The following is a 56,142-nucleotide window of genomic DNA, read 5'->3' as shown; positions in this document are numbered from 1 at the left end:
ACCTCAACGGCACCTTCTACGCCACCCAGGACGGCTGCACCCACGCCACCGCGTCGCTCTCCGAAGGCGACATCGTGGACGACGACTGCATCGCCTGCCCGGTGCATGACGGCACTTTCCACATCCCCACCGGCCAGCCCATGAGCTTTCCCTGCGAGCACCCCATCCGCACCTTCAAGGTGATTGATGAAGGTGATGAGCTGCTGGTGGATCTGGACCAGGAATCCGACGAAGCGGCCGACGCCGTCTGACAACAACACATAGCGAGGAGACACACGACCATGTGCACAACCCAAGGCGCCACGCCGATCCGCCTCAAGCGCCGGCCCATCGCCCAGTCCATCGAGAACCTGGATCAGCTGATGAACCTGGAGAAGGGCCGCATGTCCCGCGACCTGTTCTGGGACCAGGACATCTACGAGCAGGAGCTGGAGCGCATCTTTGCCCGCTGCTGGCTGTTCGTGGCCCACGAATCCCAGATCCCCAAGGCGGGCGACTACGTCACCACCTACATGGGCGAGGACAACGTGCTGATCGTCCGCCAGAAGGATGGCAGCGTGAAGGGCTTCCTCAACACCTGCCCGCACCGGGGCAACAAGGTGTGCTTCGCCGACCTGGGCAACGCCCGCCAGTTCGTGTGCAACTACCACGGCTGGGCCTTCGGCATCGACGGCGGCCTGAAGGGCATGCACGCCTCCGAGACCTACGAGGCCGCCGGCATGGACAAGACCGAGCACGGCCTGCACCCGGTGGCCCATGTGGACAGCTACCGCGGCCTGATCTTCGCCACCCTCGACCCCGAGGCGCCGAGCCTCGCCGAGTACCTGGGCGACATGCGCTACTACCTGGACGCCATCTTCGACATGGACGAGGGCGGCACCGAGTTTATCGGCGGCTGCGTCAAGTCGGTGATCCAGTGCAACTGGAAGTACGCCTCCGAGAACTTCGTCGGCGACATCCTGCACGCCGGCTGGACCCACGACTCCGGCGCCAAGGCCATGGTCGGCGGCCCGGTGGCCGAGGTGCACAAGACCCCCGAGCAGTCCTACCACGTCAACTTCAACGGCCACGGCTGGGAGTTCAACCAGGACATCGTCGGCAACTGCGCCACCCTGGGCGAGAAGGAACTGCTCAAGTACCTGTACGTGCTACAGCCCAAGGTGGCCGAGCGCCTGGGTGAGCTGCGCTCGAAGATGATCGGCGCCATCTCATCCTGCACCCTGTTCCCCAACACCTCCTTCCTGCCGGGGCAGAACACCTTCCGCACCTGGCACCCCCGCGGCCCGGGCCAGATCGAGCTGCACACCTGGACCTTCGTCAACAAGAAGGCCCCCCAGGAGATCAAGGACAAGTGGCGCAAGGGCACCATGATGACCTTCAGCCCCTCCGGCGTCTTCGAGATGGACGACGGCGAGAACTGGGAATACTCCACCCGCAGTAACGCCGGCTTCGTCACCCGCCAGCAGGACCTGTATCTGGGCCTGGGCCACGACACCCGCGTCGAGGGCACCGACCTGCCCGGCAACGTCTTCCAGGGCCAGATCAACGAGGCCAACCAGCGCGCCTTCTACCAGCGCTGGCTCGATCTGATGAAGTCCGAGAGCTGGAAAAACGTTCCCCAACGCGACGTGCCGAAGATGAAGGAGGGTGTATGAACGCCAAGACCGCCTTGCCCGAGATCGGCGTGGACGCCGAAACCCAGCGCCGGGTCGAACAGTTTCTGTACCGGGAGGCCCGCCTGCTCGACAACGAGCGCTGGGACGACTGGCTGGCCCTGATGGCCGAGGACATCCACTACTGGATGCCGACCATGGAAAACCGCCGCCGCGCCGACAAGAACGGCAGCTACGCGGTGGACCGGGGCGCCCTCTACAACGACAACCTGGTGGACCTGACCCGTCGCGTCACCCGCTTCAAGCAGCCCACCGCCTGGGCCGAAGACCCGGCCACCCGGCATGCCCACGTGGTGGCGGGCATCGAGGTGTACCAGGGCGAGGCCCCCGGCGAGTTCATCGTGCACAGCACCTTCGTCAACTACCGCAGCCGGGTCGAGAAGGACAACGACCTGCTGGTGGGGCGCCGCGAGGACGTGCTGCGTGCCGATGACGACAGCTTCAGGCTGGCCCGGCGCAAGATCATCATCACCCAGTCGGTGCTGATGGCCAAAAACCTCAACACCTTCCTCTGAGGCATGACCATGGGCTGGCTCAATGGCTACGTGGCGCTGGTGACGGGAGGCGGATCGGGGATCGGCCGCGCCGTCGTCAAGCGCTACATCGCTGAAGGATGCACGGGGGTGGGCGTGATGGTGCGCAGCCAGGAGCAGGCCGACAGCCTGGTCGCCGAGTTTGGCGACCAGGTGGTCACCAGCCTCGGTGACGTGCGCTCCGGCGCCGACAACCAGAAGGCGGTGGACGCCACGCTGCGGCGCTTCGGCAAGCTCGACACCCTGGTGGGCAACGCCGGTGTGTGGGACTTCTTCACCCGGCTCGAGAAGATGAGCCTCGACGAGCTGGACAAGAGCTTCGACGAGATCTTCGGGGTCAACGTGAAGGGCTACGTGCTGGCCGCCCGCGCCGCCGCCGAGGCTCTGCGCGAGAGCAGGGGCAGCATGATCTTCACCCTGTCCAACTCGGCCTTCTACGCCGGCGGCGGTGGCCCCCTGTACGTGGCTTCGAAGCACGCCGGCCTGGGGCTGATCAAGCAGCTGGCCTACGAGTTCGCCCCCGACGTGCGGGTGAACGGCGTGGCGCCCGGCGGCACGGTCACACCCCTGCGTGGCCCCGAAAGCCTGGGCAAGGGCGAGCGCCGCCTGTCGGAGATCCCCAACTTCCAGGAGAACGTCGCCAACTCGATGCCCCTGAAGATGATCGCCCAGCCCGAAGACCACGCCGGCCATTACGTGCTGCTGGCCTCCCGGGACAACAGCCGGGCCACCACCGCCACGGTGATCCAGAGCGACGGCGGATGGGAGATACGCCCGATGCGATGAACCCGCCCCGCCCGCGCCAAAAAACATAAGAAACGACGCAGCAAAGAGCACCCAACGGAGGAAGAGATGAGCTTCACGCGTAGCCTGACTGCGCCGCAGCAGGATTTTGTCGACATCATCCAGCGCAGCACCCTGCCGCTGATGGCCGCACCGATGTTTCTGGTCTCGGGGCCCGAGCTGGTGATTGCTTGTGCCCGGGCCGGCATCATCGGCTCCTACCCCGCGGCCAACGCCCGCAACGTGGACACCCTGCGGGAATGGATGGCCCACACCCGCGACGCCATCCAGGCCGACCGCCCCGGCGCCCCGTGGTCCCTCAACATGATCGTGCACAGCAGCTACGACCGCTTCGACGCGGAGCTGGCCCTGGTGCAGGAGTTCCAGCCGAAGATCGTGTCCACCGCCCTGGGCAGCCCGCGCCGGGTGCTCGACACCGTGCATGGCTACGGCGGCATCGTGATGGCCGACGTGATCAATCCGGCCCTGGCCCGCAAGGCCGCCGACGCCGGCGCCGACGTGCTGGTGCTGGTGACCCAGGGGGCAGGGGGCCACACCGGCCACTACCACCCCTTCGCGCTGATTGCCGAGGTGCGCAAGTTCTGGTCCGGCCCCCTCGGCCTGGCCGGCGCCATCACCACCGGCACCGACATCCGCGCCGCCCAGCTGCTGGGCGCCGACTTCGTGCTCGCCGGCACGCGCTTCATCGCCACCCCCGAGAGCCTGGCCGAGCCCGCCTACCGGGATCTCATCGTCAGCAGCGGCCTGGAAGACCTGGTGGCCACCAAGGCGGTGTCCGGCGTGCTGGCCAACTGGCTCAAGCCCACCCTCGACAAGGCCGGCTTCACCCCCGAGCAGCTGCGCGAGGAGAAGAAGATCGACTTCTCCGGCGACATCGTCGACGCCCCCAAGGCCTGGAAGAGCGTGTGGTCCGCCGGCCACGGCGTAGGTGGCATCGAGGCCGTTGCCAGCACCGACGCCATCGTCCGCCAGCTGTACCGGGAATACGCCGCCTGCCTCGACGACGAGCTGGCCGGCCTGACCCGGCTGCGCCAGCGCTACCCGGCCCTGTAAAGCCCGACATCCTCTCCGGAGTACATCATGAATCAGGACAAGATCCAGGCCGCCGCCGCGGCCCTGCGGCAGGCCCGCGCCACGCGCACCGCCATTCCTCGCATCTCCGAGCAGTTCGGCATCCACGGTGCCGACGAAGCCTATGCCGTCGCCCGCTGCAACAGCCTGCGCGACATCGCCGAAGGCCGCCGCGTGGTGGGCAAGAAGATCGGCCTCACCTCCCAGGCCGTGCAGCAGCAGCTGGGCGTGGACCAACCCGACTACGGCGTGCTGTTTGCCGACATGGAGTTCCTGTCGGGCAGCGAAGTGCCGGCCAGCCGCCTGATCCAGCCCAAGGCCGAGGGCGAGATCGCCTTCGTGGTAGGCCGCGACCTGGACGGTGAGAGCCTCAGCTGGGGGCGCTTCCTGCATGGCCTCGAATACGCCCTGCCGGCCATCGAGATCGTCGACAGCGCCATCCAGGACTGGAAGCTGACCCTGGTGGATACGGTGGCCGACAACGCGTCCTGCGGGCTTTACGTGCTGGGCCTCGAGCCCCGCGCCATCGGCAGCGTGGATTTCGCCCTGGCCGGCATGGACTTCCGCAAGAACGGCCACACCGTGTCGGTGGGCAGCGGCGTCGCCTGCCTGGGCAACCCGCTGCTCGCCGCCTACTGGCTGGCCCGCACCATGCAGCAGCTGGGCGACCCCCTCAGGGCCGGTGACGTGATCCTCTCCGGCGCCCTGGGGCCGATGTTCCCCTTCGTCGCCGGCGACCACCTGCACCTGTCCATTGCCGGTCTGGGCAGCGTCAGCTGCCGTACCGCCTGAGCGCCACCCCGGCCCCTTTTGACACCGCTTTGACAACTTAACAAGACCAACCCTGAGGAGACGAACACCATGAACCGCCGCCATTTTCTTGCCAGCCTGTCCGCTGCCCTGATGCTTGCCTTCGGTGGCGCCAGCCACGCCCAGGCCCAGACCGTCACCATCGGCGTGAGCGTCAGCTCCACCGGCCCGGCCGCCTCCCTGGGCATCGCCCAGAAGAACACCATCGAGCTGCTGCCCAAGACCCTGGGCGGCCTGCCGGTGAACTACGTCGTCCTCGACGACGCCTCCGACCCCACCGCCGCCGGCAAGAACGCCCGCCGCTTTGCCGACGCCGACAAGGTGGACGCCATCATCGGTTCCACCACCGTGCCCACCTCCCTGGCCGTGGCCGAGGTGGCCGGCGAGGCGAAGATCCCGCAGATCGCCCTGGCCCCGTTCCCGCCCAAGCAGATCCAGTGGGTGTTTCCGCTGCCCCACGGCGTGGGCGTGATGTCTGCCGCGCTGTTTGAAGAGATGAAGAAGCGCGACACCAAGACCATCGCCTTCATCGGCTTCAGCGACGCCTACGGCGAAGCCTGGCTGAAGGACGTGGAGAAGCGCGCCGAAGCCAGCGGCATCAAGCTGGTGGCCGTCGAGCGCTACGCCCGCACCGATCAGTCGGTGACCGCCCAGGCCCTCAAGCTGGTGGGCCAGAAGCCCGACGCCATCTTCATCGCCGCCAGCGGCACCCCGGCCGCGCTGCCCATGCGCGCCCTGCGCGAGCGGGGCTTCAAGGGCCAGTTCTACCAGACTCACGGCGCCGCCAACAACGACTTCCTGCGGGTCGCCGGCAACACCGATGAAGGCCTGATCCTGCCCACCGGCCTGGTCCTGGTGGCCGAGCAGCTGCCCGACAGCAACCCCAGCAAGAAGGTCGCCCTGGCTTACCTGAAGGCCTACGAAGGCAAGCACGGTGCCGGCTCCCGCAACCCCTTCGGCGCCTACGCCCAGGACGCCTACCTGCTCCTCGACAAGGCCGTGGCCAGCGTCGGCAAGAAGGCCGCGCCGGGCACCCCGGAATTCCGTGCCGCCCTGCGCGACGCCCTCGAGAAGACCAGCAACCTGCCCCTGACCCATGGTATCAACAGCATGTCGGCCACCGACCACTCCGGCCTGGGCGAGGGCGCCCGCGTGCTGATCACCATCGAGCAGAACAACTGGAAGCTGTTGAAGTAAGCGGAGGCCGCCATGAGCTTTTTTGACAATCCCGGCATGCTGGCCCCGCCCAGGGTGACCCGCATCGATCTCTCCCGGGGCGGCTTCATCCTGGCCTGCTCCGACCCGCTGGAAGAGGTCACCCGTTGCATCGGCGACTGGCTGGAGTACTGGGCCGCCCGCACCCCCAACGCCCTGTTCCTGGCCGAGCGGGACGCGGAGGGCGAGTGGGTGCGCATGACCTACGCCCAGGTCCGCGAACAGGTCGGCAAGCTGGCCCAGGGCCTGCTCGACCTGGGCATCGGGCCCACGGCACCGGTGGTGTGCCTGTCCGACAACAGCCTCGACCAGGCCTTGCTGACCCTGGCCACCATGCACATCGGGCGGCCCTTCGCCACCGTGTCCAGCGCCTACTCGCGGCTGGCCAAGGACTACAGCAAGGTCGCCACCATCCTGCAGGAGCTGGCGCCCGGTGCCGTGTATGCCGGCGACGGCGCGGTGTACGCCTCGGCGATCCGCGCCAGCGCCGTGGCCTGCCCGGTGATCCTGAGCACCAACGCCTACCAGCTGGACGGCAGCCTGTCCCTGGCCGAGCTGATGCGCACCCGGGAAACCCCGGCGGTGATGGCCGAGTTCGCCAGGATCACCCCCGAGACCCACGCCAAGTATCTGCTCACCTCGGGCTCCACCGGGCGGCCGAAGATCGCCATCAACACCCACCGCATGCTCTGCGCCAACCAGAAGCAGATCCAGCAGAGCTGGCCCTTCCTCAAGGAAGAAAAGCCGGTGATCGTGTCCTGGCTGCCCTGGAGCCACACCTTCGGCGCCAACCACAACTTCAACCTGGTGCTGTGCAACGGCGGCAGCTTCTACATCGACGAAGGGCGCCCGGTGCCCGGCCTGATGGAGAAGTCGGTGCGCAACCTGCGCGAGGTGCAGCCCAACCTGTACTTCAACGTGCCCCGGGGTTTTGACGCCCTGATCGCCTTCCTGGAGCAGGACGAGTCCTTCGCCCGGGATTTCTTCGGGCGCCTGCGGGCGGTGTTCTATGCCGCCGCGGCCTTGCCCCAGTCCACCTGGGACCGCCTTGAAAAGTCGGCCCAGAAGGTGCTGGGCGAGAAGGTCTGGTTCACCTCCGCCTGGGGGGCCACCGAGGCCTCGCCGCTGCTCACCAATGTGCACTGGCGCCTCGACGGGCCGGGCTGCATCGGCCTGCCGGTGGCGGGCACCTCCATCAAGTTCCTGCCCAACGGCGACAAGCTGGAGATGCGCGTCAAGGGGCCGCAGGTGTTCCCGGGCTACCTCAACAACCCGGAGAAGACCGCCGAGGCCTTCGACGAGGACGGCTACTACAAGATTGGCGACGCGGGCCTGCTGATCGACCCGGCACGGCCGGAGAAGGGCATCGCCTTCAACGGGCGGGTGGCGGAGGACTTCAAGCTCACCACCGGCACCTGGGTGTCGGTGGGCACCCTGCGGGTGCGCGCCGTGACGGCCCTCGCGCCCTTTGCCCAGGACGTGGTGGTGACCGGCCACGACCGGGACGAGGTGGGCCTGCTGGTCTTCCCGGCCCCGGCGGCCAGGGACGTGCCCACCGACCAGCTCCACGCCCACGTCCGCGAGGGCCTGCGCAGGCTCAAGGCCGAGGGGGGCGGCGGATCGTCCCAGAGCCCGACCCGCGCCATGCTGCTCGATGAGCCGCCGAGCATGGACGCCGGCGAGATCACCGACAAGGGCTACATCAACCAGCGGGCGGTGCTGGCCCGCCGGGCCGAAGAAGTCCTCAGCCTGCACACCTCGCCCAAGCTCGACCGGGTGGTCTTCCTCAAATAAATCCCCAAGGACGCAGCGCCCCTGGCCGAAGCCGGCCGGGACGCGCTCGGCCTGAATTTCCCAACGAGGGTAGTCATGAACAAGAAACTGAAGGTGGCCATCGTCGGCTCCGGCAACATCGGCACCGACCTGATGATCAAGATCCTGCGCCACGGCGAGCACCTGGAAATGGGTGCCATGGTGGGCATCGACCCGGGCTCGGATGGCCTGGCCCGCGCGGCCCGGATGGGCGTCGCCACCACCCACGAAGGGGTGGAAGGGCTGACCCGCCTGCCGGTGTTTGCCGACATCGACATCGTCTTCGACGCCACCAGCGCCGGTGCCCACGTGAAGAACGACGCCTTCCTGCGCAGCCTCAAGCCCGGCATCCGCATGGTGGACCTGACCCCGGCCGCCATCGGCCCCTACTGCATCCCGGTGGTCAACGGCGCCCTGCATGACGACGCCCTCAACGTGAACATGGTCACCTGCGGCGGCCAGGCCACCATCCCCATGGTGGCGGCGGTGAGCCGCGTGGCCAAGGTGCATTACGGCGAGATCATCGCCTCCATCTCCAGCAAGTCGGCCGGGCCCGGCACCCGCGCCAATATCGACGAGTTCACCGAGACCACGTCCAAGGCCATCGAGGTGGTGGGTGGGGCGGCCAAGGGCAAGGCCATCATCATCCTCAACCCGGCCGAGCCGCCGTTGATGATGCGCGACACGGTGTACTGCCTGTCGGAAATGGCCGACGAGGACGAGATCGCCGCCTCGGTGGAGCGCATGGCTGCCGATGTGCAGAAGTACGTGGCCGGCTACCGCCTCAAGCAGAAGGTGCAGTTCGATGTCATCCCGGCCTCGCGCCCCATCAACATCCCCGGCGTCGGCCCGCGCATGAGCGGCCTCAAGACCTCCGTGTTCCTCGAAGTGGAAGGCGCTGCCCACTACCTGCCGGCCTATGCCGGCAACCTGGACATCATGACCTCCGCCGCCAAGACCACCGCCGAACGCATGGCCGCCCGCATCCTGGCCACCGCCGTCACCGCTGCCTGAGGAGAACGCACATGAACCCCGACAAGAAGATCTACATCTCCGACGTGACCCTGCGCGACGGCTCCCACGCCATCCGCCACCAGTACAGCGTGGAGCAGGCCGTGCAGATCGCCCGCGCCCTGGACAAGGCCAAGGTGGATTCCATCGAGGTGGCCCACGGCGACGGCCTGCAGGGCTCCAGCTTCAACTACGGTTTTGGCGCCCACACCGACCTGGAGTGGATCGAGGCCGTGGCCGACACGGTGAAGCACGCCAAGGTGGCGACCCTGCTGCTGCCCGGCATCGGCACCGTGCATGACCTGAAGGCCGCCTACAGCGCCGGCGCCCGCATCGTGCGCGTGGCCACCCACTGCACCGAGGCCGACGTGTCGCGCCAGCACATCGAGGTGGCCCGGGAGCTGGGCATGGAAGTGGTGGGCTTTCTGATGATGAGCCACATGACCACGCCCCAGGCCCTGGCCCAGCAGGCCAAGCTGATGGAGAGCTACGGCGCCACCTGCTGCTACGTGGTGGATTCGGGCGGTGCCCTGTCGATGAACGACGTGCGCGAGCGCTTCCGCGCCTTCAAGGACGTGCTCAAGCCCGAGACCGAGACGGGCATCCACGCCCACCACAACCTGAGCCTGGGCGTCGCCAACTCCATCGTCGCGGTGGAGGAGGGCTGTGACCGGGTGGACGCCAGCCTGTCCGGCATGGGCGCCGGGGCCGGCAATGCCCCGCTGGAAGTCTTCATCGCCGCCGCCGACCGCATGGGCTGGAACCACGGCTGCAACCTGTACACCCTGATGGATGCCGCCGACGACATCGTGCGCCCCCTCCAGGACCGCCCGGTGCGGGTGGACCGGGAGACCCTGGCCCTGGGCTACGCCGGTGTGTATTCCAGCTTCCTGCGCCACTCCGAAGTGGCGGCCAAGAAGTACGGCCTCAAGGCGGTGGACATCCTCGTCGAGCTGGGCCGCCGCCGCATGGTGGGCGGGCAGGAGGACATGATCGTGGACGTGGCCCTTGACCTGCTGAAGGGCCATGAGCACGACGCCGTGCATGCCATCCCGACCATGAGCGAAGCGGGCTGAGCGTCATGACTGCGAACCTTCTCGTCAGGCTGTCGCCGAACGGCGGCAGCTTTGAATGCGCCCCCGGCCAGACGGTGCTCGACGCCGCCCTGGCCGCCGGCTACTGGCTGCCCCACAGCTGCCGCACGGGCACCTGCAACAGCTGCCACCTGGGCCTGCTGGAAGGGGCGGTGGACCACGCCCCGACCCGCCCGGATGGCACCGACGTGCCTGCCGGCCAGTGCCGCACCTGCCAGGCCGTGCCCACCAGCAACCTGTTGCTTGACGCGCCCAAGGTGCCGGCCGAGCCGGGGCAGCGGGTGGTGACAACCGGCGCCAAGGTGGTGGAGGTGAGCCGCCCGTCCCACGACGTGGTGGTGATCCGCCTGCAGGTGCCGCCCGCCGCCGGCTTTACTTTCAAGGCTGGCCAGTACGCCAGCGTGATCCTCAAGGACGGGGCGAAGCGCAGCTACAGCATGGCCAACGATCCGGCGGAGGCGGGTGTCATCGAGTGGCACGTGCGCCGCATGGAGGGCGGGCGCTTCTCCACCCACGCCTACGACAAGCTCAAGGCCGGCGGCCTGCTGCGCATCGAAGGGCCGTATGGCGACTTTGTGCTGCAGCCGGGCGACGTGCCCATCGTGCTGCTGGCCTCGGGCACGGGCTACGCCCCCATCGCCGCGCTGCTCAAGACCCACGGCGCCGAGATGGCGCGCCGCGGGGCGGTGCTGTACTGGGGCGGGCGCCAGTGGGCCGACCTGTACGCGGTGGACAGCGTGGCCGCCTGGGAGGCGCAGCACCCGGGCATCCGCCTGGTGCCGGTGCTGTCCGAGGCCGGCGCGGAGTGGACCGGCCGGCGCGGCTTTGTGCATGCGGCGGTGCTGGAGGATCTGCCCGATCTTTCAGCCCACGAGGTCTATGCCTGTGGCAACCCGCTGATGATCGACGCGGCGCGCAGCAGCTTCACCGCCACGGCGGGGCTGCCAGCGGCGCGCTTCCTGGCCGACGCTTTCGTCGTCAATAACTGAACCGGGCCTGAGGAGACTTTCATGGATTTCGGAATCTTCGCGGTCCTGGCCCAGGACGGGGTGACCAACGGCGCGGTCTACGCGCTGTTGGCCATGGCCCTGGTGCTGGTGTTTTCAGTGACGCGCATCATCTTTCTGCCCCAGGGGGAGTTCATCGGTTTCGGTGCCCTCACCGTGGCGGCCCTGCAGAGCAGCCAGTTTCCCCGGCTGATCTGGCTGCTCATCGGCATCGGTGTGCTCACTTTCCTGGTGGAGCTGGGCTCGGCCCTGCGCCAGCGGCGCTACAAGCCGCTGCCGCGGCGCCTGCTGATGTGGAGCGTCATCGAGAACCTGATCTACCCCTCGTTCATCTGGCTGCTGGCCCACACCTTTGATTGGCAGGGCATGCCGATGGCGGTGCAGATCCTGTTCACCCTCGCCATCACCGTGCCCCTGGGCATCATGATCTACCGCGTCGCCTTCCAGCCCATGGCCGAGGCCTCGGTGCTGGTGCTGCTGATCGTCTCGGTGGGGGTGCATTTCGCCCTGCTGGGCATGGGGCTGTTCATCTTCGGGCCGGAGGGCTCGACCACCCATCCCTTCACCGACTGGAGCACGGCCCTGGGCGAGATGCCGGTGTCCGGGCAGAGCGTGGTGGTGATGGCGGTGGCGGGCAGCCTGATCGGCCTGCTTTACCTGTTCTTCGACCGCACGCTGTACGGCAAGGCCCTGCGCGCCACGGCGGTGAACCGCAAGGGCGCGCAGCTGGTGGGCATCGGCACCAGCCAGGCCGGGCGCATGGCCTTTGGCCTGGCTGCGGGCCTGGGCACCCTGGCCGGCACCCTCATCGCGCCCCTCAATACCGTGGGCTACGACACCGGCTTCGTGGTGGCCCTGAAGGGCTTCGTGGCGGCCATCGTCGGCGGCCTGGCCAGCTACCCGCTGGCGGCGGCCGGGGCCCTGCTGGTCGGCCTGCTCGAGAGCTATTCCTCCTACTGGGCCAGTGCGTACAAGGAGGTGATCGTGTTCACCCTGATCATCCCGGTGCTGGCCTGGCGTTCGCTGACTTCGGGCCATGGAGACGAAGAATGAAGATGTCCACCAAGAAGCTCCAGTGGCTGATGTTCGGCTGGTTTTTCGTGTTTCCGTTTCTGCCCGTGCCGGGCTACTGGATCACCATCGGCAACTACATCGGCCTGTATTCCATCGTCGCCCTCGGCCTGGTGCTGCTCACCGGCATTGGCGGCCTGACCTCCTTCGGGCAGGCGGCCTTCGTGGGTCTGGGGGCCTACACCACGGCCTACCTCAGCACCACCCTGGGCTGGTCGCCGTGGGTGGGACTGGGGGCCGGGCTGGTGGTTTCGGGCCTGGCGGCGGCGCTGATCGGTAGCGTCACGGTGCGCCTGTCGGGCCACTTCCTGCCCCTGGCCACCATCGCCTGGGGGCTGTCCCTGTACTACCTGTTTGGCACCATCGAGTTCCTGGGCAAGTACGACGGCCTGTCGGGTATCCCGGCCCTGAGCGTGTTCGGTATCGACCTGTCGTCACCGCGGGTGATGTACGGGGTGATCTGGTTGTGCCTGGGTGGCTGCCTGATGCTGGTGCTCAACCTGCTCAACTCCCGCCCCGGCCGCGCCATCCGGGCCCTGGCCAAGGGCAAGACCATGCCCGAGGCGATGGGCATCCACACCGCCCAGTACAAGATCCTGATCTTCGTGCTGGCGGCGCTGATGGCGAGCCTGTCGGGCTGGCTGTATGCCCACCTGCAGCGCTCGGTGAGCGCCACGCCCTTTGGCCTGCACATGGGCATCGAGTACCTGTTCATGGCGGTGGTGGGGGGCGTCGGCCACGTGTGGGGAGCGATCCTCGGCGCGGTGGTGATGACCGGCCTGAAGAGCCAGCTGCAGGATCTGCTGCCGCTCCTGCTCGGCAGCAACGGCAACTTCGAGATCGTGGTCTTCGGGGTGATGATCGTGCTGCTCCTGCTGTGGTCGCGGGACGGCCTGTGGCCCTGGGTGGCCAGCGTGTGGGCGAAGTTCCATCCGCCCGAGCCGGAGGTGGTGGCGCCGGCCATCGCCCCCGATGGCTATAGCGACCTGCCGCGCCGGGCCCGGCCCCAGGCCGGGGCGCTGATCCTCGAGGTGAGCGACGCCCGAAAGCAGTTTGGTGGCCTGGTGGCGGTGAAGGACATGGCCTTCGAGATCCGCGCCGGCGAGGTGGTGGGCCTGATCGGCCCCAACGGGGCGGGCAAATCCACCATGTTCAACCTGGTGACCGGGGTGCTGCCCGCCACCAGCGGCGAGATCCGCTTCTGCGGCGAGCGCATCGACCAGCTGGATTCCCGGCACATTGTGCGCATGGGCATCGGCCGCAGCTTCCAGCATGTGCATCTCATCCCCCAGCTGTCGGTGCTGGAAAACGTGGCCATGGGGGCGCACCTGCGCGGTCGAAGCAGCCCCCTGGCGGCGGCCCTGCGCCTGGACCGCCACGAGGAAGCCCGGCTGCTCTTTCTTGCCGCCGAGCAGATCCGCCGGGTGGGCCTGGGGGAGTACATGCACACCCCGGCGGGCAGCCTGGCATTGGGCCAGCAGCGCATCCTCGAGATCGCCCGGGCCCTGTGCACCGATCCGACGCTGCTGCTCCTCGACGAGCCCGCCGCCGGCCTGCGCCTGAAGGAGAAGGAGGCCCTGGCCGACCTGATCCGCCAGCTCAAGGGCGAGGGCATGTCGGTGCTGCTGGTGGAGCACGACATGGACTTCGTGATGGGCCTGACCGATCGGCTGGTGGTGATGGAGTTCGGCAGCAAGATCGCCGAAGGCCTGCCCGCCGAGATCCAGAACAATGAAGCCGTGCTGGCGGCCTACCTGGGAGGTGTGGAATGAGCGCCGACAACAACAGCAAACCCGTCCTCGAGACCCGCAACCTGAGCGTGCGCTACGGCAAGGTCGAGGCCCTGCGGGGCACCTCGATCAGCCTGCGGGCCGGCGAGATCGTCACCGTCATCGGCCCCAACGGGGCGGGCAAGTCGTCCCTGCTCAACGCCATCATGGGGGCGCTGCCCAGCGAAGGGCAGGCCGAGGGCGAGGTGCTGTACATGGGGCAGGAGGTGTCCCACCACGCCATCGAGCTGCGCCTGGGCAAGGGCCTGGCCCTGGTGCCCGAGAAGCGCGAGCTGTTCACCACCATGACCGTGGAGGACAACCTGGTGCTCGGCGCCTACCGCCGCCGCAAGGCGGGCTGGTCGTATCGGGACGGGCTGGAGGGCATCTATGCCGTCTTTCCGCGCCTCAAGGAGCGCCGCAACCAGCTGGCGGGCACCATGTCGGGCGGGGAGCGGCAGATGGTGGCCATCGGCCGGGCGCTGATGAGCGACCCCAAGGTGCTGATGCTCGACGAGCCCTCCCTGGGGCTCGCGCCGCGGGTGATGGCCGAGGTCTTCCAGGTGATCTCCCACCTGCGCGATACCGGCGTGGCGACCCTGCTGATCGAGCAGAACTCCCGTGCGGCGCTCAAGGTGTCGGACTACGGCTATGTGCTGGAGGTGGGCGATGTGACCCTGGAGGGCAAGGCCAGCGAGCTGGCCCAGAACCCCCGGGTGATCGAGGCCTACCTGGGGGCGAAGCACTGAGATGAGCATCCTGCGCACCGATCTCAGCGTGGACAGCCTCAACCGGGACGCGGCGGACTGCCTGCCGGGCGTGCTGGGGGTGGAGTTTTTGAGCCTGGAGCAGGGGCGGGCGAGCAGCCGCATGCCCCTGCGCCCCATGCACATGGCTCCCAACCAGCGCCTGCACGCGGCCAGCCTGATCGCCCTGGCCGACACCACCACCGGCCATGCGACCATGGCGCACCTGCCGGCCGGCGCCCGCTCCTTTGCCACCATCGAACTGAAGAGCAACCACCTGGGAACCCTCACCGAGGGCGCCATTGCCTGCGTTGCCACCGCGGCCCACCTGGGGCGGACGACCCAGGTGTGGGACGCGGTGGTCACCGACGAGGCCACCGGCCGCCAGCTGGTGCTGTACCGTTGCACCCAGATGATCCTTTGACCGGCGCCCCAGGCGTCGGCGACAACAATACGGAGTAGCCCCAATGAGTATCTGGTTTGCCCCCTTCACCCTGGAAGAAGTCAATGCCCGGGGCGCCACCTGCGCCAACGGCCACCTTGGCATGGAGCTGATCGAGATCGGCGAGGATTTCCTGCGCGGCCGCATGCCCGTGGACCCGCGCACCCGCCAGCCCGCCGGGGCACTGCATGGTGGCGTGTCGGTGGCCTTCGCCGAGACCCTGGCGTCCTGGTCGGCCGCCCACGTGGTCGACCCGGCCAAGTACCACTGCGTCGGCCAGGAGATCAACGCCAACCATGTCCGCGCCGTGACCAGCGGCTGGGTCTACGGCGAAGCCCGCCCCCTGCATCTGGGGCGCACCACCCACGTGTGGGAAGTGCGCATCACCAACGAGGAAGGCAAGCTGGTGTGCATCTCGCGCATGACCGCCGCCGTGCTCAGCAAGCCCAGCGAGTACAAGTAGGTAGAGGCGCGAGAACCCTCGCTGTGGCGTCGACGTGTAGGGGCGGCTTCAGTCGCCCATCCCCGCGCCGATCACCGGCATGCCCTTGATCGGAGTCCGCGGGCGACTGAAGTCGCCCCTACGGTCGCCCCCGACACAGAGCCCGGTATATGCGATTTTCAAGGAGTGATTGATGCACCCCGACCGTTCAGGACTGATCGATTTCCCCCGCCCCGATGGCAGCCTCTGCCAGGGTTACTTCGCCCCTGCCGGCGCCGACCGCCCCGGGGTGGTCGTCCTGCAGGAGTGGTGGGGGCTCAACCCGCAGATCTGCAGTGTCGTGGATCGCTTTGCCGCGGCCGGCTTCAATGCCCTGGCGCCGGATCTCTTCCACGGCCGCGTCACCCAGGACCCGGATGAGGCCAGTCATTTGATGAACGGGCTGGATTTTGCCGGTGCCACCTTCCAGGACATCCGCGGGGCGGCGGCCCATCTGCACAAGGCAGGCAGCGGACCCGTGGCGGTGATGGGCTTCTGCATGGGCGGTGCCCTCACGGTGGCCAGCGCCGTGCATTTGCCCGAGGTGGCGGCAGCGGTGTGCTTCTACGGCATTCCGCCCCGGGATTTTGCCGACCCGGCGCAGATCCGCATCCCCTTCCAGGGGCACTTTGCCACCCGGGACACCTGGTGCACCCCCGCGGCGGCCGGGGCGCTGGAGCAGGCCATGGCCGACGCGGGCGCCCGGCCGGAGATCCATCACTACGAGGCTGCCCACGGTTTCTTCAACGCCACCCGGCCCCAGGTTTACGACCCGGCCCAGGCGGAGCTGGCCTGGTCCCGGACCCTGGCCTTCCTGGAACGGCATCTGTAGAGTCTGGCCGATGCGTGATACCGGCACCTCCGAATACCTCGACATCCGCGGCCTGCGCCACCATGTGCGCCATTGGGGCCCGCGGGACGCGCCCACTTTCTTCCTGCTCCACGGCTGGATGGATTCGTCGCCCACCTTCCAGTTTCTGGTGGAGGCCCTCGAACAGCCCTGGCACATCATCGCACCCGACTGGCGTGGCTATGGCGCCAGCGAATGGCTGGAGCGGCCATACTGGTTTCCCGACTACTACGCCGATCTGGATGTGCTGCTCGATCATTTCTCTGCGGAGCGTCCGGCCACGCTGGTGGGCCACAGCATGGGGGCCAACATTGCCGCCACCTACGCGGCGGTGCGCCCGCAGCGGGTGGCGCGGCTGGCCATGCTGGACTTCCTCGGTCTGCGGCCGCCCCCCGAGGTTGATGCTCCCATGCAGCTGGTGCAGTGGATGGATGCCGTTGCGGCGGGGCCGCAGGTGCGTCCGTATGCGGATGCCACTGCCCTGGCGCGACGCCTGCGCATGGTCAACCCGCGGCTCACGCCCGAGCAGGCCGATTTCCTGTCCCGTGCGGTGAGCCGGCCCCGGCCGGATGGGCAGATCGAGATGGCCTGCGACCCCTGGCACCGGGTGCACGGGCCGTCGCTTTATCACATCGAGGATTCCCTGGCCGCCTGGCGCAAGATCGAGGCGCCGGTGCTACTGCTGATTGCCGATGCAGGTTTTGTCGATGACCGGATGGGGGACGACCCGGTGGAGTTCGAGCGGCGCATCAGCTGCTTCCGCAACCGTCAGGTGGTGACCATCACGGATTCGGGCCACAACCTCCAGCACGACCAGCCCGTGCAGGTGGCGCGGGCGCTGGAGGCTTTCCTGACGGGCTGAGCGCAAGGGCCGGTGATCAACGGCCAGCGCAGCTTTCCCCTTGGCATCTTCAAAGCCCGCTCGGCCTTGCCCCGGGGATGGAGGTGATTGCGTCGGTGAGGGGGTTGAAGCCGTCTGCCCGGTTCCAGTCCACCAGCAGCATGCGCCCGGCGGGGGTGCTGAAGCTGAACTTCCGCCGGCCGGCCACCGAGATGGCGCTCTCGCCGTGGGTGAAGTCCAGCTCCGGCTCCTTGCCCGTGCGGTTGTTGACGACAAGGGGAATGCCCGTCTCCGTGGATCGGCGCTCCCACACATCCCCCGGCCCCATGCCGTCCACGGGGGGCCAGTTGGCTGGCACGAGGAGGAGGGCGGCGCCCTGCTCGCGCTGGCGGGCGGCGGGCTCCGGCGCATAGGTGTCGGCACAGATCAGCACCCCGACGGGCACACCATCGACCACGAAAGGCGGGCCGCCCGCGCCGGCCGTGGACCAGCTTTCGGCGCCGCCATGGACGCGCTGCTTGCGGTAGGCGCCGAGGATCTTCCCGCTCCGGTCGATCACTGCGACGCTGTTGTGCAGGGTGTGGTGGCGTGCATCCCGCTCGGCAAAGCCGATGAACAGGGCCACCTTGTTGTCCCGGGCAATGGCAGCCAGGGTGCTCATCCAGGTGTCGGGGAAGGGGGCGATCCAGCCTGTGCCGATGCGCTTGGCAAAGTTGTAGCCGGTTTCCGCCAGCTCGGGCGTGAGGACCCAGTCGGCGCCCTGACGGACGGCCTCGCGGATGCCGGCTTCGATCTGCGCCCGGTTGGCGGCGATCTCACCCGGCGTCGGGTCCAGGTGGAGCAGGGCCAGGCGCAGGTGGCCGGCGGGCTTGGGGAGGGCCGACAGCGCTTCCGGAAAGCGCCGGGTGCCGGGCAGGAAGAAGCCGTTCTGCTTGCCCAGGGATTCGACCACGGCGCTGTAGGTGGCCTTGCCGATCAGCTCGCCGATGCGGCTGTGGCCGCCGGTGTAGCTGGCGGTCGGTGCGCCGGTGCCGGAGACGACGATGATGCTGTCGGTGCCTGTGCCGGTGGCCTGCACGCCGGGCGTGTAGGTGCTGGCCACCTGGAGGTCTTCCAGAGCGGCGGTCTTGCCCTCGGTGACGGTGATCAGCGCCCTCGCCATGGCGGCGTCGGTCAGGCGGATGTTGCTGAGGACCAGGATGTTGATGGTGCCGGCCGGTTCGGCGCCTTCGATGTAGCGGCCTTCATCGACGCCGGTGCGGATGGCATTGCTCTTGGCTCCCGCGGTGGCCAGCACGGTGACGGTGAGCGGGCCGTGGCTGCGGGTGACGACAGCGAGGTTGTCCAGGTCGGCGGCGGTGGCCATGTGGGTGACCTCCGCTTTGGTCAGCCCGAGCCCTTCCGCCGTGCTCTGGAGCACATGTTCGGTGTAGGCCTTGCCACCGCGGCCGTCCTGGCCGTTGAAACGCGTCGATACCCGCTTCCAGAGTTCCGGGTGGGCGCCGTGGTTGATGGTGGCGCGGCTGTCCACGAGCCCGTCGCTGGTGGACAGGGTGCGCCTCGCTTCGGGGAAGCGGACGACCAGCGTCTTCTCCCACAGCCCGTCCCGGTCACGCTGGTCGATGCGGGCTTCGGCCTTCACGTCGGCGGGGAGGGGAATCTCGGCTGCGCGTGCCGGCAGCAGCAGGGCCAGGCCGGCGAGGGCGAGCAGCTTGCCCAGGTGTGTGCGGGCGAGGCCTGCCCGGGGGCGCCATTCAGGCATTGGGGTCTCCTTGGCGTGGGGGCGGCGGAAAATGAGAAAGGGAGCCGCGAGGGCTCCCTTCTGACTGGGCCTCAGCCCGGAATTCCGGGTCGAGGCAGCCGGCTTCAGGCGAAGTTGGCGGACGCGAAGTCCCAGTTGGCAAGGCTGGCCAGGAAGGTCTCGACGAACTTCGGGCGCAGGTTGCGGTAGTCGATGTAGTAGGCGTGTTCCCACACGTCAATGGTCAGCAGGGGCTTGCCTTCGCCGGTCTTCAGCGGGTTGCCGGCAGCGCCGGTGTTGGCGATGTCGACGGTGCCGTCGGCCTTCTTGACCAGCCAGGTCCAGCCGGAGCCGAAGTTGCCCACGGCGGAGGCCTGGAAGGCCTTCTTGAACTCGTCGAAGGAACCCCACTTGGCGTTGATGGCGTCAGCCAGGGCGCCGGTGGGCGCACCGCCGCCGTTCGGCTTCATGCTGCTCCAGAAGAAGGTGTGGTTCCACACCTGGGCGGCGTTGTTGTAGATGCCGCCGGCGGGGGCCTTGAGGAAGGTCTCTTCGATGGAGAGGTTCTCGTACTCGGTGCCGGGGATAAGGTTGTTGAGGTTGACCACGTAAGCATTGTGGTGCTTGGCGTAGTGGTAGTCGAAGGTCTCTTCGGACAGGTGGGGGGCCAGGGCGTTCTTGGCGTAGGGCAGTTCGGGCAGGGTGTGAGCCATGTGATTTTCTCCGGGGGGTTTGGAAATTGCCCGACTATTCTAGTCGGGATTGGGTTTCCTGCACAATCAGTAAGGATATTGGAGAAGCGCCCGTGCGGCGCGGGTCCCCGTCAGTCCTCGTTCACGGTGGCGCCGACCGAGCCGTCGCTCATTTCGATGCGCACGCGAGTGCCTTGGGTCAGGCCGGCGGCGCTGCGCACGATCCTGCCGTCCGCGTGGCGGGTGATGCTGTAGCCCCGGGCCAGCACGGCGCGTGGGTCGAGGTGGGCGAGGTGCTGCTGCAGGGCGTCCAGCCTGGCCTGATGGCGGGCCAGAAGGCCGTGGGTGGCGCGCTGCAGGCGCTGGCCCAGGGCATCCAGGTGTGCGCGCTTCTGGGCGGGGTCCGGGCGTTGGGCCTTGAGGCGCAGGCCCAGGCCGGCAACGCGGGCCTGCCGGCTGGCCAGGTGGCGGGCCATGCTGGCACGCAGACCCTGGTCCAGGATGGTCAGGCGCAGCTGGCTGCGTTCCAGGCGCTGGCGCGGGTGCGTGAGCCGCGCGGCAGCCCGGTCCAGGCGCTGGGCGGCGGCGTCGATGCGGCGTTCCATGCTCCGCCGCAGCCGGGCGGCCAGCTGTTCCAGCCCTTCACGCAATTCCATATAGGCCGCGCTGGCGAGCTCGGCGGCGGCCGTGGGGGTGGCGGCGCGCAGGTCGGCGCTGAAGTCGGCAATGCTGAAGTCGGTTTCGTGGCCCACGCCCACGACGACCGGCAGCGGGCAGGCGCGGATGGCCCGGGCCACGCGCTCGTCGTTGAAGGCGGCCAGGTCCTCGAGACTGCCACCACCGCGCACCACCAGCAGCACGTCGTTGCCGTCCAGGGCGGCCCGTGCGCCGGCGCGCTGGATGGCGGCGGCGATCTGGGCCGGGGCGGTGTCGCCCTGCACGGGCGTGGGGTAGAGGCAGACCGGCACCTGGGGTGCCCGCCGGGCCAGGGCTGCGGTCACGTCCCGCCAGGCGGCGGCCTGGGGCGAGGTGACCACGGCGATGCCGCGGGGAAAGCGGGGCAGGGGGCGCTTGTGGGCCGGGTCGAACAAACCCTCGGCCTCGAGCCGGGCCTTGAGGCGCAGGAAGGCCTCATACAGATTGCCGACCCCGGCCTGGCGCACGTTCTCCACGCTGAGCTGGTAATCCCCCCGGGGCTCGAACAGGGTGACCAGGGCGCGCACCTCTACCCGCATCCCGTGCTCGAGCCGGAAGGACAGGGACTGGGCGCGGTTGCGCCACATGGTGCAGCGCACCTGGGCCTGGTCGTCCTTGAGGGTGAAATAGAGGTGCCCGGAGGCGGCGCGGGTGAGAGTGGAGACTTCTCCGGCGATCCACATCAGGGGAAAGCTGCCTTCCAGTGCCTCCCGGGCCGCGCGGTTGAGCCAGGACACGGAAACGACGTCGGTTGCGCCGTTGCGGAGGCTTGTCGAGGGGGGATTCATGGGGCCGGATTCTACCGGAATCCACATCTACGCCAGATCTGTGAAAAAAAATCCCGCGATCGGGCTTGACTTGCCGGGAAATACATAAGTTATTGATTTTAAACAACTGTTGTTGTTGCTCATTTTTTGACCCGAGGACTAAAAAGCCTTATGGACTGCGGGTTTAGAGGCATCGTCGGGCATCAATCCACAAAGTTATCCACAGATTTTGTGGATTGTCTCGGGGTGCAACTGTGTTGCCTAGGGGATGTTTGCCGGGTTACATTCACGAGCTTGATTGGATTCCCAGGAGTGCTCGAGTGTTCGCCATCATCCAGGCTGCAGGCTGGCCAATCTGGCCCTTGTTGTTTGCTTCCATCGTGGCCGTGGCCCTGATCATCGAGCGGCTCATCACCCTGCGCCGCAGCAAGATCCTGCCGGACGGGCTTCTTGAAAAGGTTGTCGTCGAATTGCGCCAGGGCGGCGCCACCCCCGAGATGATCAACCGGGTTGCCCTCAGCTCCCCCCTTGGCCGGGTCTTTGCCGCCGGCCTGCGCAATGTGCGCAGCACCAGGGAGGTGATGAAGGAGTCCATAGAGGAGACCGGCCGTGCCGTGACCCACGATCTGGAACGCTTCCTGACCACCCTCGGCACCATTGCTTCCATCAGCCCGCTGATGGGCCTGTTCGGCACCATCGTCGGCATGATCGAGATCTTCGGTTCCCAGGCACCGGGCGGTTCCAACCCCCAGCAGCTGGCCCAGGGCATCTCCATCGCCCTCTACAACACCGGCTTCGGTCTGGTCATTGCCATCCCGAGCATGATCTTCTGGCGTCATTTCCGTGCGACCGTGGATAGCCTGGTCATCGACATGGAACAGCAGGCCATCCGCCTGGTCGAGATGATCCACGGCGAGCGCCGCTGAGGACCTGACATGAACTTTGGTCGTGGCCGCTCCCGCGAGGAGCCGGAGATCAACCTGATCCCGCTGATCGATGTGCTGCTGGTGATCATCATCTTCCTGATGCTGACCACCACCTATTCGCGTTTTGCCGGGCTGGAGATCAACCTGCCCACGGCCGATGCCCAGGCCAGCAACGAGAAGACCGTCGAGGTCAATGTGGCTGTCACTGCGGCGGGGGATGTGGTCATCAACAAGCGCCCGGTGAATGGCTCGGGCCTGCAGGCCATTGTCGCGGCCATGCAGGCGGTGGTGCCGCCCGATGCCAAGGACCCGGTGGTCATCATCAACGCCGACGCCAAGGCTGCCCACCAGCGCGTCATCGACGTGATGCAGGCAGCCCAGCAGGCCGGGCTGGTGCATATTTCCTTCGCCACCCAGGCGGCCCAGCGCTGACGCTGTCGGGCATGCCACGCAGCGCCCCGGATTTCTGGCGGCACCGGGGCCTGCCCGCCCTTGCCCTGTTTCCCCTCTCCCTGCTTTTTGCCCTGTTGTCCGGTGCGCGGCGCTGGCTCTACCGAGCCGGTGTGCTGCGCGTCGAGCGCTTGCCCGTACCGGTGATCGTGGTGGGCAATATCGCCGTGGGTGGCAGCGGCAAGACGCCGGTGGCCCTGTGGCTGGCGGCCGAACTCAAGGCGAACGGCCATACCCCCGGCATCATCAGCCGAGGCTATGGCGGAGATGTGGAAGGCGTGGCCGAGGTGGTGCCGGGCGGTGATCCGGGCCACTTCGGAGACGAGCCGGTGCTGATGGCTACTGTCTCGGGCTGCCCGGTGTTCGTCGGGCGTGATCGGCCGGCGGCCGGACGTGCCCTGCTGGCGGCCTATCCGGCGGTGGATGTGCTCATCACTGACGACGGCCTGCAGCATTACCGGCTGGCCCGGGACGTTGAGCTGGTGGTGGTGGATGAAGCGACCCTCGGCAATGGCCTGCGCCTGCCTGCCGGCCCGCTGCGGGAAGGGGTCGGGCGGATAGCCGGCAGTACGCTGGTGATGGCCCACGGCGCCCTTTCCGCCGGCCTCTTGGGCAAGCTGGGCAAAACCCCGGTGTTCGCGTTTTCCCTGGCGGGCGATGCCTTCGAGCGGCTGACGAACCGCCTGGAGCGCCGTGAGCCGGCGGCTTTTCGCGGCCGGCGCGTGTGCGCCATGGCTGGCATCGGCCGGCCCGAGCGCTTTTTCGGACAGCTCGAGGCCATGGGCCTGACCCTTGAACGGCGTCCGTTTCCAGACCATCACAGCTACACCGCGGCCGATGTGGCCATCAAAGAGGGCGATGTCCTGCTGATGACCGAGAAGGATGCGGTAAAATGCCGGCCTTTCGCCCCGGCAGACAGCTGGGTGTGGCCGGTCCGGGCGCAGGTTGCGCCGGGCGCGGTAGAACTGATTGTGGAGAAGCTCGATGGATCCCCGACTGCTTGAAATCCTGGTTTGCCCGATCACCAAGGGGCCGCTCGACTTCCGTAAGGATAAGCAGGAGCTGTGGAGCGTCAGCGCCCGGCTGGCCTACCCGATCCGCGACGGCATCCCCGTGATGCTCGAGGACGAAGCCCGTCCGCTGACCGAGGAAGAGCTGGCCCAGGCCCGCTGAGATGAGCTTCAAGATCGTGATCCCGGCGCGTCACGCGTCGACTCGCCTGCCCGGCAAGCCCTTGCTGGACATCCTCGGCAAGCCCATGATCCTGCGCGTCCTCGACCGGGCTCGTGAGGCCAGGGCGGAGGAGGTGTGGGTGGCCACCGATCACCAGGGCATTGCCGAGGTGGTGGAGGCCGCGGGAGGGCAGGTGATCCTGACGGGCGCCGAGCATCCGTCGGGTACCGATCGTCTGGCCGAAGTGGCCACCCGCCTGGGGTGGTCCGACGATACCGTGGTGGTCAATGTTCAGGGCGATGAGCCCTTGATCCCGCCCGGGCTGATCGGTGATGCGGCGGCTGCCCTTGCAGATGACAGCGAGGCGGCCATCGCCACCGCCTGCCACCCCCTGACGTCCGCCGAGGAGTTCTTCAATCCCAACGTGGTCAAGCTGGTGCTCGATGCGCGGGGGCGGGCGCTGTATTTTTCCCGGGCTCCGATCCCCTGGGCGCGTGACGCCTTTGCCGCCGACCGCAGCGTGCTGCCGGCAGGGCTGCCGGCCTACCGTCACATCGGCCTCTACGCCTACCGGGCCGGTTTTCTCAAGCGCTACTCCAGTCTCGCGGCGTCGCCGCTCGAGCAGTGGGAGGCCCTTGAACAGTTGCGGGCCATGGCTCATGGTTTCCCCATCCGGGTGATGGTGCTGGATCACGCACCGCCGGCCGGAGTGGATACCGCTGAAGATCTGGAACGTGTCCGCCGGGCGTTTGACCTAGCGGAAGTTTCGCGATAGTTTCGCAATCCCATGTCGATTGACAATAACCAGAGGAGGGAAAAGACATGCGTCTGATTCTGTTGGGACCGCCGGGCGCCGGCAAAGGCACCCAAGCCAATTACATCAAGGAAAAGTTCGGTATTCCCCAGATTTCCACGGGCGACATGCTGCGTGCTGCCGTCAAGGCCGGCACCCCCCTGGGTATCGAGGCCAAGAAGGTCATGGATGCCGGTGGCCTGGTGTCTGACGACATCATCATCGGTCTGGTCAAGGACCGTCTGAAGGAAGCCGACTGTCAGTCCGGCTACATGTTCGACGGCTTCCCCCGCACCATTCCCCAGGCCGAGGCCATGAAGGCGGCGGGCGTGCCCATCGACTTCGTGCTCGAGATCGATGTGCCCGACGAGGAAATCATCGGCCGCATGTCCGGTCGCCGCGTGCATGTGGCTTCCGGCCGCACCTATCACGTCAAGTTCAACCCGCCCAAGGTGGAAGGCAAGGACGACGAGACCGGTGAAGCGCTGATCCAGCGTGACGACGACAAGGAAGAAACCGTCAAGAAGCGTCTGGACGTGTACCACGCCCAGACCAAGCCGCTGGTTGCCTATTATTCCGATTGGGCTGCCAACGGCGATGCCAACGCACCCCAGTATCGCAAGATCGCTGGTCTCGGCAAGGTTGACGAGATCCGCGAGCGGGCTTTCGCAGCACTGAAGTAAGCTCCGACCGCCAGGTATCGAGGGCCGGCCTTACAGGTCGGCCCTTGTCTTTTCAGGAGCCCTGTTTGGGGGATCGAGCGATGAGCAGGAATCTTCTGTACGCCCAGTCGGGCGGGGTGACGGCGGTGATCAATGCCTCGGCGGCGGGGGTTATCACGACCGCCCGTGAGGCCGGCGAGCGCATTGGCAGGGTGCTGGCGGCCCGCAACGGCATTCTCGGGGTGCTGCGCGAGACCCTGGTGGATACGGCCGCCATCCCGGCCGACGACCTGGTGCGCCTGCGCTGTACGCCCGGGGGCGCCTTCGGCTCCTGCCGTTTCGATCTCGATGCGGAGGCGGACAACCCGACCCAGTATGATCGTCTTTTCGACGTGTTTGCGGCCCACCAGATTGGCTACTTCCTCTACAACGGCGGCAACGGCTCGATGGAGACCTGCCGGCAGATCCAGGCTGCGGCCCAGGCTCGCGGCTACCCCCTGACGGTGGTGGGGGTGCCCAAGACCATCGACAACGACATCGTTCATACCGACTGCTGTCCGGGCTTCGGCTCGGCGGCGAAGTACCTGGCCACCTCGGTCCGGGAGGTGGGGCTGGATCTGCGCGCCATGACCACCACGGGCGGACGGGCCTTCGTGCTGGAAGTGATGGGGCGCAATGCCGGGTGGCTGGCGGCGGCTTGCGCGCTGGCTGCCGATAGACCGGACTGCGCACCGCATATCATCCTGCTGCCCGAGGTGCCCTTCGACGAGGTGCCGTTTCTGGCGCGGGTGCGGGATACGGTGGAACGGCTCGGGTCCTGCGCCATCGTGGTGGCCGAAGGTTTGCGCGGGCAGGACGGGCAGATCCTGTCCATGCAGGCGCAGCACCCCAAGGGCTACGTGCAACTGGGTGGTGCGGGGGAAGCCATCGCCGACCGCATCCATTCGGCGCTGGGCTACAAGGTGCACTACGCGGTGGCGGACTACCTGCAGCGCGCCGCGCGCCATCTGGCTTCAAAGACGGATACGGCCCAGGCCTTTGCGGTAGGCAAGGCGGCGGTACGCCGGGCGCTGGCGGGCAGCCATGGGGTGATCGGCCTCAAGCGCCTGTCCGGCCAGCCCTATCGCTGGCGGACCACCCAGCAGGCCTTCGAGAAGGTGGCCAACCTGGAGCGCGTGCTCCCGCTCGACTTCATTGCGCCGGACGGTCTGGGCGTCACCGATGATTTTCGCAACTGGTGCCGGCCGTTGATCGCGGGCGAGGATCTGCCGCGTTTCGTGGATGGCCTGCCGGACTATCTGCATCTGCAGTTGCCCTTGCTGGAGCGCAGGCTGGCCGATTACGAACCCTGAGCGCTGATACCCCGTGCGAGGGCACGGGGGGCGGACGGGAGGTGCGTCAGGCTGGAACCGCCGGATTGAGGCTGTAGGTGACGGTGAGGCTGGCCTTGGCCAGGATGTGGCCGACCATGGCATTGCGCACCTGCTGGCCGTCAAACGCGCCGGCCACTGAGAGCGTGGGCACATCAAGGGCATACACCGTGAACACGTAGCGGTGGCGGATCGAATCGTTCCACGGCGGGCAGGGGCCGTCGTAGCCGAAGTAATTGCCCTTCATCTGCTCATCGCCGGCAAACCAGCCGGTGTAATCATTGAGGCCGTGACGGCTGCCGTCGGGCAGATCGGGGCCGGGCTTGCCGTTGGGCGTCACCTCGCGGGAATGCTCGCCCTCGGCAATGCTCGTGGTGGTTTCCGGCAGGTCGATCAGCACCCAGTGGAAGAAGTCCACCCGCGGCAGTTCGGCAGGAACCTGGCGGCCCTCCTGGTTTACGTCATCCCCGCGGCTGGGCACGTCGGGGTCGTGGCAGATCACGGCGAAGCTGCGGGTGCCCGCCGGCGCGCCGCTCCAGCCCAGGTGCGGATTGTGATTGCTGCCCAGGCAGACGTGCCCCTCGGCGGCGGGAATGCAGAAGGTGAAGGCGCCGGGAATCACGGCACCGTCGGCAAAGCTCTGGCTGCTCACTTGCATTGTTGTGTTCTCCCCTTGAAGTCAGGGGATTCTAGCCAAGTTTGCCCGGCGAGTTGCCGCTCATGCGCTGCGGCGGCGGAAGTCCCTGACCCGGAAGCCGAGGGCAAACAGGACCGCGAAGTAGACGGCCATGCCGCCGATCACCAGGGCTACCAGGCGCAGCACCCGCTCGAGCCCGGACGCGCTCAGCCACAGGGCGTTGCTGCCAGCGGCAAAGTGCACCGACAGCCCGAGCGCGACGAGGGCCACCAGCAGCTTGGCTGCGAATTTGCTCCAGCCGGGGAGCGGTGTGTAGACCTGCCGTTTGCGCAGGCCATGGTAGAGCAGGCCGGCATTGACGCAGGAGGCCAGGCCGATGGACAGGGCCAGGCCGGCGTGCTGGAAGGGGCCGATGAAGACGAGGTTCATCAGCTGGGTGATGACCAGCGAGAAGATGCCGATGCGCACTGGGGTGCGCACGTCCTGGCGGGAGTAGAAGGCGGGCGCCAGTACCTTCACCAGGATCAGGCCGGTCAGGCCGATGCTGTAGGCGATCAGGGCCGTGCGGGTCTGCAGTACGTCGTTGGCACTGAAGGCCCCGTGGTGGAACAGGGTGCTGATGAGCGGAACCGCCAGCAGGGCCAGGCCGAGGGAGGCGGGCAGGGTCAGCATCAGGGTCAGGCGCAGGCCCCAGTCGAGGAGTGCCGAGAACTCGGCGGGCTTCTCGTCGGCGTGCATCTTGGAAAGACTCGGCAGCAGGATGGTGCCCAGCGCGACGCCCAGCATGCCGGCCGGGAACTCCATCAGGCGGTCGGCGTAATACAGCCAGGACACGCTGCCGCTGGGCAGGAAGGACGCGAACACGGTGTTGATGAGCAGGGATATCTGGCTCACCGAAACCCCCAGCATGGCCGGGCCCATCAGCTTGAGGATGCGCCGCACGCCCGGGTCGGAGAAGTTGAGGGAGAAGCGCGGCAGCATGCCGATCTGCGCTAGGGGGCGCAGTTGCAGCAGCACCTGGGCCAGCCCGCCGATGAACACCGCCCAGCCCAGGACGAGGATGGGCGGGTCGAAGTAGGGCGCGGCGAACAGGGCCATGCCGATGAAGCTCAGGTTGAGCAGTACCGGCGTGAAGGCGGGGATGGCAAAGCGGCTCCAGGTGTTGAGCACGCCACCTGCCAAGGCCACCAGGGCCATGAAGAAGATGTAGGGGAAGGTGATGCGGGTCAGCTCGACGGTCAGCTCGAACTTCCTGATGTCGTCCGAAAAGCCCGGCGCGGTGGCGTAGATGATGGCGGGGGCGGCCAGGGCGCCGAGGATGGAGACGATCAGCACCACCAGCCCGAGGGCGCTGGCCACGTGATTGATGAGGCGGTGGGTCTCCGCGTCGCCGCGCTTGTTCTTGTATTCGGCGAGGATGGGCACGAAAGCCTGGGAGAAGGCCCCCTCGGCGAACATCCGGCGCAGCAGGTTGGGCAGCCGGAAGGCCACCACGAAAGCATCCATCTCGATGCCGGCGCCAAAGGCCCGGGCCTGCACGAAGTCGCGGACGAACCCCAGGATGCGCGAAAGCAGGGTCATGCCGCTGACCGTGGCGAGGGCGCGGAGGAGATTCATCGAGGCCATGGAATCGGGGGTGTTGCGAGGGCAAAGAGGGTCGATGTTAGCGGCTTATGGCGCCCTGCAGCAATGCGATTTTCCGCGTTTGGCGGCGTTTGGCATGGCCGTGGCGCCCGTCGCGGGGGGCGATGGGGTAAAATGGCAAAAATTTTTGTGAGCTCGACCTGATGAAAACCACGTTCCTAGATTTTGAACAGCCTATTGCGGAACTCGAGGCAAAGATCGAAGAACTACGCTTTGTGCAGGATGATTCGGCGGTGGATATCTCCGAGGAGATCGGCCGCCTGGAGCAGAAGAACTACGGCCTGACCAAGGACATCTACGGCAAGCTGACGCCGTGGCAGTGTGCCCTGGTGGCGCGCCACCCCCAGCGCCCCTATACCCTCGACTACGTTCAGCACATCTTCACCGATTTCGAAGAGCTCCACGGCGATCGCAGCTTTGCCGACGACAAGGCCATCGTGGGTGGTCTGGCCCGCTTCAACGGCCAGTCCTGCATGATCATCGGTCACCAGAAGGGGCGTGACACCAAAGAGAAGATCCATCGCAATTTCGGCATGCCCCGGCCGGAGGGCTATCGCAAGGCCATGCGGCTGATGAAGCTGGCCGAAAAATTCAACCTGCCAGTGTTCACCTTTGTGGATACGCCGGGCGCCTATCCCGGCATCGATGCCGAAGAACGGGGCCAGTCCGAAGCCATCGGCCACAACCTGTTCGTGATGGCCGAGCTGAAGGTGCCGCTGATCTGCACCATCATCGGTGAGGGCGGCTCCGGCGGGGCGCTGGCGATCGCCGTCGGCGACCAGTTGCTGATGCTGCAGTACTCCACCTACTCGGTGATTTCGCCGGAGGGGTGTGCATCCATTCTGTGGAAGAGCGCCGAGCGTGCCCCTGATGCGGCCGAGACCATGGGTATCACCGCGTCCCGGCTCAAGTCCCTGGGCCTGATCGACAAGGTGGTGAATGAGCCGGTGGGCGGCGCCCATCGGGATCATCGGGCCATGTCCCAGAGCCTCAAGCGGGCGCTCCAGGATGCCCTGCGCCAGGTTTCCGAGCTGTCCCCCTCCGAATTGCTCGAGCGGCGTTTCGAGCGTCTGATGAGTTACGGCAAGTTCAAGGAAATTGCCGTCGACTGATCCCGTCTCCGCTGTCGCCCGTCAGTGGCGGCAGCTTTCCGTCGCACCGGCCCGGCTCCGGGTCGGCCTGAGCGGCGGGCTTGATTCCACTGTCCTTCTGCATGTTCTCGCCGCTCTGCGCGAGACCCTCGGCTTTGAACTTACCGCGATCCATGTCAGCCACGGGTTGATTCCCGGTTCGGCGGAATGGGCGCAGCCATGTGCCCGGCTCTGCGCCCGCCTGGGCGTTCCTTTTGTGGTGCGCGAAGTTGTGGTGCGACGTGATCACCCGGGCGGGCTCGAGGCTGCGGCGCGGGAGGCCCGCCATGCCGCCCTGAAGGAGGATGCCGGGGGCGCGCTGCTGGTTCTGGCCCATCACCGGGACGATCAGGCCGAGACGGTACTTTTTCGCACCCTCCGGGGGGCGGGGGTACGGGGCGCGGGGGGAATGCGGGTGTTCGATGCCCGGGCGGGTGGGCCGGGCATATGGCGCCCCTTGCTGGCGTTGCCGCGTCGGGCTCTGGAGGCCTACGCCAAGGCGCATGCCTTGGATTGGGTTGAAGATCCGAGCAACCAGGATCGGCGTTTCTCACGCAATTTTCTCCGTCTGGAAGTACTGCCCCGCATCGAGGAGCGTCAGCCGGGGGCTGCCGCAGCACTGGCCCGAACAGGGCGTCTGTGTGCAGAAGCGGCGGATCTGCTCGACGATCTGGCCGACCTGGACCTTGCGGCCATGGCGGGCGGGGTGGCGGGGCGCTTCAACCACACGGCCGCCTTGAGTCTGGCACCGTCCCGCCTGCGCAACGTGATGCGCCGTGCCCTGGATCGGGTCGGGGTCCTGATGCCCGATGAGGACCGTCTGTGCGAGGCGGAGCGGCAGCTGCGCCTTGGTACGGCTGCGGCCGGCTGGCGGCTGGTGCTCGGGACGCACGCCCTCTGTGTGTATCGCGACGACTGGTGGATTGAGCGGGCCGACCCGCCGTCCGTTCCTGCTGCGCTGGTGTGGAAGGGCGAGCCTGCCGTGGATTGGGCGGGGGGCCTGGTCAGGCTTGTTCCGGCGGTAGGGCACGGGCTTGCGGCCTCGGCCCTGGCAGGCGCGCATTGTGAGCTGCGCGGGCGGATGGGCGGTGAGCGCTTGCGTCTCAGGCTCGATGGCCCCGGTCGAAGCCTCAAGAATCTGTTGCAGGAGGCGGCTGTTCCGCCCTGGTATCGCCCCTTGTTGCCCCTGCTGTGGGTGGATGGGCGCCTGGCCTGGGTGGCTGGGGTGGGGGTCGCTGCCGAGTTTCGCTGCCCGCCGGGGCAGCCCGGTGTGGTGCCCGGCTGGTCGGGTAGCGCGGGCTCTTCAGTCGCGCCCGGGGGCCAGCAACTGGGCCAGCTCCACCGCTGAGCGCACGCCCATTTTTTCGAAGACGCGGGAGCGGTGCACCTCCACGGTGCGCATGGAAATGTTCAGCTCGTCCGCAATGACCTTGTTGAACTTGCCCGCCAGGACCAGGTGCATCACCTCCTGCTCGCGGGGGGTGAGCTGGGCCAGGCGGCCGCTGACGGTCGCCTGGGTTTCCTGGCTGGCAAGGCGGCGGGCATCACTCTCCATGGCCCGGATGACGACATCCACCAGGGCATTGTCGTCGAAGGGTTTTTCAAGAAAATCGAAGGCGCCCTTCTTGAGGGTACCGACGGCCATGGGTACGTCGCCATGCCCCGTGAGGAAGATCACCGGCATCGGGTTGCGGCGTTCGAGCAGGGCATCGAAACACTCGAGGCCGCTCATCTCGCGCATCCGGATGTCCAGCACGATGCAGCCGTTGAAGTCCGGCTGCCAGCCGGCGAGGAACTCCTCGGCCGAAGACCAGGTGCGGGCCGAGACATTGCGGGTGCGCAGCAGCCAGGTGAGGGCGTCGCGAATGGCTTCGTCGTCGTCGACGATGTGGGCGAGGGGGGCGGTCATGGCTGGACGGGAAGGGAGAAGTGGAAAATCGTACCACCGCCGGGGTTACCCTCGAAGCTCAGGCGGCCCCGGTGCAGCTCGGCGATGGAGCGGCAGATGTTGAGCCCCATGCCCATGCCTTCCTCCTTGGTGGTGAAGAAGGGGGCGAAGAGCTTCTCGGCCACCTCGGGGGGGATGCCCTTGCCCCGGTCGGCAACGCTCAGGATCAGCATGCCGTCCTGCAGGCGGGTGGTGAGGGTGAGGTTGCGCTGGGGGCGGGGCGCATCGGCCATGGCATCCATCCCGTTGCGGATCAGGTTGATGGCCACCTGCTCGATCATCACCGGGTCGGCGGCGATTTCGGGCAGGGCGTCGGCCAGATCCTGCTGGATGTTCACCCCACGCCGCTCGGCGTCGGGTTCCACCAGGCCGACGGCCTCGCGCAGGATGGCGTTGAGGTCCACCGGTTCGCATTTCGGTTCGCTGCGCCTGACGAAGGCGTGCACCCGCCGGATGATCTGCCCCGCCCGCTGGGCCTGCTTGCCGATTTTTTCGAGGATGCCGCTGAGCTCACCGGGGGACATGTCTCCCTTGCCAATCATGTTGATGCAGCCAGTGTTGTAGCTCGAGATCGCCGCCAGGGGCTGGTTGAGCTCATGGGCCAGGGTAGAGGCCATCTCCCCCATGGTGACCAGGCGGGCGGTGGCCTGCAGGCGTTCCTGCTGCTGCCGGTAGAGTTCCTGGGCGTGCTTCTGTTCGGTGACGTCCACCATCGAGCCCATCCAGCCGATATGCCGGCCCTCCGAGTCGATCAGCGGCGCTTCGATCAGCAGGGCGTCGAAGCGCTCGCCGTTCCGGCGCATCAGCCGGATCTCGATGCCCTGGGGGGGGGCGTTGCCACCGAGGACCATTTCGTGGACGGCCAGGGTCCGCTCCAGCGCCTCCGGTGCCCAGTAGGGCATGGGAGGGAGCAGGCCGACCAGCTCCTCGGCGCTCCAGCCGACCATGCGGCAGAAGGCCGGGTTGACGTAGGTGATCCGACCCTTGAGGTCGCGGGCGCGCATGCCGGTGTTGAGGGAGTCTTCCATGGCCTTGCGGAAGGCGTGTTCGGCGCGCAGGGCCTGCTCGGCGGCTTGCCGGCGCTGCATGTGACGGCGCAGTTGCCACAGGCTCCATACGATGGCCGCAGCCAGAACACCCAGGGAGCCCATGAGGAGCAGCGGAATCCAGCGTACTTCACTCTTGTAGGCGGTGACGTTGAGGGTGAGGCCATGACCAGGAGGCTCGAAGGGAATTTCGTAAGCCAGGCTGGACAGGGGCGACACCCGCGACTTGGCGGCGATCTCGACGCCCAGATTGTTGGCCACCGATACCCGGTAGCGCTCCGAGAACCACCACGGAACCTGCTGGGAGACCATGTTGTTGAGGGAGTACACACCGACCACCGAGCCCAGGTAGCGCCCGCCGTCGAAGATCGGCACATGCACCTCGAACTGGGTCTGGTTCTCGATCACCGCGTAGGCATCGCTATACACCGGCTGGCCCATGGAGCGGGACAGGCGGTAGGCTGAGTTGGAGGGAAAGGTTCCTCCTGTCTCGCCCACCAGGTGGCTGTCGGTGTAGGGCGGCTGGGCGCCTCGGACCTCACCGTTGGTGTGCAGCCAGAGAATGCGGATCAGGCCGCTTTCCGGATCGAGCGCCTGACGCAGCCGGGCCTGCGTGGTGGCCGAAAGGGGGCCGCCCTTGAGCAGATCAGGGCCCAACTGGGTGAGGTGGTTGTTGTTGCGCTCGAACTGGAAGCCGAGGTTCTGCTCCATCCACAACACATCGTTGATCAGCGTGGCGCGCTGTTCCTCGCTGTCCTGCCGGTGGGTCAGCCACAGCAGTGCCGCCATGGTGGCGACGAACAGGGCGACGGCAGCGTAAGGCAGGCTCCAGTACCAGCTTGGAGGCGGGGAGGTGGGGGTGGGGGGCAAGGGATTGAGAATCACGGATTGGCTGGAGTCACGTTATCGCCGGGATGGGTTGGGAAGGCCATCGGAACTTTCCACACTGGGGATGACCACAATTGATGCGGGTTCTGGGCTTGTCGATAGTACACAGGCAGCCTGCCGTTACCTCGGCAGCTCTTACCAAGTACAAGTTCCAATTACGGAGACAAAAAATGAAACTGCGCACTGTGATCTTCAGCCTCGCTGCACTGGGTTTCTGTGCTTCGGCGTCTGCCCAGGCTCCGATCGTGATCAAGTTCAGCCACGTGGTGGCAACCGACACCCCCAAGGGCAAGGCCTCTGAATTCTTCAAGAAGCGTGCAGAGGAGCTGACCAAGGGCAAGGTGAAGGTGGAGGTGTACGCCAATAGTGCACTGTACAAGGACAAGGAAGAACTGGAAGCCCTGCAGCTGGGTGCCGTGCAGATGCTGGCGCCGTCCCTCGCTAAGTTCGGCCCCCTGGGCGTGAAGGAGTTCGAGGTTTTCGACCTGCCCTACATCTTCGACGACTACACCGAGCTGCACCGCATCACCCAGGGCCCCGTCGGCGCCAGCATCCTGAAGAAGCTGGAGCCCAAGGGCATCGTCGGCCTGGCTTACTGGGACAATGGCTTCAAGTCCTTCTCCGCCAACACCCCGATCCGCACGCCGGCCGATCTGAAGGGCAAGAAGCTGCGCATCCAGTCCTCCAAGGTGCTTGAAGAGGAGATCCGCACGGTGGGCGGCCTGCCCCAGGTGATGGCCTTCTCCGAGGTCTATCAGGCCCTGCAGACCGGCGTGGTGGATGGCACCGAGAACCCGCACTCCAACATGTTCACCCAGAAGATGCATGAGGTGCAAAAGCACCTGACCGTGACCGATCACGGCTACCTGGGCTACGCGGTCATCGCCAACAAGAAGTTCTGGGACGGCCTGCCTGCCGACATTCGCGGCCAGTTGGAAACGGCGATGAAGGAATCCACCGTTTACGCCAACAAGATCGCCCAGGAAGAGAACGACAAGTCGCTCGAGGGGATCAAGAAGAGCGGCAAGACCCAGGTCTACGTGCCGACCAAGGAAGAGAAGCTGGCCTTCAAGAAGGCCATGGTCCCGGTGCATCAGAAGATGGAAGGGCGCATCGGCAAGGACCTGATCCAGTCCATCTACAAGGAAACCGGCTTCGACCCGGCGAAGCTGTAAGCGGCACCCTGCATCACGTCTGAATGAGCCCCTCGCAGCCGCGCGGGGCTCCGGCCCGGATTCCTTTCCGGGCCTCCAATCGCACTTCTCTGCGAGGATTCATCATGAAAATACTCGATCGCCTGGAAGAGTGGATCATCACCTTCCTGATGGGCGGGGCCACGGCCATCATCTTTCTGTCCGTGGTTCACCGCTATCTGGCCAGCCAGAGCATTCCTGGACTGCAGGACTGGCTGCTGTCCATCAACTTCAGCTGGGCCCAGGAGCTGTGCATCATCATGTTCGTGTGGATGGCCAAGTTTGGCGCCGCCTATGGCGTGCGCACCGGCATCCACGTGGGCGTCGACGTGCTGATCAACCGCCTGTCTGACAGCAACCGGGCCAAGTTCATCATCTTCGGCCTGCTCGCCGGCGCGCTCTTCACCGGCGTCGTTGCCACCCTGGGGGGGCACTTCGTGTGGGAGAACGGCGCCCACTACGCCTTCCTGCACATGACCGGCGCCGAGATCGGCGACATCCCCGAAGGCCCGACCACCCCCGACCTGGAGTGGCCCACCTGGATCGTCTATAGCGCCATCCCACTGGGCTCCAGCCTGATGTGCTTCCGTTTCCTGCAGGTGACCTGGGGTTTCCTCAAGACCGGCGAGCTGCCCCATCACGATCACGGCCATGTGGACGGCCTGGAGGACGAAGCCCCGTCGGTGAACGCCAACCCCTACTCCCTGGACGACAACCTCCACGCCCACGACCTCAAGCACACCCCCCTGGGTGATCGTGAAGGAGACCGCAAATGAACGCCGCAATCATCTTTGGCCTGCTCCTGGCCCTGATGTTGACCGGGATGCCGATCTCCATTTCCCTCGGCCTCACGGTGCTGTCCTTCCTCTTCACGATGACCCAGGTCCCCCTGGAGTCGGTGGCGCTCAAGCTGTTCACCGGCATCGAGAAGTTCGAGATCATGGCCATTCCGTTCTTCATCCTGGCCGGCAACTTCCTCACTCACGGCGGGGTGGCCAAGCGGATGATCAACTTCGCCACCTCCATGGTGGGCCACTGGTACGGCGGTCTGGGCCTGGCCGGCGTGCTGGCCTGTGCCCTGTTTGCCGCCGTGTCCGGCTCCAGCCCGGCCACCGTGGTGGCCATCGGCTCCATCCTGCTGCCGGCCATGGTGCGGGCTGGGTTCCCCAACAAGTTCGGGGCCGGCATCATCACTACCGCGGGTGCGCTGGGCATCCTCATCCCGCCCTCCATCGTCATGGTGATGTATTCGGTGGCCACCAACACCTCGGTGGGCGCCCTGTTCATGGCCGGCGTGGTGCCGGGCCTGGCCCTGGCAGCGGTGCTCGGGGGCGTGACCTGGTACCGGGCGAAGAAGTTCGATTACCCGCGCCAGCCCAAGGCCAGTGCGGCCGAGCGGATGAAGGCCTTCAAGGAGTCCGTGTGGGGGCTGCTGTTGATCGTGGTGGTGATGGGCGGGATCTACACCGGCATGTTCACCCCCACCGAAGCGGCCGCCATGAGCGCCATGTACGCCTTCTTCGTGGCCGTGTTCATCTACCGGGACATGCCCCTGAAGGACGTGCCCAAGGTGCTGCTCAACTCGGCCAACATGTCGGCGATGCTGCTCTACATCATCACCAACGCCGTGTTGTTCAGCTTCATCATGACCAACGAGAACATCCCCCAGGCCCTGGCCGAGTGGATGCTGGGCAACGGCCTGGGCGTGATCGCCTTCCTGCTGGCGGTGAACGTGCTGCTGCTCCTGGCGGGCAACTTCATGGAGCCCTCGTCCATCGTGCTGATCTTCGCGCCGATCCTGTTCCCGGTGGCGATGAAGCTGGGGATCGACCCGGTGCACTTCGGCATCATCATGGTGGTGAACATGGAGGTGGGCATGTGTCACCCGCCGGTGGGCCTGAACCTGTACGTGGCCTCGGGCATCACCAAGATGGGCATCACCGAGCTGACCGTGGCCGTGTGGCCGTGGCTGCTGTCGATGCTGGTCTTCCTGGGCGTCGTGACTTACTGGCCTGATCTGTCCCTGTCGTTCCCGCGCATGCTCGGGATGATCTCCTGACGGGCATGGGTCGATCAGTCAGGAAGCCCGTGTTCCGAGCAGGCTCCCGATGATCTGATTTCTTCCGGCCAAACGTCCGAAAGCGCGCCCTGGTGGCGCGCTTTCGGTTTTTTGGGCCCTGGGGCAGGTTTTGCCAGGCCTGCGCTTTGTGATAAAAGAGCGCGTTTACCGCGGCCGTCCGGTTGCGTGTGTCGTCTGTGAGGCCTGCGTTGTCCGAATCCCTCCCGTCGTCCGAGCACGACTGTTATCACTGCGGCTTGCCCATCCCCGCCGAGGTGGATCTCCCGGTGGAGATCGACGGCACGCCCCATCAGATGTGTTGTACCGGCTGTCAGGCCGTTGCCCAGTCCATCGTGAGCAGCGGGCTGGTGGACTACTACAAGCGCCGCGACACCCTGCCCGAGCAGGCCCGCGAGGCCATGCCGGACGAGCTCAAGGAGCTTGGCCTCTTTGATCATCCGGATTTCCAGAAAGGCTTTGTCAAGCCTATCGGCGAGCACGACCGGGAAGCGGACCTGATCCTGGAGGGCATCACCTGTGCGGCCTGCATCTGGCTGAACGAGCAGCATGTGGCGCATCAGCCGGGGGTGATCGCTGTCGATATCAACTACGCCACCCGGCGTGCAAGGGTGCGCTGGGACGAGCGGAAGATAAAGCTCTCCGACATCCTGGGTGCCATCCAGGCCATCGGATACCGGGCCTATCCTTACGATGCCGCCCGCTCCGAACAGATCTCCCAGCGCGAGCGCCGCTCGGCCCTGTGGCGCCTGTTCGTGGCCGGCTTTGGCATGATGCAGGTGATGATGTACGCCTTCCCGGTGTACGTGGCCGACCCGGGCGACATGACTGCCGACATCGAACTGCTGATGCGCTGGGCCAGCCTGATCCTCACCGCACCGGTGGTGCTGTATTCCGCTGCCCCTTTCTTCAGTCACGCCCTGCGCGATGTACGCCTGCGCCGCTTGGGCATGGACGTGCCCGTCGCCCTCGGTGTGGGGGCAGCCTTCGTGGCGAGTTGCTGGGCCACCTTCACCGGCAAGGGGGAGGTCTATTTCGACTCGGTGACGATGTTCGTCTTCTTTCTGCTGTGCGGGCGCTATGTGGAGATGCTGGCGCGCCAGAAGGCCGTGCGCGGGGTGGAGGAGCTGGGCAAGGTGATCCCGGCCTTCGCCGAGCGCCTGGCGGCCTATCCCTTGCCCGACGGTGAACGGGTGCCGGTGTCGCAGCTGAGCCCCGGGGACGTCATCCGGGTTAAGCCAGGGGAGACGATGCCGGTGGATGGGGTCGTCATTGAAGGGCACAGTGAGGCCAACGAGGCACTGCTGACGGGCGAGAGCCGGCCCGTGGCCAAGGGGCCGGGTGCCGACGTCACGGGGGGCAGCGTCAATAGCGGCAGCCCGCTGGTGGTGAGTGTCAGTCGCACCGGTGAGAACACCCGTTTGGCGGCGATCCGGCACCTCATGGAGCGGGCCTCCGCCGAAAAGCCCCGGGTGGTCCAGCAGGCCGATCGTGTAGCGGCTTATTTCATCGTGGCCCTGCTGGTGCTCTCGGTGGTGACCGCTGCCTGGTGGTGGTGGACCGACCCGGACCGGGCTTTGTGGGTGTTCGTTTCGGTACTGGTGGTGAGCTGCCCCTGCGCACTTTCCCTGGCCACTCCAGTGGCCCTTACGGTGGCCACCGACGCCCTGGCGCGGATGGGTGTGCTGGTGACCCGTGGGCATGCCATCGAGGCACTGGCCCGGGCCAGCCATTTTGTGTTCGACAAGACGGGCACGCTCACCTACGGAGAGATGCGTGTCGAGCAGATCCGCCTGTTGGGCGGTGCCGACGAAGCCGCCGTGCTGGCCCTGGCGGCTGCGCTTGAGCAGGGGTCGGAGCATGCCATCGCCGCGGCCCTGCGCCTGCGTGCCGGAGCAGTGGGCTTGCCGGCAATCAGCGGGCTGGCGGCGACGACAGGGCAGGGTGTGTCGGGCTCGCTTGACGGGGTGGGCTATCGCATCGGCAGGCCGACCTTCGTGGCCGATCTGACCGGTGTGCCGGTGCCGGACGTCCTGCTCGAAGATGAGCGTTCCGGACGGACGGTCATTGCGCTCGGCTCGGCGCAAGGCTGGCTCGCGGGTTTCACCCTGTCGGATGGCCTGCGGGACGATTGTCCTGCGGCGTTCGATTCCTTGCGCGGCAAGGGTATCGCGCTGTCCATCTTCAGCGGCGACACGCCTTCGACAGTGGAGGAACTTGGGCGACGCCTGGGGGTTGCCCAGGCGCTTGGTGCCATGACCCCCGAAGACAAGCACCGCGGCCTGCTTGCCTTGCAGAAGGGTGATGCCGTGATCGCCATGGTGGGCGATGGGGTGAATGACGCGCCGGTCCTGGCTCAGGCGCAGGTCTCGGTGGCCATGGGCGGGGGCACCGATCTTGCCCGCAACCAGGCGGATATCGTCCTGCTGAGCGGTCATCTTGCTTCCCTTGCGGAGGGCGTGACCCTGTCCCGTCGGGCGCTGACCATCATCCGGCAGAATCTGTGGTGGTCGTTTGCCTATAATTTCACCGCCGTGCCCCTTGCCATGTTCGGGCTTGTCACGCCCTGGATGGCCGGTATCGGCATGTCGGCGAGTTCGCTCTTCGTTGTTTTGAACGCCCTGCGCCTGCAGCGCAGGCTTCCCCGCTGAGGGCCCCATGGAAAGTCTTTACCTGCTGATCCCCCTTTCAGTCGTGCTGGTCTTCGTGATCGGGGTCGTATTCTGGTGGTCGGTGCGGAGCGGTCAGTTTGATGACCTCGAGGGGCCGGGCTACCGGGTCGTCGTCGATGACGATGCGCCGCCGGTGGTGAAGCCCGCAGCCAAGGACGGGGAGGATGCAGCACCGCGCTGACGGGGTGAAAATTCACCACGCTATCTGCAGGGTTTTTGACCCAAATCAAGACGCCCAGGCAGGGAGATGCGCATACTTCGCTTCAGGTTGAAGACGCAAACACGAGCAACAAAATGCGTTTTCCTGGTGCGATAGCGCCAAGACTGAAGTCTCTCTGTTGGGGTTGGGGGTGCGCGATGCGCACCCTTTTTTTTCGTCCTCGCCCCGCCCCCGGGGTCGTCACGCCAGCGCCTTCCAGCCCCTTTGATCGGGTTGCGTTGAGCCTCGTGCGTTGAAAAGCGCCGTTCTGCAGCGCCAACCTGCTAAAATTCCGCTCTTGAGTTTTTCGATCATCCTTTGTCTCACTGGAGTCTGCCTCATGGCCATTGAACGCACCCTGTCCATCATCAAACCCGACGCCGTCGCCAAGAACGTGATCGGCCAGATCTACGCCCGTTTCGAAAACGCCGGCCTCAAGATCATCGCCGCCAAGCTTGTGCACCTCTCCGAGCGCGAAGCCGGTGAGTTCTACGCCGTGCACAAGGAGCGCCCCTTCTTCAAGGATCTGGTCTCCTTCATGACTTCCGGCCCGGTGATGATTCAGGCTCTGGAAGGCGAGAACGCCATCGCCAAGAACCGTGAGCTGATGGGCGCCACCGACCCGAAGAAGGCCGACAAGGGCACCATTCGCGCCGACTTCGCCGAATCCATCGACGCCAACGCTGTGCATGGCTCCGATGCCCCCGAAACCGCTGCTGTGGAAGTTGCTTTCTTCTTCCCCGGCATGAACGTTTACAGCCGTTGATGATCTCTGGTTGCGGGATGAAAACCCTTCTTCCCGCTGCCAAGGATGGAACTACCCGTGGTCAATCTCCTCGATTTCGATGCCGAAGCCCTCACCGACTGGTTTGTCCAGCAGGGTGAGAAACCATTCCGTGCCAAGCAGGTGCTCCGTTGGGTGCACCGATTTGGCGCCACCGATTTCGATCAGATGACCGACGTGGCCAAGTCCCTGCGGGCCAAGCTCGCAGGGACGGCCTGCATCACGCCGCCGGTGCCGGTGCGTGACAGCGTCTCCACGGACGGCACGCGCAAGTGGCTGCTGGACGTGGGCAATGCCAATGCGGTTGAAACGGTGTTCATTCCCGAAACCAACCGCGGCACCCTGTGCATCTCCTCCCAGGCTGGTTGTGCCCTCGATTGCGCCTTCTGTTCGACCGGCAAGCAGGGTTTCAACCGAAACCTGAGTGCTGCCGAGATCATCGGCCAGCTGTGGCTGGCCAATCGCATGCTGGGCGCCAATGGCGACGGTGAGCGGGTCATCAGCAATGTGGTGATGATGGGCATGGGCGAGCCCCTTGCCAACTTTGACAACGTCGTGTCAGCCCTGAAGCTGATGCTCGACGACAACGCCTACGGTTTGTCCCGGCGGCGCGTCACCGTATCCACGTCAGGCATCGTGCCCGCCATGGATCGTCTGCGCGACGCCTGCCCCACGGCCCTCGCCGTGTCCCTGCACGCGTCCAATGACGCCCTGCGGGACAAGCTGGTGCCGATCAATCAGAAGTACCCCCTGCGCGAGCTGATGGCTGCCTGCCGGCGCTACCTCGAGAAGGCGCCGCGGGATTTCATCACCTTCGAATATGTGATGCTGGACGGCATCAACGATTCCGATGCCCATGCCCGGGAGCTGGTTGCCCTCGTGCGGGATGTACCCTGCAAGTTCAACCTCATCCCGTTCAATCCCTTCCCGGGCTCCGGCTTCGAGCGTTCGCCGGCACCGCGGATCAGGCGTTTCGCCGAGATCCTCATTGATGCAGGCATTGTGACCACCACCCGCAAGACCCGCGGTGACGACGTGGATGCGGCCTGCGGGCAGCTGGCCGGCCAGGTGCAGGACAAGACCCGTCGCACGACGCGCATCGTGCCGATCCAGGAGGCCTGAGCGTGAAACGCCTTGTGCTGCTTCTTTCTGCTCCGCTGTTGCTGTCTGCCTGTGCGGGGCCGCAGATTCCGGGCGGTGTGGCGCGTCTGGAGCGCCCTGTTTCCGAGCAGCCGGTGCAGAGCGACGGCAGGCGCAAGGCCAAGGTGCACGTGGAACTCGGTCAGGCGTATTTCCAGGCCGGTCGCTTTGGTGTGGCCCTTGACGAAGCCCGCGTCGCCGCCGCCTACGACTCCGGCTACGCCCCGGTCTATCAGCTGATGGGGCAGGTGCATATGTTCCTCGAGGAGAACGAGATTGCGGAGGCCAATTTTGCCCACGCCATGCGTCTTGCTCCGGGCGATCCGGAAGTGATGAATTCCTACGGCTGGTTTCTGTGCTCCGTCGGCAAGGAGCGGGCGGGGCTCGAACTCCTGACCACCGCCGCCCGCAACCCTTACTACCAGAGCCCGGCCCGGGCCCTGAACAATGCCGGGCTGTGTCAGCTGCGGCTGAAGAATGATCGGGCGGCCGAGGAGCAGTTCCTCCGTTCGCTCGAGACGGACGCGACCAATCTCCAGGCCATCTACCATCTGGCTGCCATTGCCTATCGACGCGGGGCGTACGAGGCATCGCGGCGTTATATTGCCGCCCTTCATGAGGGTGGGGAGCCTAGCGCCGAAAGTCTGTGGCTCGGCGTTCGCGTCGAGCGCCGCCTCGGTGACAGGGTGGCGGAAGCGGCCCTGGTGCAGCAGTTGCGCAGGCGCTTCCCTGCGTCTCCTGAATATCAAGCTTTCCAGCAAGGGTTGTATCAGTGACAGATTCTCAAGCTTTGACGTCTTCCCCGAATCCGGTCGAAGAATTTCGGGCCGGGGATGGCCTGCGCCGTACCCGTGAGGCTCAAGGGCTCAGCATTTCCGAAGTGGCACATGCCCTGAAGCTCAACCCGCGTCAGATCGAAGCTCTCGAAGCGGGGCGTTTCGACCTGCTGCCGGGCTTTGCCTTCACCCGTGGTTTCCTGCGCAACTACGCCCGCCTCCTCAAGATTGATCCGGCCCCCTTTCTGGCCCAGCTCGAGCCGCCGGAAGCCGATGCCGACGTGGAGCTGGCGCCCAGCTCCAACGCCCAGGGGGAGATGCCCGAGATTGGCCGCGGTCGTTTCCGTCGTTCCGTGATCCCCGGCATCCTCGCTGCCCTGGCGCTGCTCGGGGTGGTGGTGGCGGGCTGGTATTACGACACCCTGCGGTCGAAACCGACCGAAGAACTCGCCGCCAGCCTTCCTGCTCCCGTTGAAGCGGCGCCGCAGTCCGAGCCTGCTCCATCGGGGGAGACGGTCACTGCCGTGCCACTTGGTCCGGTCGTCGCAACCCCGGCTGAGGTGGCCGTGGCTCCGCAGGCAGCCCCGGCCGCGCCCGTTGTGGCCGCGCAAGCCGCAGCGGTTGCTGCGCCGGCTGCCGTTGAGGCAGCGAAGCCCGCCGATGGCGTAGACCGGCTGGTGTTCGATTTCAGCCAGGATGCCTGGGTCGAGATCAAGGACGCCGGCGGGAAGATCATTTTCTCCCGCCTCGGCAAGGCGGGTTCCCGGGAGCAGGTCGAAGCGCGTGCCCCGTTTTCACTGGTTGTCGGTAATGCCCGTTACGTGAAGCTCGAGCGTAACGGTACCCCGGTCAATCTGAGTGCTTCTACCAAGGTGACGGTTGCCCGTCTCAAGCTGGACTGAGGGCAGAAACCATGGATCTTCTTCTTTCCGGGCGGGCAGCCGTTCGTCGTATTACCCGTGATGTGCGGATTGGCCAGGTGGTGGTGGGGTCCGGCGGCCCGATTGTCGTGCAGTCCATGACCAACACCGACACGGCCGACGATTTCGCGACTTCGATGCAAGTGGCCCAGCTTGCCCGGGCGGGTTCGGAGCTGGTTCGCATCACCGTCAATAACGATGAAGCGGCAAAGGCCGTACCCAAAATCCGGGACAAGCTCCTGTCCATGAATCTGGATGTTCCGCTGGTAGGGGATTTTCACTACAACGGGCACAAGCTGCTGGCCGACAACCCGGCCTGTGCCGAAGCCCTTGCCAAGTTCCGCATCAATCCGGGTAACGTGGGGCAGGGCGCCAAGCGTGACACCCAGTTCGCCTCCATCGTCGAGATGGCTTGCCGCTTCGACAAGCCGGTGCGCATCGGTGTCAATTGGGGCAGCCTCGACCAGTCCGTGCTGGCGCGGATCATGGACGAGAACGCCCGCCGGGCGATTCCCCGGGACGCCGGTGCCGTCATGCGTGAAGCGCTGGTCACTTCGGCCCTCGAGTCGGCAGCGAAGGCGGAGGAGTACGGGCTGGGGGGTGACAAGATCATCCTGTCGGCCAAGGTCAGCAGCGTGCAGGACCTGATCGCCGTCTATCGAGATCTGGCGGCGAAGTGCGACTACCCGTTGCACCTGGGGCTGACCGAGGCTGGCATGGGCTCAAAGGGCATCGTCGGCTCCACTGCGGCACTTGCCGTGCTGCTGCAGGAGGGCATCGGCGACACCATCCGCGTGTCCCTGACGCCGGAACCCAACGGAAGCCGCAGCCAGGAGGTCATCGTTGCCCAGGAGATCCTCCAGACCATGGGTCTGCGGGCGTTTACGCCCATGGTCACGGCCTGCCCGGGCTGCGGTCGCACCACCAGCACCCTGTTCCAGGAACTGGCTTCCGATGTGCAGAGCTATGTTCGCGACAACATGCCGATCTGGCGTGAGCAGTTCGATGGTGTCGAGAACATGACCCTTGCCGTGATGGGCTGCATCGTGAACGGCCCGGGCGAGAGCAAGCATGCCAACATTGGCATTTCCCTGCCGGGCACCGGTGAGTCGCCGGCCGCACCGGTCTTCGAGGATGGGGTGAAGACCCTGACCCTGCGTGGCGACAACATCGCCAGTGAATTCAAGACCATCATTGAAAGGTATGTAGCACGTACCTATAGCCGCAAGGGCGCTCCGGCCTGAGTGGCCGGGTGTCCCCCACGAAGAACACAATAAATCATGAGCAAAGTCCTCCAGGCCGTGCGCGGGATGAACGACATCCTGCCCGACGACGCCGAAGTGTGGGAGCAGTTCGAGGACATCGTCCGCAACTGGCTGCACAGCTACGGTTACCGCCCCATCCGCATGCCCATCGTCGAGCCGACACCGCTGTTCAAGCGTGCCATCGGTGAGGTGACCGACATCGTCGAGAAGGAGATGTATTCCTTCGAGGACGCCCTCAACGGCGAGCACCTGACCCTGCGCCCCGAGGGCACCGCGTCCTGCGTGCGGGCCGCCATCCAGCACAATCTGCTTTTCGGCAACCCTCGCCGGCTGTACTACCACGGCCCCATGTTCCGCCACGAGCGTCCGCAGAAAGGGCGCTATCGCCAGTTCCATCAGGTGGGCGTGGAGGCCCTGGGGTATGACGGCCCGGATATCGATGCCGAGCACATCCTGATGTGTGCCCGCCTGTGGGACGATCTGGGCCTCGATGACGTGCGCCTGGAGATCAACTCCCTGGGCAGCAGCGAAGAGCGTGCGGCGCACCGGGCAGCACTGATCACCTATCTCGAGCAGCACAAGGATCGTCTCGACGAGGATGGTCAGCGCCGTCTGTATTCGAACCCCCTGCGTATCCTGGATACCAAGAACCCGGATCTGCAGGGCATTGTTGAAGCGGCGCCGCGACTTGCGGATTTTCTGGGCGAGGAGTCCCTGAAGCACTTTGAAGGGGTGCAGACCCTGCTCAAGGATGCCGGGCTGCCGTACCGGATCAATCATCGCCTGGTACGAGGCCTCGACTACTACAACCGCACGGTCTTCGAGTGGGTTACGACCCGCCTGGGTGCCCAGGGCACGATCTGCGCCGGTGGCCGCTACGATGGACTGGTGGCCCAGCTTGGCGGCAAGCCTGCGCCGGCAGCCGGCTTTGCCATGGGCGTGGAGCGGCTGCTTGCCCTGTGGCAGGAATGCGGTGGCGAGGCTGAGCGCGTTGTACCGGATGTCTACGTGGTCCACGCGGGTGAGGCTGCCCAGCGGGCGGCCTTCCGTGTGGCAGAAGCCTTGCGCGGTACCGGTTTTGCCGTGACCCTGCACTGCGGTGGTGGCGGTTTCAAGTCCCAGATGAAGCGGGCTGATGCCTCCGGTGCGCCCTTTGCCGTGGTCATCGGCGACGATGAGGCGGCAGCCGGAGAGGTCAGCCTCAAGCCCCTGCGTGACGGCAGCGAACAGATTCGCGTCCCGATGGACGCCCTCCCCGAAACCCTGGCGGATCGCCTACTCGAATCGGAAGAAGACGATGGCAGCATTTGACCTCGAAGAACAGGAACAGATTTCCCAGATCAAGGGTTGGTGGGAAAGCTATGGCAGTGCAGTGACTGTGGTTGCGGTGGTGGCTGCCCTGGCTTCTGTCGGCTGGCAGGGATGGAACTGGCACAAGGGCAAGCAGGGCGCCGAGGCGTCGGCCCTCTATGCCGCGGTGCAGGAGGCCGCCGGCGAACGCAATGCCCAGAAGGCGCGGGAAGCCGCCGGAGCCATCATCGAGAAGTACAGCGGCACGCCCTACGCCGATCTCGCGGCCCTGCTGTCTGCAAAGGTGCAGACGGAGGCCGGTGATCTGAAGAATGCCCGCGTGCCCCTCGCCTGGGCGGCGGAGAAGGCCAATGATCCAGCCCTGCGCAGCTTGGCGCGCCTGCGTCTGGCCACTGTGCTGCTGGATGAGAAGGCCTATGACGAGGCGCTCGCACAGCTTCAGGCTCCCGCCGATGCCGATCTGGCAGCCCGCTTCGCCGATCTGAAGGGGGACATCTTGGTGGCCCAGGGCAAGCCGGCGGAAGCGCGGGCTGCCTATCAAGCCGCCGTCGATGCGTTGAGTGCCGCCGTGAAGCAGGAGGCGTCGGCCCTGCGTGAAATCGCCCAGGCCAAGCTGGATGCTGTCGGGGGTGCCCAATGAGGACGCGCCGTCTGGCCTTGGTCGTGGCGGGAGCCCTGACGCTCGGGGCCTGCTCGTCCCTGAATCCGTTCGCCTCGTCGAATTCCAAGATCCCGGCGCTCAAGCCGCTCACCAGTTCGCTGAATGCGACAGAAACCTGGAAGGGGCGTGTCGGTGGAGCAGGGCGCTTCGTGTTCCAGCCCGCTGTCTCCGGGGATTCGGTTTTTGCCGCAGCGGCGGACGGCACTGTCGTCCGTCTTCAGGCCGGGCGTAGCGTCTGGAAGACCTCCGTCGATACGCCGATCTCAGGCGGCGTCGGCAGCAATGCCCAGCTCGTGGTGGTGGGGTCGCCCAAGGGTGAGGTCATTGCCCTGGATGCGGAGTCGGGCAAGATCAAATGGCGTGTGCGGGTCAATGCGGAGATTCTCGCCGCCCCCGTGCTGTCGGATGGCATGGTGGTCGTGCGCAGTGCCGACAGCCGCCTTTTTGGTCTTGATCCGGCCGACGGCAAGCAGCGCTGGGTCTATCAGCGCGCCTTGCCGGCCCTTTCCCTGCGCAATGCGGCCGGGGTGGTGCTCGAAGGCAACGCGGTCTTTGCCGGCTTTCCCGGCGGAAAGCTGGTGGCCGTCAGTGCCGTCAATGGCAGCCTGATGTGGGAAGGCGCGGTTGCCGTTCCACGCGGTGCCACCGAGCTCGAGCGGATCGCCGACATCACCAGTCTTCCGGTGCTGGGTACCCGTGCGGCTTGTGCCGTGGCCTACCAGGGGCGGATCGCCTGCTTTGATCTGGCCAATGGTTCCACCTTGTGGACGCGGGACATGTCCAGTTCCAGGGGGCTCGATCAGGATGGCCGCCAGGTCTTCGTCACCGACGAAAAGGGGGCGGTGCATGCCCTCGACCTGTCCACCGGTGCGAGCGCCTGGAAGCAGGATCAGCTGGCCGGTCGTGGTGTGGGACGTCCTCGGGTTGTCGGCGACTACGTCGTCGTGGGTGACGTCGAGGGCTATGTGCATATCCTTCGCAAGGATGATGGTGGCCTCGTCGGGCGGCAGCGCACGGATTCCAGCCCGATCCTTGCAGATATCCAGCGTACTGGCGGCGGAATCGTCGTGCAGACGCAGGACGGAAGTGTTTACGCCCTTGGCGTTCAATAACGGAGTCGCCGACGCGTGAAACCCACCCTGGTCCTGGTTGGACGCCCCAATGTGGGCAAATCGACCCTCTTCAATCGCCTCACCAAGACGCGTGATGCCCTGGTTGCCGATTTTCCCGGTCTGACCCGGGATCGTCGCTACGGCATGGGGCGGGCGCTCGAACGGGAATTCCTGGTGGTCGATACGGCGGGTTTCGACCCTGTCGCGAAGGATGGCATCGTTCATGAAATGGCCAAGCAGGCGGAGCAGGCCATTGCCGAAGCCGATGCGCTGGTCTTCATGGTCGATGCCCGTTCCGGGCTGACCCCCCACGACGAGCAGATCGCCAGCCGTCTGCGCCGTGCCGGTCGCCCAACCTTTCTGGTGGTGAACAAGGCCGAAGGCATGAACCGGGCGATGGTGTCGGCCGAGTTCCATGCCCTGGGGATTGGTGATCCGCTGTGCATTTCCTCTGCCCACGGTGACAACGTCAATTCCCTGATGGAATTGATCCTGGAGTCCTTCCCGGAGGATGAGGATGACGATATCCCCGATGAGAAAGGCCCTCGCGTGGCCATCGTCGGACGACCGAATGTGGGTAAGTCGACCCTCGTCAATACCCTGATCGGCGAGGAGCGGGTCATCGCCTTCGACATGCCCGGAACCACGCGGGACGCCATCGAGGTGCCCTTCGAGCGCAACGGCAGGCATTACACCCTCATCGATACCGCCGGCCTGCGCAAGCGCGGCAAGGTTTTCGAGGCGGTCGAAAAATTCTCGGTCATCAAGACCCTGCAGGCGGTCGAGCAGTGCAATGTCGTTGTCCTGGTTCTTGATGCCAGCCAGGAGATCTCCGATCAGGACGCCCACATCGGGGGCTTTGCGGTGGAAGCCGGCCGGGCGCTGGTCGTCGCCGTGAACAAATGGGACAGCGTGGACGACTATCGTCGTGAGCGCATCAAGGAAGATATTGCCCGCAAGCTGCCCTTCCTGGGTTTTGCACGCTTTCTTTACGTCTCGGCCTTGAAGGGTCAGGGCATTGTCCCCATGTTGAAGGCTGTGGACGGCGCCTATGAGGCGGCGATGACCAAGCTTTCTACGCCCAAGCTGACCCGTCTGCTTCTCGATACGATCGCCCGCCAGCAGCCACCGCGGCACGGCGGCTTCCGCCCCAAGATGCGCTATGCCCACCAGGGTGGGATGAACCCGCCGGTGATTGTCGTTCACGGCAGTGCGCTCGATCATGTGCCGCCGTCATATGTCCGGTTCCTGGAGCGGAGCTTCCAGGAGGCGTTCAAATTGCAGGGCACGCCATTGCGGATACAATTCAAGTCGTCCCACAATCCTTACGCCAACAAGGATTGAAGAACCGTTTTCCACACCATCGAGCGGCTTGCTGCCATTTTGTGGCAGTGCAGCAAAAGGCTCTATAATTATTCCAAACTAAAACCATAGAGGTTCTACCATGAGCAACAAGGGGCAACTCTTACAAGATCCGTTCCTCAACGCGTTGCGGCGCGAGCACGTGCCGGTTTCCATTTACCTCGTGAACGGCATCAAGTTGCAAGGTCAGGTCGAATCCTTCGACCAGTACGTTGTTCTGCTGAAGAACACGGTGACCCAAATGGTTTACAAGCACGCCATTTCGACCGTCGTCCCCGCTCGGCCGGTCAATATCCAGCAGGAACAGAACGAGGCAGCAAGCTGAGTCCCCTCCAAGGGCCGCTTGCCGGCTTCAGATCAAGGGGGCTGACGCGTGTTTGAGCGTCCCTCCGCGGGGAACCGCGCCGTTCTGGTGCAGGTCGATTTCGGGCAGGGTGGCATCGACGAGCGCCTTGCCGAAGTCGGCCTCCTGGCCAGCAGCGCGGGGGCCAGCGTGGTGGGTGTCGTCCAGGGCCGCCGCCAGGCGCCCGATCCGGCCCTTTACGTCGGTAAAGGCAAGGCCGAGGAGATTGGCCAGGTCGCCCAGATGAATGACGCGGACCTGGTCATCTTCAATCACGACATCACCGCCGCCCAGCAGCGCAATCTTGAACGCAAGCTCAATTGCCGGGTGGTGGACAGATCAGCCCTGATTCTCGACATCTTCGCCCTTCGGGCCAAGAGCCACGAGGGCAAGCTGCAGGTCGAGCTGGCCCAGCTGCAACACCTTTCCACCCGTCTGGTGAGAGGCTGGACCCACCTGGAGCGGCAAAAGGGGGGTATCGGCCTGCGCGGGCCGGGCGAGAAGCAGCTCGAGACTGACCGCCGGCTTTTGGGCGAGCGCGTCAAGATGCTGAAGGCCCGCCTCACCGTGCTCGAGCGTCAGCGCGCCGTGCGCAGGCGTTCCCGGGAGCGGCGGGACGTGCTCAGTGTGTCCCTGGTGGGATATACCAATGCGGGCAAATCGACGCTCTTCAATGCCTTGACCAAGGCCGGCGCCTACGCGGCCGATCAGCTGTTCGCCACGCTGGATACGACTTCCCGCCGTCTTTTTCTCGGTGAGGCCGGGAACATCGTCCTCTCCGATACGGTCGGATTCATTCGAGATCTGCCTCACTCCCTGGTCGCAGCCTTTCATGCGACGCTTGAGGAGACGGTGTCAGCCGATTTATTGCTGCATGTCGTCGACTCATCCAGTGACGACAGGGAAGGGCAGATTGCGGCTGTCAATGGCGTGCTCGAAGAGATCGGGGCCGGAATGCTCCCCCAGATTCAGGTCTGGAACAAGATCGATGCGAGCATGGCCAGTGCGGAAGTGCAGCAGGACGCTTGTGGTAACATCTCGCGCGTTTTGCTCAGCGCCAGGTCGGGCGAAGGGCTCGTATTGCTGCGTCAGGTCCTTGCTGATGTGGCGCTGAAACACAAGGCTTCGCTGGCAGCCATCTCGGAATCCCGGGACGAGTCATACTGACCCGTTCCAGTTACCCCACTTCCCGGAGCGGATACTTACCGTGATCTCAGGCATTCTCATGTCCCTCAATGATCCCAAATGGGGCAACCGTGGTGGCGGCGACAATCGCGGCGGCGGAGACAATCAGGGGCCCCCTGACCTAGAAGAGTTGTGGCGCGATTTCAATCGTCGCCTGTCAGGCATGTTCGGCCGCGAGCCCGGGCGCAGCGGTGGTTCGGGCGGAGGTGACGGTGGCAACCGTCTGCCCGAGTTCAATTTTCGCCAGTTTGGCGGCGGGATCGGGTTGATTGCAGCCTTTGGTGCCGTGGTCTGGCTGGCCAGTGGCTTCTACATCGTGGACGCAAGCCAGCGGGGTATCGTCCTGCAGTTCGGCCGTTTCCAGGAGGCGACCGAGCCGGGCCTGCGCTGGCGCCTGCCTTATCCCTTCCAGACCCACGAGCTGGTGAATCTGACCGGTGTGCGGACGGTGGAGATCGGTTATCGGGGCTCCGAGCGCAACAAGGTGCTCAAGGAAGCCCTGATGCTCACCGACGACGAGAACATTGTGAACATCCAGTTTGCGGTGCAGTACATCCTCAAGGATCCGCAGCATTACCTGTTCAACAACCGCGGTGCCGACGATTCTGTGATCCAGGCGGCGGAAACTGCCGTGCGCGAGATCGTGGGCAAGAGCAAGATGGACTTCGTTCTGTACGAAGGGCGCGAGCAGGTGGCTGCAAATGCCCAGAAGTTGACCCAGGAGATTCTTGATCGCTACGCGACGGGTATCCAGGTGAGCAAGGTGACGATGCAGAACGCCCAGCCTCCCGAGCAGGTCCAGGCGGCGTTCGATGATGCCGTGAAGGCCGGTCAGGATCGTGAACGCCAGAAGAACGAAGGCCAGGCTTACGCGAACGATGTCATTCCCCGCGCCAGGGGTGCGGCCTCGCGTCTGCTCGAGGAAGCCGATGCCTACAAGGGCAGGGTGGTGGCGCAGGCCGAGGGTGATGCGTCGCGCTTCAAGCAGATCCTGACGGAATACGCCAAGGCGCCGGAAGTGACCCGGCAGCGCATGTATATCGACACCATGCAGCAGGTTTTGTCCAGTACCTCGAAGATCATGGTAGATGCGAAGGGCAGTGGCAACCTGCTCTATCTCCCCCTCGACAAGCTGATGCAGGCCACGGCGGCTGCAGGTACCGCAGTGGCGGCCGATCCGGCCCAGACGGCCCGCCCGGCCACTGCGCCGGTGGTCGAGAGCACCATTACACCGCCGCGTGCGGATGCCCTGTCGGGTGAGGCCAGAACCCGGGAAGCCACACGCAATCGCGATCGGGGAGAACGTTGATGAGAGAGCGCCTGTCACTTTTTGTCGGCGTCGGGCTGTTCGTTGTCGCCGTGCTGTCCATGTCCCTGTTTACCGTGGATCAGCGTCAACATGCCCTGGTCTTCCAGTTGGGTGAGGTCAAGGAGCAGATCAGTGAGCCCGGTCTGCACATGAAGATCCCGCTGATCCAGAATGTGCGCTATTTCGACAGCCGCATCCTCACCCTCGATACGACGGAGCCCGAGCGCTTCATCACGTCCGAGAAGAAGAACGTGCTGGTGGATCTCTTCGTCAAATGGCGCATCGTCGATCCGAAGCTCTATTACATCTCCGTCGGTGGTGATGAGGCCCGGGCGAGGACGCGTCTCGAACAGACGGTGAATGCCGGTCTGCGTGAAGAGTTCGGCAAGCGGACCGTGCATGATGTTGTGTCCGGTGAGCGGAACAAGATCATGGACGACATGCGTGTGAAGGCCGATCTGGACTCCCGCAAGATCGGTGTCCAGATTGTCGATGTACGCCTCAAGCGGGTGGATCTGCCGGCGGAGGTCTCCGAGTCGGTGTATCGCCGCATGGAGGCCGAGCGCAAGCGGGTGGCCAACGAGTTGCGCTCCGAAGGGGGCGCAGAGGCCGAGAAGATCAAGGCAGATGCCGACAAGCAGCGCGAAGTGATCATTGCCGAGGCTTACCGGACTGCCCAGATGGTCAAGGGTGAAGGGGATGCCAAGGCCTCGGCCATCTATGCCCAGGCCTTTGGTCAAAGCCCCGAGTTCTACGCGTTCTACCGCAGTCTTGAGGCCTACCGCAGCAGCTTCAAGAGCAAGTCTGACGTGATGGTCGTCGAGCCGAACTCCGAGTTCTTCAAGTACCTGAAAGGCTCCGGCAGTCGCTCCGGTGGTTCTGATTCGGGCAAGAGCGGGAAGTAATGGGGCGTACCCTGATCATCGCTTTTGCACTGATGCTGGTGCTGGAAGGCATTATTCCTTTTGTTGCTCCCGCCACGTGGCGGGAGACTTTTGCCCGCCTTATCCGTCTGGCGGACGGGCAAATCCGTTTTGTCGGTCTGGGTTCGATGGTTCTCGGCCTCGCCATTCTGATTGTCTTTTCCTGAGGCGCTCTACCCATGTTGCGTTGGGTTCTACCCGAATATATCCAGGACGCCCTGCCCGCAGAGGCTGCCAAGCTGGAAGATCTGCGTCGCCGGCTGCTCGATGCCTTTCGTTTGAACGGCTATCAGCTGGTCGCGCCCCCGCTGCTTGAATATCTCGAGTCCTTGCTGACGGGGGCCGGCCAGGATCTTCAGCTGAAGACCCTCAAGCTCGTGGATCAGCTGTCGGGCCGTACCATGGGGGTGCGGGCTGACATCACAACCCAGGTTGCCCGCATCGACGCCCATCTGCTCAACCGCAAGGGCGTGACCCGCCTGTGCTACTGCGGCACCGTTGCCCATGCCGTTCCGTCGTCGCTGACGGCGACCCGTGAGCCGCTCCAGTTGGGGGCCGAGCTGTATGGCCACGCCGGGCTTGAAGCCGACGCGGAGGTTATTCGCCTGCTGGCCGATACGCTGAGCATCGCCGGAGTCGGTACGTCCCGGATCGATCTCGGCCACGTGGGGCTGTTCAGGGCCTTGTCCCGCAAGGCGGGCCTGGCTGCTGATCGCGAGGAAGCGCTGTTCGACTGCCTGCAGGCAAAGGACATCCCCGGCCTGCATGAGTTGCTGGGCGACGTGGCCGCCGATGTGCGCACCGGGCTATTGGCCTTGCCCACGCTTTATGGCGCCGCCGACGTACTGGGCAAGGCGCGTGCCCTGCTACCGGACGATGAAGAGATCCGTGCCGCTCTCGATGACCTGGAGCAGTTGGCCACACGTCTGGCTGACCTGCCCATCAGCTTCGATCTGGCGGATCTGCGTGGCTACCATTACCACAGCGGCGTGGTGTTCGCGGCCTACGGAGGCCGTTCTCCCGTGGCACTGGCGCTCGGGGGGCGTTACGACAGCGTTGGTCGTGCCTTTGGTCGCGGCCGTCCGGCCACCGGGTTCAGCCTCGATCTGAGGGAGCTGGCGGCGCAGGTGGCCGATCCGTCGTTGCCCGGTGCCGTCCTGGCATCCGGTGCGGGGCAGGCAGGTTTTGACGAGGCGGTAGCCCGCCTGCGTCAAGCAGGAGAGAATGTAGTCGTTGAATTGCCCGGCCATGATGGCACGTGGCGTGAGGCCGGTTGTGACCGGCGTCTAATTCTGCGGGGCGGTGCCTGGCAGGTTGAACCGCTTCAGGGAGAGTAGGAAAAATGGCAAAGAACGTAGTGGTGGTCGGTACCCAGTGGGGCGACGAAGGCAAGGGCAAGATCGTCGACTGGTTGACCGATCAGGCTCAAGGGGTGGTGCGTTTTCAGGGGGGCCACAATGCGGGTCATACCCTCGTGGTCGGCACCACCGAGTACAAGTTGAATCTCGTGCCTTCCGGCATCGTCCGGGAGGGGGTGCAGTGTTACATCGGCAACGGCGTGGTGCTGGACATCCATCATCTGCTGGAGGAAGTCCGCGGGCTGGAGGCTGGTGGCATCAAGGTTCGCGAGCGCCTGCGGATCAGCCCGGGCTGTCCGGTCATCCTTGGCTACCATTCAGCACTTGATCGTGCGCGGGAAGCCAAGAAGAGCGCCGGTGAGAAGATCGGTACAACCGGCAAGGGCATTGGCCCGACCTACGAAGACAAGGTGTCCCGTCGTGCCCTGCGGGTCTACGATCTGTTCGATCCGAAGCGTTTTGCCGAAAAGCTGGCCGAAGTGCTCGACTATCACAACTTCGTGCTCACCCAGTATCTGGGGGCCGAGCCCGTCGAGTTTCAGGCTGTGTTCGATCAGGCGATGGCCGATGCGGAAGAGATCCGGCCGATGGTGACTGACGTGTCCGCAGATCTGTACGCCATCAACAAGGCGGGCGGAAATCTGCTGTTCGAAGGTGCCCAGGGCACCCTGCTGGACATCGATCATGGTACCTATCCCTTCGTCACCTCGAGCAACTGTGTGGCCGGTCAGGCTGCGGCAGGCTCCGGCGTCGGCCCGGGCCGGCTGCACTATGTGCTGGGTATCACCAAGGCTTACTGTACCCGCGTCGGTGGCGGTCCTTTCCCCACCGAGCTGGATTTTGAGACCCCGGACACGCCGGGTTACCAGATGTCCACCGTCGGCCGGGAGTTCGGCACCGTTACCGGTCGCAAGCGCCGCTGCGGGTGGCTCGATCTGGCTGCGCTGAAGCGCTCGATCATCATCAACGGGGTGTCCGGCCTGTGCATCACCAAGCTGGACGTTCTCGATGGCCTTACCGAGCTCAAGCTGTGCACGGGCTACATGCTCGATGGCAAGCGTATCGATCTGCTGCCGATGGGAGCCGAAGAGGTGGTGCGTTGTGAGCCCATCCTCGAGACCATGCCTGGCTGGAGCGGGACTACCTTTGGTGCGCGCACCTGGGATGCGCTGCCGCCGGAAGCCCGGGCCTATCTGCATCGGATCGAGGAGATCTGCGAGATCTCCATTGATGTGGTGTCCACCGGGCCGGAGCGTGACGAAACCATTCTGAAGCGCCATCCTTTCGGCGCCTGAGTCTAGTTTCTGTCGAAGCCCCGGGTGCAGGCGGACATCACGCCGGCATCCGGGGCTTTGTGCTTTTCTACGACAGAACTGCCGAAGGGGCGAAGCAGAGGGATTGCCGCTGACGTGGAACAAGCGGCAGGAAAAACAAAAAGGCCGGTCAAATGACCGGCCTTTCCGATGTGTCTTGGTGCCCAGAAGAGGACTCGAACCTCCACGCCTCGCGGCACTAGTACCTGAAACTAGCGCGTCTACCAATTTCGCCATCTGGGCAACGAAGGCGCCATTATAGATGCTATTCGCTAGATGGCAAGAGATATTTTAAGAAGATGGTTTTGAGGCCAGAATTGCCGGGAGCTGAAAAACAAAATGGCCGGTCGTGAGTGACCGGCCATTCTGATGTGTCTTGGTGCCCAGAAGAGGACTCGAACCTCCACGCCTCGCGGCACTAGTACCTGAAACTAGCGCGTCTACCA

General features: G+C 65.6%; 55 protein-coding genes and 1 tRNA gene (1 of these 56 only partly in view). 48 read left to right on the top strand and 8 right to left on the bottom strand.

Going from position 1 to position 56,142, the window contains the following annotated elements:
- The 18 genes from L6Q67_RS11090 to L6Q67_RS11005 all read left to right on the top strand — a co-directional run.
- Positions 1-251, top strand: the 3' portion of a protein-coding gene (locus L6Q67_RS11090; RefSeq protein ID WP_296569179.1) for a non-heme iron oxygenase ferredoxin subunit. 94 nt of this gene lie to the left of the window's left edge; only the last 251 of its 345 coding nucleotides appear in the window; the start codon falls outside the window, past its left edge; it ends in the stop codon at positions 249-251.
- A 30-nt stretch (positions 252-281) separates the two neighbouring features.
- The gene (locus L6Q67_RS11085) at positions 282-1,655 is read left to right on the top strand and encodes an SRPBCC family protein (RefSeq protein WP_296569177.1); all 1,374 of its coding nucleotides are present in this window, start codon (positions 282-284) and stop codon (positions 1,653-1,655) included.
- A complete protein-coding gene (locus tag L6Q67_RS11080) occupies positions 1,652-2,188 on the top strand; it encodes a 3-phenylpropionate/cinnamic acid dioxygenase subunit beta (RefSeq protein ID WP_296569174.1) in 537 nt (178 codons plus the stop codon). The genes L6Q67_RS11085 and L6Q67_RS11080 overlap by 4 nt, the downstream gene beginning before the upstream one ends.
- 9 nt (positions 2,189-2,197) lie before the next feature.
- A complete protein-coding gene (gene hcaB / locus L6Q67_RS11075; RefSeq protein ID WP_296569172.1) occupies positions 2,198-2,992 on the top strand; it encodes a 3-(cis-5,6-dihydroxycyclohexa-1,3-dien-1-yl)propanoate dehydrogenase in 795 nt (264 codons plus the stop codon).
- Positions 2,993-3,058: 66 nt separating this feature from the next.
- Complete coding sequence (locus L6Q67_RS11070) at positions 3,059-4,063, top strand: nitronate monooxygenase (RefSeq protein WP_296569169.1); 1,005 nt, start codon at positions 3,059-3,061, stop codon at positions 4,061-4,063.
- Between the two features lie 27 nt (positions 4,064-4,090).
- The gene (locus L6Q67_RS11065) at positions 4,091-4,873 is read left to right on the top strand and encodes a fumarylacetoacetate hydrolase family protein (protein ID WP_296569166.1); all 783 of its coding nucleotides are present in this window, start codon (positions 4,091-4,093) and stop codon (positions 4,871-4,873) included.
- 69 nt (positions 4,874-4,942) lie between these two features.
- Positions 4,943-6,088: an ABC transporter substrate-binding protein gene (locus L6Q67_RS11060; RefSeq protein ID WP_296569163.1), complete on the top strand. Its 1,146-nt coding sequence runs from the start codon at positions 4,943-4,945 to the stop codon at positions 6,086-6,088.
- Positions 6,089-6,100: 12 nt separating this feature from the next.
- The gene (locus L6Q67_RS11055) at positions 6,101-7,900 is read left to right on the top strand and encodes a feruloyl-CoA synthase (RefSeq protein ID WP_296569160.1); all 1,800 of its coding nucleotides are present in this window, start codon (positions 6,101-6,103) and stop codon (positions 7,898-7,900) included.
- 75 nt (positions 7,901-7,975) lie between these two features.
- Positions 7,976-8,932, top strand: a complete 957-nt coding sequence (locus tag L6Q67_RS11050; protein ID WP_296569159.1) for an acetaldehyde dehydrogenase (acetylating) — start codon at positions 7,976-7,978, stop codon at positions 8,930-8,932.
- Positions 8,933-8,943: 11 nt separating this feature from the next.
- Positions 8,944-10,005, top strand: a complete 1,062-nt coding sequence (dmpG, locus tag L6Q67_RS11045) for a 4-hydroxy-2-oxovalerate aldolase (RefSeq protein ID WP_296569158.1) — start codon at positions 8,944-8,946, stop codon at positions 10,003-10,005.
- Between the two features lie 5 nt (positions 10,006-10,010).
- Positions 10,011-11,012 carry an FAD-binding oxidoreductase gene (locus tag L6Q67_RS11040; protein WP_296569155.1) on the top strand — a complete coding sequence of 334 codons (1,002 nt, stop codon included), beginning with the start codon at positions 10,011-10,013 and terminating at the stop codon, positions 11,010-11,012.
- A 21-nt stretch (positions 11,013-11,033) separates the two neighbouring features.
- Positions 11,034-12,083: a branched-chain amino acid ABC transporter permease gene (locus L6Q67_RS11035; RefSeq protein ID WP_296569153.1), complete on the top strand. Its 1,050-nt coding sequence runs from the start codon at positions 11,034-11,036 to the stop codon at positions 12,081-12,083.
- Between the two features lie 29 nt (positions 12,084-12,112).
- A complete protein-coding gene (locus L6Q67_RS11030; RefSeq protein ID WP_296569256.1) occupies positions 12,113-13,873 on the top strand; it encodes a branched-chain amino acid ABC transporter ATP-binding protein/permease in 1,761 nt (586 codons plus the stop codon).
- Entirely contained in the window at positions 13,870-14,619 is a 750-nt protein-coding gene (locus L6Q67_RS11025) for an ABC transporter ATP-binding protein (RefSeq protein WP_296569150.1), read from the top strand. The genes L6Q67_RS11030 and L6Q67_RS11025 overlap by 4 nt, the downstream gene beginning before the upstream one ends.
- A gap of 1 nt (position 14,620) precedes the next feature.
- Positions 14,621-15,040, top strand: a complete 420-nt coding sequence (locus L6Q67_RS11020; protein ID WP_296569147.1) for a PaaI family thioesterase — start codon at positions 14,621-14,623, stop codon at positions 15,038-15,040.
- Positions 15,041-15,083: 43 nt separating this feature from the next.
- Positions 15,084-15,521, top strand: a complete 438-nt coding sequence (locus L6Q67_RS11015) for a PaaI family thioesterase (RefSeq protein WP_296569144.1) — start codon at positions 15,084-15,086, stop codon at positions 15,519-15,521.
- Positions 15,522-15,693: 172 nt separating this feature from the next.
- Positions 15,694-16,371, top strand: a complete 678-nt coding sequence (locus L6Q67_RS11010) for a dienelactone hydrolase family protein (RefSeq protein ID WP_296569142.1) — start codon at positions 15,694-15,696, stop codon at positions 16,369-16,371.
- A 10-nt stretch (positions 16,372-16,381) separates the two neighbouring features.
- Positions 16,382-17,251, top strand: a complete 870-nt coding sequence (locus L6Q67_RS11005) for an alpha/beta hydrolase (protein WP_296569139.1) — start codon at positions 16,382-16,384, stop codon at positions 17,249-17,251.
- A gap of 49 nt (positions 17,252-17,300) precedes the next feature.
- On the opposite strand, the gene L6Q67_RS11000 is transcribed toward L6Q67_RS11005, so the two are convergent.
- The 3 genes from L6Q67_RS11000 to xseA form a co-directional block, all read right to left on the bottom strand.
- On the bottom strand, positions 17,301-18,992 hold the full coding sequence (locus L6Q67_RS11000) for an adenosylcobinamide amidohydrolase (protein WP_296569137.1): 1,692 nt from the start codon (positions 18,990-18,992) through the stop codon (positions 17,301-17,303).
- A gap of 104 nt (positions 18,993-19,096) precedes the next feature.
- Entirely contained in the window at positions 19,097-19,684 is a 588-nt protein-coding gene (locus tag L6Q67_RS10995; protein WP_296569134.1) for a Fe-Mn family superoxide dismutase, read from the bottom strand.
- A 110-nt stretch (positions 19,685-19,794) separates the two neighbouring features.
- Positions 19,795-21,147: an exodeoxyribonuclease VII large subunit gene (gene xseA, locus L6Q67_RS10990; protein WP_296569131.1), complete on the bottom strand. Its 1,353-nt coding sequence runs from the start codon at positions 21,145-21,147 to the stop codon at positions 19,795-19,797.
- Positions 21,148-21,446: 299 nt separating this feature from the next.
- On the opposite strand from xseA, the gene L6Q67_RS10985 reads away from it, so the two are divergent.
- From L6Q67_RS10985 to L6Q67_RS10955, 7 genes are all read left to right on the top strand, one after another.
- A complete protein-coding gene (locus L6Q67_RS10985; RefSeq protein WP_296569128.1) occupies positions 21,447-22,052 on the top strand; it encodes a MotA/TolQ/ExbB proton channel family protein in 606 nt (201 codons plus the stop codon).
- A 9-nt stretch (positions 22,053-22,061) separates the two neighbouring features.
- Complete coding sequence (locus L6Q67_RS10980; RefSeq protein WP_296569125.1) at positions 22,062-22,484, top strand: biopolymer transporter ExbD; 423 nt, start codon at positions 22,062-22,064, stop codon at positions 22,482-22,484.
- 11 nt (positions 22,485-22,495) lie between these two features.
- Complete coding sequence (lpxK, locus tag L6Q67_RS10975; protein WP_296569123.1) at positions 22,496-23,506, top strand: tetraacyldisaccharide 4'-kinase; 1,011 nt, start codon at positions 22,496-22,498, stop codon at positions 23,504-23,506.
- A complete protein-coding gene (locus L6Q67_RS10970) occupies positions 23,487-23,675 on the top strand; it encodes a Trm112 family protein (protein WP_296569120.1) in 189 nt (62 codons plus the stop codon). The genes lpxK and L6Q67_RS10970 overlap by 20 nt, the downstream gene beginning before the upstream one ends.
- Position 23,676: 1 nt before the next feature.
- Positions 23,677-24,450, top strand: a complete 774-nt coding sequence (kdsB, locus tag L6Q67_RS10965; RefSeq protein ID WP_296569118.1) for a 3-deoxy-manno-octulosonate cytidylyltransferase — start codon at positions 23,677-23,679, stop codon at positions 24,448-24,450.
- A gap of 47 nt (positions 24,451-24,497) precedes the next feature.
- On the top strand, positions 24,498-25,151 hold the full coding sequence (adk, locus tag L6Q67_RS10960) for an adenylate kinase (protein ID WP_296569116.1): 654 nt from the start codon (positions 24,498-24,500) through the stop codon (positions 25,149-25,151).
- A gap of 80 nt (positions 25,152-25,231) precedes the next feature.
- On the top strand, positions 25,232-26,482 hold the full coding sequence (locus L6Q67_RS10955; RefSeq protein WP_296569114.1) for a 6-phosphofructokinase: 1,251 nt from the start codon (positions 25,232-25,234) through the stop codon (positions 26,480-26,482).
- Between the two features lie 46 nt (positions 26,483-26,528).
- On the opposite strand, the gene L6Q67_RS10950 is transcribed toward L6Q67_RS10955, so the two are convergent.
- Positions 26,529-27,158, bottom strand: coding sequence for a YbhB/YbcL family Raf kinase inhibitor-like protein (locus L6Q67_RS10950; RefSeq protein ID WP_296569111.1), 630 nt, complete (start codon positions 27,156-27,158; stop codon positions 26,529-26,531).
- A gap of 60 nt (positions 27,159-27,218) precedes the next feature.
- Positions 27,219-28,754, bottom strand: a complete 1,536-nt coding sequence (gene murJ / locus L6Q67_RS10945) for a murein biosynthesis integral membrane protein MurJ (RefSeq protein ID WP_296569109.1) — start codon at positions 28,752-28,754, stop codon at positions 27,219-27,221.
- 170 nt (positions 28,755-28,924) lie between these two features.
- On the opposite strand from murJ, the gene L6Q67_RS10940 reads away from it, so the two are divergent.
- Both L6Q67_RS10940 and tilS read left to right on the top strand, forming a co-directional pair.
- Positions 28,925-29,893: an acetyl-CoA carboxylase carboxyltransferase subunit alpha gene (locus tag L6Q67_RS10940; RefSeq protein ID WP_296569104.1), complete on the top strand. Its 969-nt coding sequence runs from the start codon at positions 28,925-28,927 to the stop codon at positions 29,891-29,893.
- The gene (gene tilS, locus L6Q67_RS10935; RefSeq protein ID WP_296569102.1) at positions 29,880-31,259 is read left to right on the top strand and encodes a tRNA lysidine(34) synthetase TilS; all 1,380 of its coding nucleotides are present in this window, start codon (positions 29,880-29,882) and stop codon (positions 31,257-31,259) included. Before L6Q67_RS10940 ends, tilS begins: the two co-directional genes overlap by 14 nt.
- Here the strand turns inward: tilS and L6Q67_RS10930 are convergent.
- On the bottom strand, positions 31,215-31,820 hold the full coding sequence (locus L6Q67_RS10930; protein WP_296569100.1) for a response regulator: 606 nt from the start codon (positions 31,818-31,820) through the stop codon (positions 31,215-31,217). The two genes, tilS and L6Q67_RS10930, sit on opposite strands and share 45 nt — an antisense overlap.
- On the bottom strand, positions 31,817-33,790 hold the full coding sequence (locus tag L6Q67_RS10925; protein ID WP_367171638.1) for a sensor histidine kinase: 1,974 nt from the start codon (positions 33,788-33,790) through the stop codon (positions 31,817-31,819). Before L6Q67_RS10925 ends, L6Q67_RS10930 begins: the two co-directional genes overlap by 4 nt.
- Before the next feature lie 173 nt (positions 33,791-33,963).
- Between L6Q67_RS10925 and L6Q67_RS10920 the strand changes: the two genes are divergently transcribed.
- The 21 genes from L6Q67_RS10920 (at position 33,964) to L6Q67_RS10820 (ending at position 55,678) form a co-directional block, all read left to right on the top strand.
- Positions 33,964-34,968 (top strand): TRAP transporter substrate-binding protein, encoded by a 1,005-nt coding sequence (locus tag L6Q67_RS10920; RefSeq protein ID WP_296569097.1) that lies wholly within the window; start codon positions 33,964-33,966, stop codon positions 34,966-34,968.
- Positions 34,969-35,069: 101 nt separating this feature from the next.
- Positions 35,070-35,762 (top strand): TRAP transporter small permease, encoded by a 693-nt coding sequence (locus L6Q67_RS10915; RefSeq protein ID WP_296569250.1) that lies wholly within the window; start codon positions 35,070-35,072, stop codon positions 35,760-35,762.
- Positions 35,759-37,045, top strand: coding sequence for a TRAP transporter large permease (locus tag L6Q67_RS10910; protein ID WP_296569094.1), 1,287 nt, complete (start codon positions 35,759-35,761; stop codon positions 37,043-37,045). Before L6Q67_RS10915 ends, L6Q67_RS10910 begins: the two co-directional genes overlap by 4 nt.
- Before the next feature lie 209 nt (positions 37,046-37,254).
- Positions 37,255-39,714: a heavy metal translocating P-type ATPase gene (locus tag L6Q67_RS10905; RefSeq protein WP_296569091.1), complete on the top strand. Its 2,460-nt coding sequence runs from the start codon at positions 37,255-37,257 to the stop codon at positions 39,712-39,714.
- Positions 39,715-39,721: 7 nt separating this feature from the next.
- Positions 39,722-39,916 carry a cbb3-type cytochrome oxidase assembly protein CcoS gene (gene ccoS / locus L6Q67_RS10900; protein ID WP_296569088.1) on the top strand — a complete coding sequence of 65 codons (195 nt, stop codon included), beginning with the start codon at positions 39,722-39,724 and terminating at the stop codon, positions 39,914-39,916.
- A 358-nt stretch (positions 39,917-40,274) separates the two neighbouring features.
- The gene (gene ndk, locus L6Q67_RS10895) at positions 40,275-40,700 is read left to right on the top strand and encodes a nucleoside-diphosphate kinase (RefSeq protein WP_296569085.1); all 426 of its coding nucleotides are present in this window, start codon (positions 40,275-40,277) and stop codon (positions 40,698-40,700) included.
- A 45-nt stretch (positions 40,701-40,745) separates the two neighbouring features.
- Positions 40,746-41,840, top strand: a complete 1,095-nt coding sequence (gene rlmN, locus L6Q67_RS10890; RefSeq protein ID WP_296569083.1) for a 23S rRNA (adenine(2503)-C(2))-methyltransferase RlmN — start codon at positions 40,746-40,748, stop codon at positions 41,838-41,840.
- A gap of 2 nt (positions 41,841-41,842) precedes the next feature.
- Positions 41,843-42,634, top strand: coding sequence for a type IV pilus biogenesis/stability protein PilW (pilW, locus tag L6Q67_RS10885; RefSeq protein WP_296569080.1), 792 nt, complete (start codon positions 41,843-41,845; stop codon positions 42,632-42,634).
- Positions 42,631-43,536, top strand: a complete 906-nt coding sequence (locus tag L6Q67_RS10880; RefSeq protein ID WP_296569077.1) for a RodZ domain-containing protein — start codon at positions 42,631-42,633, stop codon at positions 43,534-43,536. Before pilW ends, L6Q67_RS10880 begins: the two co-directional genes overlap by 4 nt.
- 11 nt (positions 43,537-43,547) lie before the next feature.
- Positions 43,548-44,798, top strand: a complete 1,251-nt coding sequence (gene ispG, locus L6Q67_RS10875) for a flavodoxin-dependent (E)-4-hydroxy-3-methylbut-2-enyl-diphosphate synthase (RefSeq protein WP_296569074.1) — start codon at positions 43,548-43,550, stop codon at positions 44,796-44,798.
- 36 nt (positions 44,799-44,834) lie between these two features.
- Positions 44,835-46,130 (top strand): histidine--tRNA ligase, encoded by a 1,296-nt coding sequence (gene hisS / locus L6Q67_RS10870; RefSeq protein ID WP_296569071.1) that lies wholly within the window; start codon positions 44,835-44,837, stop codon positions 46,128-46,130.
- Complete coding sequence (locus tag L6Q67_RS10865) at positions 46,117-46,770, top strand: tetratricopeptide repeat protein (protein WP_296569069.1); 654 nt, start codon at positions 46,117-46,119, stop codon at positions 46,768-46,770. Before hisS ends, L6Q67_RS10865 begins: the two co-directional genes overlap by 14 nt.
- A complete protein-coding gene (gene bamB, locus L6Q67_RS10860; RefSeq protein ID WP_296569067.1) occupies positions 46,767-47,903 on the top strand; it encodes an outer membrane protein assembly factor BamB in 1,137 nt (378 codons plus the stop codon). Before L6Q67_RS10865 ends, bamB begins: the two co-directional genes overlap by 4 nt.
- Before the next feature lie 15 nt (positions 47,904-47,918).
- On the top strand, positions 47,919-49,247 hold the full coding sequence (der, locus tag L6Q67_RS10855) for a ribosome biogenesis GTPase Der (protein WP_296569063.1): 1,329 nt from the start codon (positions 47,919-47,921) through the stop codon (positions 49,245-49,247).
- Positions 49,248-49,347: 100 nt separating this feature from the next.
- Positions 49,348-49,590: an RNA chaperone Hfq gene (hfq, locus tag L6Q67_RS10850; RefSeq protein ID WP_079434940.1), complete on the top strand. Its 243-nt coding sequence runs from the start codon at positions 49,348-49,350 to the stop codon at positions 49,588-49,590.
- 48 nt (positions 49,591-49,638) lie between these two features.
- Positions 49,639-50,775: a GTPase HflX gene (gene hflX / locus L6Q67_RS10845; RefSeq protein WP_296569060.1), complete on the top strand. Its 1,137-nt coding sequence runs from the start codon at positions 49,639-49,641 to the stop codon at positions 50,773-50,775.
- A gap of 58 nt (positions 50,776-50,833) precedes the next feature.
- Complete coding sequence (gene hflK / locus L6Q67_RS10840; RefSeq protein WP_296569248.1) at positions 50,834-52,102, top strand: FtsH protease activity modulator HflK; 1,269 nt, start codon at positions 50,834-50,836, stop codon at positions 52,100-52,102.
- On the top strand, positions 52,102-53,007 hold the full coding sequence (gene hflC, locus L6Q67_RS10835) for a protease modulator HflC (protein WP_296569057.1): 906 nt from the start codon (positions 52,102-52,104) through the stop codon (positions 53,005-53,007). Before hflK ends, hflC begins: the two co-directional genes overlap by 1 nt.
- Positions 53,007-53,192, top strand: a complete 186-nt coding sequence (locus L6Q67_RS10830) for a DUF2065 domain-containing protein (RefSeq protein WP_296569054.1) — start codon at positions 53,007-53,009, stop codon at positions 53,190-53,192. Before hflC ends, L6Q67_RS10830 begins: the two co-directional genes overlap by 1 nt.
- Positions 53,193-53,204: 12 nt before the next feature.
- The gene (locus L6Q67_RS10825; RefSeq protein ID WP_367171637.1) at positions 53,205-54,362 is read left to right on the top strand and encodes an ATP phosphoribosyltransferase regulatory subunit; all 1,158 of its coding nucleotides are present in this window, start codon (positions 53,205-53,207) and stop codon (positions 54,360-54,362) included.
- Positions 54,363-54,367: 5 nt separating this feature from the next.
- Positions 54,368-55,678: an adenylosuccinate synthase gene (locus tag L6Q67_RS10820; protein WP_296569052.1), complete on the top strand. Its 1,311-nt coding sequence runs from the start codon at positions 54,368-54,370 to the stop codon at positions 55,676-55,678.
- Positions 55,679-55,854: 176 nt separating this feature from the next.
- Here the strand turns inward: L6Q67_RS10820 and L6Q67_RS10815 are convergent.
- Positions 55,855-55,939: transfer RNA gene (locus tag L6Q67_RS10815), tRNA-Leu, on the bottom strand.
- Positions 55,940-56,142: the final 203 nt, after the last annotated feature.

Origin of the sequence: Zoogloea sp. (genome assembly GCF_023150065.1) — a bacterium.
Lineage (GTDB): Bacteria > Pseudomonadota > Gammaproteobacteria > Burkholderiales > Rhodocyclaceae > Zoogloea.
This window is presented reverse-complemented; position numbering and strand designations above follow the sequence as displayed.

Excerpts from the sequence above, each read along its gene's own strand:
- L6Q67_RS11085 (WP_296569177.1), top strand. The coding sequence starts at position 282 with ATGTGCACAACCCAAGGCGCCACGCCGATCCGCCTCAAGCGCCGGCCC.
- L6Q67_RS11080 (WP_296569174.1), top strand. The coding sequence starts at position 1,652 with ATGAACGCCAAGACCGCCTTGCCCGAGATCGGCGTGGACGCCGAAACC.
- hcaB (WP_296569172.1), top strand. The coding sequence starts at position 2,198 with ATGGGCTGGCTCAATGGCTACGTGGCGCTGGTGACGGGAGGCGGATCG.
- L6Q67_RS11070 (WP_296569169.1), top strand. The coding sequence starts at position 3,059 with ATGAGCTTCACGCGTAGCCTGACTGCGCCGCAGCAGGATTTTGTCGAC.
- L6Q67_RS11065 (WP_296569166.1), top strand. The coding sequence starts at position 4,091 with ATGAATCAGGACAAGATCCAGGCCGCCGCCGCGGCCCTGCGGCAGGCC.
- L6Q67_RS11060 (WP_296569163.1), top strand. The coding sequence starts at position 4,943 with ATGAACCGCCGCCATTTTCTTGCCAGCCTGTCCGCTGCCCTGATGCTT.
- L6Q67_RS11055 (WP_296569160.1), top strand. The coding sequence starts at position 6,101 with ATGAGCTTTTTTGACAATCCCGGCATGCTGGCCCCGCCCAGGGTGACC.
- L6Q67_RS11050 (WP_296569159.1), top strand. The coding sequence starts at position 7,976 with ATGAACAAGAAACTGAAGGTGGCCATCGTCGGCTCCGGCAACATCGGC.
- dmpG (WP_296569158.1), top strand. The coding sequence starts at position 8,944 with ATGAACCCCGACAAGAAGATCTACATCTCCGACGTGACCCTGCGCGAC.
- L6Q67_RS11040 (WP_296569155.1), top strand. The coding sequence starts at position 10,011 with ATGACTGCGAACCTTCTCGTCAGGCTGTCGCCGAACGGCGGCAGCTTT.
- L6Q67_RS11035 (WP_296569153.1), top strand. The coding sequence starts at position 11,034 with ATGGATTTCGGAATCTTCGCGGTCCTGGCCCAGGACGGGGTGACCAAC.
- L6Q67_RS11030 (WP_296569256.1), top strand. The coding sequence starts at position 12,113 with ATGTTCGGCTGGTTTTTCGTGTTTCCGTTTCTGCCCGTGCCGGGCTAC.
- L6Q67_RS11025 (WP_296569150.1), top strand. The coding sequence starts at position 13,870 with ATGAGCGCCGACAACAACAGCAAACCCGTCCTCGAGACCCGCAACCTG.
- L6Q67_RS11020 (WP_296569147.1), top strand. The coding sequence starts at position 14,621 with ATGAGCATCCTGCGCACCGATCTCAGCGTGGACAGCCTCAACCGGGAC.
- L6Q67_RS11015 (WP_296569144.1), top strand. The coding sequence starts at position 15,084 with ATGAGTATCTGGTTTGCCCCCTTCACCCTGGAAGAAGTCAATGCCCGG.
- L6Q67_RS11010 (WP_296569142.1), top strand. The coding sequence starts at position 15,694 with ATGCACCCCGACCGTTCAGGACTGATCGATTTCCCCCGCCCCGATGGC.
- L6Q67_RS11005 (WP_296569139.1), top strand. The coding sequence starts at position 16,382 with ATGCGTGATACCGGCACCTCCGAATACCTCGACATCCGCGGCCTGCGC.
- L6Q67_RS11000 (WP_296569137.1), bottom strand. The coding sequence starts at position 18,992 with ATGCCTGAATGGCGCCCCCGGGCAGGCCTCGCCCGCACACACCTGGGC.
- L6Q67_RS10995 (WP_296569134.1), bottom strand. The coding sequence starts at position 19,684 with ATGGCTCACACCCTGCCCGAACTGCCCTACGCCAAGAACGCCCTGGCC.
- xseA (WP_296569131.1), bottom strand. The coding sequence starts at position 21,147 with ATGAATCCCCCCTCGACAAGCCTCCGCAACGGCGCAACCGACGTCGTT.
- L6Q67_RS10980 (WP_296569125.1), top strand. The coding sequence starts at position 22,062 with ATGAACTTTGGTCGTGGCCGCTCCCGCGAGGAGCCGGAGATCAACCTG.
- lpxK (WP_296569123.1), top strand. The coding sequence starts at position 22,496 with ATGCCACGCAGCGCCCCGGATTTCTGGCGGCACCGGGGCCTGCCCGCC.
- L6Q67_RS10970 (WP_296569120.1), top strand. The coding sequence starts at position 23,487 with ATGGATCCCCGACTGCTTGAAATCCTGGTTTGCCCGATCACCAAGGGG.
- kdsB (WP_296569118.1), top strand. The coding sequence starts at position 23,677 with ATGAGCTTCAAGATCGTGATCCCGGCGCGTCACGCGTCGACTCGCCTG.
- adk (WP_296569116.1), top strand. The coding sequence starts at position 24,498 with ATGCGTCTGATTCTGTTGGGACCGCCGGGCGCCGGCAAAGGCACCCAA.
- L6Q67_RS10955 (WP_296569114.1), top strand. The coding sequence starts at position 25,232 with ATGAGCAGGAATCTTCTGTACGCCCAGTCGGGCGGGGTGACGGCGGTG.
- L6Q67_RS10950 (WP_296569111.1), bottom strand. The coding sequence starts at position 27,158 with ATGCAAGTGAGCAGCCAGAGCTTTGCCGACGGTGCCGTGATTCCCGGC.
- murJ (WP_296569109.1), bottom strand. The coding sequence starts at position 28,754 with ATGAATCTCCTCCGCGCCCTCGCCACGGTCAGCGGCATGACCCTGCTT.
- L6Q67_RS10940 (WP_296569104.1), top strand. The coding sequence starts at position 28,925 with ATGAAAACCACGTTCCTAGATTTTGAACAGCCTATTGCGGAACTCGAG.
- L6Q67_RS10930 (WP_296569100.1), bottom strand. The coding sequence starts at position 31,820 with ATGACCGCCCCCCTCGCCCACATCGTCGACGACGACGAAGCCATTCGC.
- L6Q67_RS10920 (WP_296569097.1), top strand. The coding sequence starts at position 33,964 with ATGAAACTGCGCACTGTGATCTTCAGCCTCGCTGCACTGGGTTTCTGT.
- L6Q67_RS10910 (WP_296569094.1), top strand. The coding sequence starts at position 35,759 with ATGAACGCCGCAATCATCTTTGGCCTGCTCCTGGCCCTGATGTTGACC.
- ccoS (WP_296569088.1), top strand. The coding sequence starts at position 39,722 with ATGGAAAGTCTTTACCTGCTGATCCCCCTTTCAGTCGTGCTGGTCTTC.
- ndk (WP_296569085.1), top strand. The coding sequence starts at position 40,275 with ATGGCCATTGAACGCACCCTGTCCATCATCAAACCCGACGCCGTCGCC.
- rlmN (WP_296569083.1), top strand. The coding sequence starts at position 40,746 with ATGGAACTACCCGTGGTCAATCTCCTCGATTTCGATGCCGAAGCCCTC.
- ispG (WP_296569074.1), top strand. The coding sequence starts at position 43,548 with ATGGATCTTCTTCTTTCCGGGCGGGCAGCCGTTCGTCGTATTACCCGT.
- hisS (WP_296569071.1), top strand. The coding sequence starts at position 44,835 with ATGAGCAAAGTCCTCCAGGCCGTGCGCGGGATGAACGACATCCTGCCC.
- L6Q67_RS10865 (WP_296569069.1), top strand. The coding sequence starts at position 46,117 with ATGGCAGCATTTGACCTCGAAGAACAGGAACAGATTTCCCAGATCAAG.
- bamB (WP_296569067.1), top strand. The coding sequence starts at position 46,767 with ATGAGGACGCGCCGTCTGGCCTTGGTCGTGGCGGGAGCCCTGACGCTC.
- hfq (WP_079434940.1), top strand. The coding sequence starts at position 49,348 with ATGAGCAACAAGGGGCAACTCTTACAAGATCCGTTCCTCAACGCGTTG.
- hflK (WP_296569248.1), top strand. The coding sequence starts at position 50,834 with ATGTCCCTCAATGATCCCAAATGGGGCAACCGTGGTGGCGGCGACAAT.
- hflC (WP_296569057.1), top strand. The coding sequence starts at position 52,102 with ATGAGAGAGCGCCTGTCACTTTTTGTCGGCGTCGGGCTGTTCGTTGTC.
- L6Q67_RS10830 (WP_296569054.1), top strand. The coding sequence starts at position 53,007 with ATGGGGCGTACCCTGATCATCGCTTTTGCACTGATGCTGGTGCTGGAA.
- L6Q67_RS10825 (WP_367171637.1), top strand. The coding sequence starts at position 53,205 with ATGTTGCGTTGGGTTCTACCCGAATATATCCAGGACGCCCTGCCCGCA.
- L6Q67_RS10820 (WP_296569052.1), top strand. The coding sequence starts at position 54,368 with ATGGCAAAGAACGTAGTGGTGGTCGGTACCCAGTGGGGCGACGAAGGC.